Genomic DNA, 42658 nt, shown 5'->3' with positions numbered 1-42658 from the left:
TAAGTGAACAGCATTGCGCTTCGAGCGGGCCTTTTCATTGATTACGATTTACCCGGCAATCAGCCGGCGCAAGACCCGGACATTCAAGCCAGCGCCTCGCTGCGCTTGCCCATGACCCGATCGATCACCACCGCGCTTGCCAGGGTGATGACCGACGGCACCAGCCACGCCAGGCCCTGATCACTCAGCGGCATACTGGTCAACGCGCCCGGCAGATATTCACCGAATCCTGCCCCCTTGAGCGCGTCGATAAGGCCGAAAACGAACGACACCAACATGACGGGCGCGACCACCCTGCCCTGACTCTGCCAGAGGCCTTTGCAGAAGCTCAGCGCGACCAGCACGATGCACGGCGGATAGATCGCTGTCAGCACCGGAATCGAAAACTGGATCAGCCTGGTCAGCCCGAGATTGGACACCAGTAACGAGAACACCGCCAAAATGATCACCAACGTTCGGTAGGACAACGGCAGCACCTTGGCAAAGTATTCCGCACAGGCGCAGGTCAGGCCCACCGCCGTGACCAGACAGGCCAGAGAAATCAGCACGGCGAGAAAGCCGCTGCCCAGCGAACCGAAGGTGTGCTGCACGTAGGCATGCAGGACCGCAGCGCCGTTGCTCGCGCCTGCCGCGACCGCATGACTGCCGGAGCCCAGACGAAACAGGCTGACATACACCAGCGCCAGCCCGACACCGGCAATCAGCCCGGCGATGATCGCGTAGCGAGTAATCAGACGCGGCGACTCGACACCGCGAGAGCGGATGGCATTGACGATGACAATGCCGAAGACCAGCGCGCCCAGCGTGTCCATGGTCAGATAACCATTGATGAAACCCTGAGAAAACGGCGCGATCGCATAAGCCGGCTCGGCCTCGCCTATGCCGCCTGCGGGCAAAGCGAACGCCGCAATCCCCAACACCGCGAGGGCGATGATCTTGAGCGGTGCCAGAAAGCGCCCGACCGTATCCAGCAAGCGCCCCGGATACAGCGAGACCCAGAACACCACCAGGAAATACACCAGACTGTAGAGAAACAGCGCCATTGGGCTGTCGCCGGTCAGCGGGGCCAGACCGACTTCAAACGAGACGGTGGCCGTACGCGGGGTCGCGAACAGCGGACCGACCGCCAGATAGCAGACCGCCGCAAGTGCCCCACCGGCAATCTTGCCGATCGGGCTGCTCAAGGCATCCATCGCGCCGCCAACCTTGGCCAGGGCGATCACGGTGATCACCGGCAGGCCGACCGCCGTGACCAGAAAACCGAGCGCCGCCATCCACACATGCGGCCCGGCCTGCAGGCCCACGATAGGCGGAAAGATTATGTTGCCAGCCCCGACAAACAGGGCAAATGTCATAAAACCGAGTGCCAGGACGTCCTGGCCTTTCAAGACTTTCATTACGGGGACCACACGGATTCGAGATGAGGGATGGGACGTCACCCGTGAATGAGGCAGACGCAGCCCGTCGGCGTAAGACGTGGCAGTACCTTGCGAAACACCCCTCGTGAGGGCACCGCAAAAACGGCAGACAGGGTAGCCAACTTCGACCAAAAACGCACTGTCTCAGGGCATATCACCCGACGATGCACCGTTAGACAGCAACCGAACAAACTGCTGGATATTCGGAAATTTCCGACAGACCAACCGTTGATCGATCGGTAGATTGACGGGCATCCTTGCTGCCGATGACTGATGTCCATGCCCGAAACGAAAACCCGGCCTGTGGTTCTTACCCCGCCTCTGCAAACGCCACGTCTGCTTCTGCTGCCGCTGCAACTCGAAGACGCGCCCGCCATGCAGAGCCTGTTCAACCACTGGGAGGTTGTGCGCTACCTGACCCATCACGTGCCTTGGCCTTATCCAGAAGGCGAAGCGCTGCGCTACCTGCGCGAAGACGCTCTACCTGCGATGCAGGACGGGGAAGAATGGCATTGGTCGATTCGTCTGCGAGGCCAACAGGACCGCTTGATCGGCAGTGCCTGCATGATGGACGAGCAGGATAACAACCGTGGCTTCTGGCTCTCACCGACCTATCAGGGGCTGGGGCTGATGTCAGAGGTCTGCGTGGCAATTGATCGCTTCTGGTTTGAAACACTCAGACGCCCTGTTCTGCGCGTGGCCAAGTCTGCCTTGAATGAAGCGTCCTGCCGCCTGTCGCAGCGCGAAGGCATGCGCCTTGTGACCGTTCAGGAATCGCAGTTTGTCTGCGGCACGACGCAGGAACAGCTATGGGAATTGACGCGAGACGAATGGCGGGCAAATAACGGCGGTTAGCCAAGCTGGCCCGGGCATGACTTTTCAAGCGCCCAAACAAAAGCCACCCGAAGGTGGCTTTTGTCGATTGCTCGAATCAGTAAGCGAAGCTTACTTGGTCGGCCAACCGGTCAGCTCGGCCAGGGCCTTGCCGATGTCTGCCAGGGAGCGCACGGTTTTTACGCCAGCGTCCTGCAGTGCAGCGAATTTCTCGTCTGCAGTACCTTTACCACCCGAGATGATTGCACCTGCATGGCCCATGCGCTTGCCCGGAGGAGCAGTCACACCAGCGATGTAGGAAACAACCGGCTTGGTCACGTGTGCCTTGATGTAGGCAGCCGCTTCTTCTTCAGCCGAACCGCCGATCTCGCCGATCATGACGATCGCTTCGGTCTGCGGGTCTTCCTGGAACAGCTTCAGGATGTCGATGAAGTTCGAGCCAGGGATCGGGTCACCGCCGATGCCGACGCAGGTGGACTGACCGAAACCGGCGTCAGTGGTCTGCTTCACAGCTTCGTAAGTCAGGGTGCCGGAACGCGACACGATGCCGACTTTGCCTGGCAAGTGAATGTGACCTGGCATGATACCGATCTTGCACTCGCCCGGAGTGATGACGCCTGGGCAGTTAGGACCGATCAGGATCACGCCCAGCTCGTCACACTTGACCTTGGCTTCGAGCATGTCGATGGTCGGGATGCCTTCGGTGATGCAGACGATCAGCTTGATGCCGCCGAACGCTGCTTCAAGGATGGAATCCTTGCAGAAAGGAGCCGGAACGTAGATAACGCTGGCGGTAGCGCCAGTGGTGTCTACCGCTTCTTTCACAGTGTTGAACACTGGCAGGTTCAGGTGCGTGGTGCCGCCTTTGCCTGGAGTCACGCCGCCAACCATTTTGGTGCCGTAGGCAATGGCTTGCTCGGAGTGGAAGGTACCTTGCGAACCAGTGAAACCCTGGCAGATAACCTTGGTGTCTTTATTGATCAGGACGCTCATTACTTGCCCTCCGCGGCTTTGACAACTTGTTGAGCAGCGTCGGTCAGGCTGGTCGCAGCGATGATGTTCAAACCGCTTTCTGCCAGTACTTTAGCGCCCAGTTCAGCGTTGTTGCCTTCAAGGCGCACAACAACCGGGATTTTAACGCCGACTTCTTTCACTGCACCGATGATGCCTTCGGCAATCATGTCGCAACGAACGATGCCGCCGAAGATGTTGACCAGTACTGCAGCGACGTTGGTGTCGGACAGGATGATCTTGAATGCTTCGGTAACGCGTTCCTTGGTGGCACCGCCGCCAACGTCAAGGAAGTTTGCAGGCTTGCCGCCATGCAGGTTGACGATGTCCATGGTACCCATGGCCAGGCCAGCACCGTTGACCATGCAGCCGATGTTGCCTTCCAGCGCAACGTAGTTCAGTTCGAACTTGGCAGCGTGAGCTTCGCGAGGATCGTCCTGCGAAGGATCGTGGAAGCCCTTCAGCTTAGGCTGACGGTACATGGCGTTGGCGTCGATGTTGATCTTCGCGTCCAGGCAGTGCAGATCGCCGTCAGCCTTGATCACCAGCGGGTTCACTTCCAGCAGAGCCAGGTCGTGGTCCTGGAACAGTTTGGCCAGACCGGTGAAGATCTTGGCGAACTGAGTGACCTGCTTGCCTTCCAGACCCAGCTGGAAAGCCAGATCGCGACCCTGGAATGGCTGAGCGCCAACCAGTGGATCGATCGTGGCCTTGAGAATCTTTTCAGGAGTGTCGTGAGCAATCTTCTCGATGTCCACGCCACCTTCGGTGGAAGCCATGAACACGATACGACGGCTGGAACGATCGACCACAGCGCCCAGATACAGCTCTTTGGCGATGTCGGTGCAGGACTCGACCAGGATCTTGGTCACTGGCTGACCGTTGGCGTCAGTCTGGTAAGTCACCAGGCGCTTGCCCAACCACTGTTGAGCGAACGCTGCAGCGTCTTCCTTGCTACGAACCAGCTTTACGCCGCCCGCTTTACCGCGACCACCTGCGTGAACCTGGGCTTTGACGACCCACTCGGTTCCGCCAATCTTGTCGCAGGCTTCTGCTGCTGCTTCCGGGGTGTCTACCGCGTAACCTTTGGATACTGGCAGGCCGTACTCAGCGAACAGCTGCTTACCCTGATACTCGTGAAGATTCATGCTTATTACCGTCTTCGTTTAGGTACTGCGCATTCGGTGCTGCACGTCAGCGTGCCGCACCACCTGTGACCGCTACTCCGGGTGGACCCCGCAAATGCCGTCGGGCACTCGTGAAGCCGCCTGAGAGGTCGAGTCCGGCGCAGATTCCGCGGTAAGCCCTGCTGGCAAGGCTCACGACGGGCACTGCGTCGTGGTTTCTCTTGTTGTCTTAGCGTTTCTTGCGATTCTGAATGTGGATGGCGCCGCCATTCACAGCCAGTGCAGCTTCATGCAGTGCCTCGGACAGAGTCGGGTGCGAGAAGACCATCATGCCGATGTCCTCTGCGCTGCTGCCGAACTCCATCGCGATGGCGCCCTGCTGTACCAGTTCGGCAGCGCTCGGGCCAATAACGTGAACGCCCAGAACGCGATCGGTCTTGGCATCGGCAATGATCTTGACGAAACCACCGGTGTCGTTGGCTGCCATGGCACGGCCACTGGCTGCGAACGGGAACGTACCGACATTGACTTCAACGCCTTCGGCCTTGAGGGTCTGTTCGGTCTTGCCTACCCAGGCGATTTCCGGGTGGGTGTAGATAACCGACGGGATCAGGTTGTAGTTCATCTGGGCCTTGTGACCCTTGATGCGCTCGACAACCATGATGCCCTCTTCCGAGGCCTTGTGCGCCAGCATCAGGCCGCGAACCACGTCACCGATGGCGTAGACGCCCGGAACGCTGGTGGTGCAGTAGTCATCGACGTAGATGAAGCCGCGCTCGTCGAGGTCGACACCGCTGTCGGAGGCCAACAGGTCGGTGGTCACAGGACGACGGCCGACAGCAACGATCAGGCGGTCGAAGGTGATCGACTGCTCGCCTGCTGCGTCGGTGTAGCTGACAACCACTTCTTCGCCGTTGACCTTGGAGCCGGTCACGCGAGCGCCCAGCTTGATGTCCAGGCCCTGCTTGGTGAAGGTTTTCAGCGCTTCCTTGGAAACGGCTTCGTCAGCGGCCGGGATGAACTTGTCCAGTGCTTCCAGAACGGTGACCTGAGCGCCGAGGCGAGCCCAGACCGAACCCAGTTCCAGACCGATCACGCCTGCGCCGATAACGCCCAGACGCTGTGGAACCTGTTGAAATTCCAGCGCACCGGTGGAATCTACGATGACTTTCTGGTCAACCGGAGCTGGCGGAATGTCGATAGGACGCGAGCCCGAAGCAAGGATCACGTGGTCCGCTTCGATGATTTCAACAGTGCCGTCGGCCGCTGTCAGCTCGACTTTCTTGCCGGCCAGCAATTTGCCGTGGCCTTGCAGGGTGGTCACGCCGTTGGCTTTGAACAGGCTGGCGACGCCGCCGGTCAGGCCTTTGACGATGGTCGACTTGCGACCGATCATGGCGGGCACGTCGATGGCCACTTCGGATGTCGAAATGCCATGCACTGCGAAACCGTTCTTGGCTTCGTAGAATTTCCAGGAACTGTCGAGCAGCGCCTTGGATGGAATGCAACCCACGTTCAGGCAGGTACCGCCGAGGGCCAGTTTGCCCTCCTTGTCCTGATATTTCTCGATGCAGGCAGTCTTGAGACCAAGTTGCGCTGCCTTGATGGCGGCAACATAGCCGCCAGGGCCTGCGCCAATCACTACCACGTCGAATTTCTGGGACATAACAAAGAGTTCCTCTTTAGCTGCAAGCTTTTAGCTGCAAGCTGCAAGTCAGTCCGCGTTTCAACGCGAGGCCGACTTGCGACCTATTGATTAGGTAAAACACATCAGCCCCGACTGCACGCCCTTTCGCATCTGACTTGAAGCTCGAAGGTTGCGACTCGAGGCTGCCTCATCAGATATCCAGCAACAAACGAGCAGGATCTTCCAGCAGGTTCTTGATGGTAACGAGGAAAGTTACTGCTTCTTTACCATCGATCAAACGGTGGTCGTAAGACAGTGCCAGATACATCATCGGGCGAATCACGACCTGACCGTTGACTGCCATCGGGCGTTGCAGAATGTTGTGCATGCCCAGAATTGCAGCTTGTGGCGGGTTGACGATCGGCGTCGACATCATCGAACCAAAAGTACCACCATTGGTGATTGTGAAGGTGCCGCCGGTCATCTCGTCGATGGACAGCTTACCGTCACGGGCTTTTTTGCCGAAGGTAGCGATGCCGCCTTCGATTTCAGCCAGGCTCATGTGCTCGGCGTTACGCAGAACCGGCACAACCAGACCACGATCGCTGGAAACCGCGACACCGACGTCGGCATAACCGTGGTAAACGATGTCGGAACCGTCGATCGAAGCATTGACTGCCGGGAAGCGTTTCAGCGCTTCGGTGGCCGCCTTGACGAAGAAGGACATGAAGCCCAGACGCACGCCATTGTGCGACTTCTCGAACAGGTCCTTGTACTTCGAACGCAGCGCCATGACTTCGGTCATGTCGACTTCGTTGAACGTGGTCAGCATCGCCATGTTCGACTGGGCTTCGACCAGACGCTTGGCAACGGTTGCACGAACGCGGGTCATTGGCACGCGCTTCTCAGTGCGGTCGCCAGCGGCAACGACTGGAGCGGCAGCGGCAGCAGGCTTGGCAGCAGGTGCAGCGGCTGGAGCGGATTTCTTCGCTTCAACGGCGGCAACGATGTCTTCCTTGGTGATACGGCCGTCTTTACCGGTGCCCTTGACGCTGGCCAGATTGATGCCGTTTTCTTCAGCCAGTTGACGTGCAGCAGGCGCGGCAATCGGGTCTTCTTCGCCAGCGGCAGTCGGTGCAGCGGCAGGTGCCGAGGCAGGCGCAGCAGCGGGTGCCGGAGCAGCAGACGCCGTGGCGCCGTCATTCAACGTGCCAAGCACTTCGTTGGACAGGACGATAGCGCCCTCTTCCTTGGTGATCGCGCCCATCACGCCGTCAGCTTCGGCCAGTACTTCCAGGACAACCTTGTCAGTCTCGATGTCAACCAGCATCTCGTCGCGCTTTACCGCATCACCCTCTTTTTTGTACCACTTGGAAATGGTGCCATCGGCAACGGATTCCGGGAAAGAGGGGGCTTTGATATCGATAGCCATTATCTGTAATTCCTTAATTCGGTTTCTAATGCTCGAAGGCGTTAAACAGTGAAGGCATCGCGCAGGAGTTTTTCCTGCTGCTCAGCGTGCATCGAAGCGTAACCACAGGCTGGTGCGGCAGAAGCATCACGACCGGCATACTCGAGAACGAGTTCGCGTTTGTGGTTGCCCATGCTGCGACGCAAATGGTGTTGGCTGCTGTACCAGGCACCCTGGTTCATCGGCTCTTCCTGACACCAGACCACATACTGCAGGTTGGTGTACGGCGCGATGGTTTCCATCAGGTCGTCTTCAGGGAACGGATACAGCTGCTCGAGACGGACGATAGCGATGTCTTCACGACCTTCGGCACGGCGTTTTTCCAGCAGGTCGTAGTAGACCTTGCCGCTGCACAGCACCAGACGCGTAACCTTGCCCGAATCGAGGGTATCGATTTCCGGAATGACGGTCTGGAACGAGCCTTCGGCCAGGTCTTCCAGCGTCGAAACAGCCAGCTTGTGACGCAGCAGCGATTTCGGAGTCAGCACGATCAACGGCTTGCGCAGCGGGCGGATGACCTGACGACGCAACAGGTGGTAGATCTGCGCCGGAGTCGTCGGTACGCACACCTGAATGTTGTGCTCTGCGCACAATTGCAGGTAACGCTCAAGACGTGCCGAAGAGTGCTCCGGCCCCTGACCTTCGTAGCCGTGCGGCAACAGCATGGTCAGACCGCACAGACGGCCCCACTTGTGTTCGCCGCTGGTGATGAACTGGTCGACAACCACTTGGGCGCCGTTGGCAAAATCGCCGAACTGCGCTTCCCAGATAACCAGTGCATCCGGCTGGGTAGTCGAGTAACCGTATTCAAATGCCAGCACGGCCTCTTCCGACAGGAACGAGTCGTACAGGTCGAAGCGCGGCTGACCGGCGTACAGATTCTGCAGCGGAATGTAAGTCCCGGCGTCTTTCTGGTTGTGCAGCACAGCGTGACGGTGCGAGAACGTACCGCGACCGATGTCCTGGCCTGTCATGCGGATCGGGTGGCCTTCGAACGCCAGCGTGGCGTATGCCATGGTCTCGGCGTAGCCCCAGTTGATCGGCAAGCCACCGGCCTGCATCTTCTGGCGATCTTCGTAGATCTTCTGCACCTGACGCTGCACGACGAAGCCTTCTGGCAGCTCCATCAGCTTGGCGGACAGTTCCTGCAGGGTCTTGAGATCGAAGCGGGTGTCGTGACGCGCAGTCCAGGCATGGCCCAGATACGGACGCCAGTCGACGAACAATTCCTTGTTCGGCTCCTTGACCAGGCTTTTCACCACGTGCAGGCCGTTGTCCAGCGCGCTGCGGTAGTCATCGACCTTGGCCTGAACGCGGGCGTCATCGAGGACGCCAGTCTTGATCAGATGCTCGGCATACAGCTCACGAGTGGTGCGCTGCTTGGTGATCTGCTGGTACATCAGAGGCTGTGTGCCGCTAGGCTCATCCGCTTCGTTGTGACCGCGACGGCGGTAGCAGACCAGATCGATGACGATGTCCCGCTTGAACTGCATGCGGTAGTCGATCGCCAACTGGGTGACGAACATCACGGCTTCCGGATCATCACCATTCACATGGAGGATCGGCGCCTGAATCATCTTGGCAACGTCGGTGGCGTACTCGGTGGACCGCGAGTCCAGCGGGTTGCTGATGGTGAAACCGACCTGGTTGTTGATGACGATGTGGATCGTGCCGCCCGTCTTGAAGCCGCGAGTCTGCGACATCTGGAAGGTTTCCATGACCACGCCCTGACCGGCAAACGCCGCGTCGCCGTGGAGGGAAATCGGCAGAACCTTGTCACCGTTCGGATCGTTGCGACGATCCTGACGCGCGCGCACCGAACCCTCGACCACCGGGGAAACGATCTCCAGGTGAGACGGGTTGAATGCCATGGCCAGGTGAACTTCACCGCCTGCGGTCATGACGTTGGAAGAGAAGCCCTGGTGGTATTTGACGTCACCGGAACCCAGTTCCACTTTTTTCTTGCCTTCGAACTCGTCGAACAGGTCGCGCGGGTTCTTGCCGAAGGTGTTGACCAGTACGTTCAGACGGCCACGGTGGGCCATGCCGATCACGACTTCCTTGGTGCCGTAGGACCCGGAGCGCTGAATCAGCTCGTCAAGCATCGGAATCAGGCTTTCGCCGCCTTCCAGACCGAAACGCTTGGTGCCTGGGTATTTGGTGCCCAAATACTTCTCGAGACCTTCCGCCGCGGTGACACGCTCAAGCAAGTGGCTCTGGATGTCAGCCGAAAACGCCGGACGACCACGAACACTTTCGAGACGCTGCATGAACCAGTTGCGCTGCTCGGAATCCACGATGTGGGTGAACTCGGAGCCTATGGTGCGACAATATGTCTGCTGCAACGCTTCGTGAATTTCGCGTAGGCTCACTTCCTCTTTGCCGATGAACAAGTCGCCAGCGCGGAAAGTCGTGTCCAGATCGGCATTGGTCAAGCCGTAGTGATTGATCGACAGATCTGCGGGTGCAGGACGCTGCCACAGGCCCAGCGGATCGAGCTGAGCAGCCTGGTGGCCACGCATCCGGTACGCCTGGATCAGTCGCAGCACTTCAACCTGCTTCTTTTCGTGCTCGCTGCTCACACTGCCGGCGGACACCGGTTGAGCGCGGCGCTGGTTTTTAGCCAGCAACACGAAATGATCGCGAATAGTCGAATGCGATACATCAGTGGCAGAGCCGCCGTCTGCTGGCAACTTCTGAAAGTAGGTGCGCCATTCTTCTGGCACAGCGTTAGGGTCGTGCAGGTAGAGCTCGTAGAGCTCTTCCACATAGGCAGCGTTACCACCGGATAGGTGGGCACTGTTCCACATGCGCTGCATCACGCTTTCTTGCATGCTTGGTCACCCTCGGTAAGGGGACACCACCGGCGAAGACACCAGAGCAATCCTGAAATAGTCGTGTGCAGCGACTGTATCAAGTCACCAGGGATCACGCAGATAGTCCGGGTACCAGCCCGGATGCCCCTGCTGGTCTCATTTCTTCAAAATAAGAGCGGCAGCTTTGCGAGCTACTGCTCAGGTTAAAACTACGGCGCCGGTTGAAGCCTGCGCCGCAGCCACTTCTGTGCAACGGTGTAACAGATAAAGCGATGAATCAGATGCCGCTTTGCAACAACATGTTGCGCACGTGACCGATAGCCTTGGTTGGGTTCAGACCCTTCGGACATACGTTGACGCAGTTCATGATGCCGCGGCAGCGGAATACGCTGAACGGGTCATCAAGCGAAGCCAGACGTTCGTTGGTGCGGGTGTCACGGCTGTCAGCCAGGAAACGATAGGCTTGCAGCAGTGCAGCTGGACCGAGGAACTTGTCGGGGTTCCACCAGAAGGACGGGCAGGAGGTCGAGCAGCAAGCGCACAGAATGCACTCGTACAGACCATCGAGCTTTTCGCGCTCTTCAGGCGTTTGCAGACGTTCGATGGCCGGAGCCGGCGTGTCGTTCTGCAGGAATGGCTTCACCTTCTCGTATTGCTTGTAGAAGATGCTCATATCGACGACCAGGTCACGAATAACCGGCAAACCTGGCAGAGGACGGACAACCAGCTTGTTCTTGGCGACAACTGCAGACAGCGGCGTGATGCACGCCAGGCCGTTCTTGCCGTTGATGTTCATGCCATCGGAACCGCACACGCCTTCACGGCACGAACGACGGTACGAAAAGCCTTCATCCTGTTCTTTGACCAGCGCCAGCACGTCCAGCACCATCAAGTCCTTGCCACCGGTATCGACCTGAAACTCCTGCATGAACGGAGCAGCGTCCTGATCAGGGTTGTAACGATAAACACTGACTTGCAACATATCGGTCACCCCTTAATAAGTCCGAATCTTGGGTTCAAACGTCGGGACAGTCTTCGGTGAGAAGTTCACGGCACGCTTGGTCACGCGCTTGTCACCCGGGAAATACAGGGTGTGGCACAACCAGTTCTCGTCATCGCGATCTTCGAAGTCTTCACGGGCGTGAGCGCCGCGGGACTCTTTACGATGCTCTGCAGCGATCGCCGTGGCTTCGGCAACTTCCAGCAGGTTTTGCAGTTCAAGCGCTTCGATACGGGCAGTGTTGAAAGCCTGGCTCTTGTCGTTGATCTTGACGTTGGCGATACGAACGCGCAGATCAGCCAGCTGGGCAATACCCTTCTGCATGTATTCGCCGGTACGGAATACACCGAAGTAGTTCTGCATGCAGCTTTGCAGCTCTTTACGCAGCGTGGCGACGTCTTCGCCGGTGGTGCGCTCGTTCAGGCCGGCAAGGCGTGCGAGAGCAGCATCGATGTCGGACTCGGAAGCGCGGGCGTAGTCGATACCCTCGCTCAGCGCCTTTTCCAGGTGGATGCCCGCAGCACGACCGAACACGACCAGGTCGAGCAGCGAGTTGCCGCCCAGACGGTTGGCACCGTGCACCGATACGCAAGCCACTTCACCCACCGCAAACAGACCCGGGATGATGTGATCGACGCCGGCAGCGTCCTGAGTGATCGCCTGACCATGAATGTTGGTGGCTACGCCGCCCATCATGTAGTGGCAGGTTGGAACTACCGGAATCGGCGCTGTTGCCGGGTCTACGTGGGCAAACGTCTTGGACAGCTCCATGATGCCTGGCAGGCGGCTGTGCAACACTTCTTCACCCAGGTGATCAAGCTTGAGCATTACATGGTCGCCATCCGGACCACAGCCGTTACCGGCAATGATTTCCTTGACCATGGAACGCGCAACCACGTCACGACCGGCAAGGTCCTTGGCGTTCGGAGCATAACGCTCCATGAAACGCTCGCCGTGCTTGTTGATCAGGTAACCGCCTTCACCACGGCAGCCTTCGGTAACCAGTACACCTGCACCGGCGATGCCGGTCGGATGGAACTGCCACATCTCGATGTCCTGAACCGGGACACCGGCGCGCAGCGCCATGCCGATACCGTCACCGGTATTGATCAGGGCGTTGGTGGTGGACGAGTAGATACGCCCTGCTCCGCCGGTTGCGAGCACGGTGGCGTTGGCACGGATGTAGGAAGTTTCGCCGGTTTCAATGCAGATGGCGATGATGCCGACAAAGGCGCCATCCTGATTCTTGACCAGGTCTACACCATAGTATTCGTTGAGGAATACTGTGCCGGCCTTGAGGTTGGCCTGATACAGAGTGTGCAGCAGTGCGTGACCGGTACGGTCGGCAGCAGCACAGGTACGTGCAGCCTGACCACCCTTGCCGAAATCCTTGGACTGACCACCGAACGGACGCTGGTAGATGCGGCCCTGCTCGGTACGGGAGAACGGCAGACCCATGTGCTCGAGTTCGAAAACGGCTTCGGGGCCTACGGAACACATGTATTCGATAGCGTCCTGGTCACCGATGTAGTCGGAACCCTTGACGGTATCGTACATGTGCCAGCGCCAGTCATCGTTCGGATCGGCAGAGGCGATTGCGCAGGTGATGCCACCCTGGGCGGAAACGGTGTGCGAGCGGGTCGGGAACACCTTGGTGACCACGGCAGTCTTGTGACCGCCCTGGGCGAGCTGCAGGGCAGCGCGCATGCCGGCACCGCCACCACCAATGATGATGGCGTCGAAGGAAAGTGAATTTATGTTAGCCATGAATCAGATACCCCAAAGAATCTGCACGCCCCAGACGAAGTAGGCGAACATCAGAACGCCGCATACCGCCTGAAACAGAAAACGTACTGCAGTGGCGGACTTGCCCAGCGCCATCGGCGTCAGGTAGTCGGTCGCGATGGTCCACATACCGACCCAGGCGTGAGCGCCAAGGGCAACAAGGGCCAGCAGACTGAAGATACGCATCCCGTTGTGTGCGAACAGATCATGCCATTGGGCGTAGCTCAGACCCGGATGAAAGACCAGGTACCCGATCAGGAATATGAAATAAGCCGCGAGCACGACCGCAGATACACGCTGGGCCATCCAGTCGTAGAGGCCCGAACGCGAAAGGTTGGTGACGTTGGTTACCATATCCATACTCCCGCCAGAAGAATCAGTACCACGGAAACCGCGATAACGATTTTGGAGCCCAGCTTGCCGCCCTCGAGCGTCTCGCCTACCCCGGTGTCCATGATCAGGTGACGGATACCGGCCACCATGTGATACAGCAGGGCAGACAGAAGCCCCCAGATGATCAGCTTGGCCAGCGGGCTGGTCAGACACGCCTTGACTTCACCAAAGCCTTCTTCGGACGCCAGCGACTTGTCCATTGCATACAGCATGATTGCAATACCGACAAAGAGGATGACACCGGAGATGCGGTGGAGAATGGACGTGTAAGCGGTGACTGGGAGCTTGATGGTCCTTAGGTCTAGATTTACAGGTCGTTGGCTATTCACGGCTTTTTTTCACACTGAAGAGCCCCTAACAATCAGGGCAAGTTGTTGGGAAGTGCACTGGTCAGGTACCCACCACCCAGGAAGTGACGACCCCCTTGAAACAGGCCAAAAAGCCTCTGGCGGTCGGACGTCGAGTATAGACAGTTAGGTCGCTAATGACAACGCGCAGACTTACCGCCAATGGCGCATTGCTTTGCCGGCACAAAAGGCGTAAACGGCAGGAAATGCCCTGAAAAATTTCACTGCCCGGGCCTTGTGGAACACGACTTTAGGCAAATTGACTTTAGAATTTATCTCACTATAGTGATGCGGGCCCTGCGTGGGGGGCCTGTCTGATGATTTGAAGCATAAATAGGAGGCCACATGGCTGACAAAAAAGCGCAGTTGATCATCGAGGGCGCTGCCCCCGTCGAGCTGCCAATACTGACCGGTACAGTGGGTCCGGACGTGATCGACGTACGCGGTCTGACCGCCACCGGCCGCTTCACATTTGACCCTGGTTTCATGTCCACGGCCTCTTGCGAGTCGAAGATCACCTACATTGACGGTGACAACGGAATTCTGCTGCACCGCGGCTACCCTATCGAACAACTGGCCGAGCAGTCCGATTACCTCGAGACCTGCTACCTGTTGCTCAACGGCGAGCTGCCAACCGCCGAACAGAAAGCCCAGTTCGTGGCCGTGGTCAAGAACCACACGATGGTTCACGAACAACTCAAGACCTTCTTCAACGGCTTTCGCCGTGACGCCCACCCGATGGCCGTCATGTGCGGTGTAGTCGGCGCGCTGTCGGCGTTCTACCACGATTCGCTCGACATCAATAACCCGCAGCACCGCGAAATTTCGGCTGTACGCCTGGTCGCCAAGATGCCGACCCTGGCAGCGATGGTCTACAAGTACTCCATGGGCCAACCCATGATGTACCCGCGCAACGACCTCAGCTACGCCGAAAACTTCCTGCACATGATGTTCAACACGCCGTGCGAGATCAAACCGATCAGCCCGGTGCTGGCCAAGGCGATGGACAAGATCTTCATTCTTCACGCCGATCACGAGCAGAACGCGTCGACCTCCACCGTGCGCATGGCGGGCTCCTCGGGTGCCAACCCGTTCGCCTGTATCGCAGCCGGCATCGCGGCACTCTGGGGCCCGGCTCACGGCGGCGCCAACGAAGCCGTGCTGACCATGCTCGATGAAATCGGCGACGTGTCGAACATCGACGCATTCATCGCCAAGGCCAAGGACAAGAACGATCCGTTCAAGCTTATGGGCTTCGGTCACCGGGTCTACAAGAACCGTGACCCACGCGCGACCGTGATGAAGCAGACCTGCGACGAAGTACTCAAGGAACTGGGCATCAACAACGATCCTCAGCTCGAACTGGCCATGCGTCTCGAAGAGATCGCCCTGACCGACCCGTACTTCATCGAGCGCTCGCTGTACCCGAACGTCGACTTCTACTCGGGCATCATCCTCAAGGCTATCGGCATCCCGACCAGCATGTTCACCGTGATCTTCGCCCTGGCGCGGACCGTCGGCTGGATCTCGCACTGGAAAGAAATGCTCTCCAGCCCTTACAAGATCGGTCGCCCGCGCCAGCTCTACACGGGCAACGTGCAACGCGACATCGTTGCGCTGAAAGACCGCAAGTAAGCGACACGACGCAAAAAACAAGGGCTGCCACTGGCAGCCCTTTTTTGCACCCATCAAAAAGGCCGCAGATTACTGCGCAGCCCGCTCCCTGAGCGCTTTCAACGTATTGAATGGCGCATCGACAACAAACTTGTTGGCGATCATCGACGGCACGCTGCCGCCCGGCTCGGTATGCACCTGATACGTCACTTCGGTCTGATTGGGGCCTTTGGGCACCATCTTCCAGAAGCCCTTGACCTCGCTCACGCGCACAAAGCCCTTTTCCTCGGGAATGTACTTGGGCTGCTCTTCCAGATTGCGGGTAATACTCCCGTCAGCGCCCTCTTGGGTGGTGATCAGCAATACCGAGTCGCGAGGGGTTACCGGCCAGGGTGTATTGAACTGGCTGTAGGTCCAGGTCTTGTCGCCTTCATGCTTGAGCACTTTCTGCAATTTGCACTCATGAATCCAGGCACAGGCCCCCGCCACGTCTTCCTGAAGCGCGCGCAGCTTGCTCACGCTGGCGTTGATCACGGCAATGCCCTGATAGGCCTTGTAGTCGGAGCCAGGCACCTCACTCAGCGAAACCTTGATTCCGTCTTCGTTCCTGGCCACCTTCCAGTCTTCAGCCTGCGCTGCCCCGGCAACCATGACAGTCAACCCACAAGCAACAACCATGCGATACAGCGAACTCATTGTTTTATTCCTTGTTATTGAAGTTCCGACAAAGCGCTTGCGCTCACTGATTCCGCTTCAAGCCACTGCAGTAGCCTTTTCCCACCAGCCGATAAGACGAATGGCGTCTGCCTGATCGACACCGCAGACATCTTCCGCCGCCTTGAACTGACTGCAGACCGCAGGACGCTCGGCCTTGCCGAACAGTGCGCACAGAAACCCGACCGACAAGTGCAGACAGCGCACCCCGGCAGGCTTTCCGTCAGGCATACCGGGTATGGGAGACGTGATGGATGGCGCTATGCAACACGCACCACAATCGGAACGGCAGTCCATGACCAGGCACCTGACTGAAAAGTTGAAAAACAGGGGAAGATATTAACCGTCAAAACGTCTGTTTGAAAATGCCGTATCGGACGATAGGCAGGGCTTACTGCTTGAATTTGAAATCCAGCGCAGCGCCTTCGACGTCGCGACGGTTGTCATTGCGCATCTGCAACTGCATTTCATTGGTCAGCAGCCGACCTTCAAGCTCGAAGGGGCCGGGGTTGGCCGAGGTGCCTTTGTCACTGAACATCTGCGGCAATATAGGCTTGCGTTTGCTGGTGATCACATTGGCAGGCGGGGCCAGTTCCTTGACCAGTTCGGGAGGCAGGCTCAAGTCCAGCCTGGGCGATTTGATTCGCACATCCTTGGCCTTCGCCGCTTTTGCTTGCCTGGCCGTCTGACGCTTGTCGGCGGGCGCCTTGACTGCAACAACTTTTGACAAGGGCTTTTCAGAATCGGTCGTCGCGGCCTTGCCGGCATGGGCTGCCGAGGGTTCGGATTTCTCCTTGCCCACCACGACAGGAACAACCGGAACGCCCGGCATCAACTGATGCACTGTATCGGGTGCCTTGATCTGCCGGGCATCAGTGGCCACTGCCTCTACAGGCGCCTCGGTTTTCAAGTGAACCTCGGGGGAGACCGGCGCAGTGATAAACGCTTCGACCTTGGGCTTGGGCACAGACGATTCCTGAGCATCACAACCACTCAGAAGCACGACGACAATCAACCCCAGACAGCGAAAAACATTCATAGGCAAAGAATCAGGCAAGACAGTGGCAAAAAGCCGGGAAGGAATACATGTTGTCCTTTTGAGGCCAACCTGACAAGGCAAGAGTTCAAAACAACTGACAAAAAATCCTTACAACTCAGTACACCTGTATCGCTTCCTGACACAACTGCTTGGCCAACATGCCCAGCGTCATCAGCGCGCGCTCAGCCTCCTTGTTCCACGGCATCCCGCAATTGAGGCGAATGCAGTGGTTGAACTGCTCGGTGTTACTGAAGATCAGCCCCGGCGCGATGCTGATGCCCTGCTCCAGCGCACGCACGTGCAGTTCCTGGGTATTGACGCGCCCCGGCAGACTGACCCACAAGATGAACCCGCCCGCCGGACGACTCATCTGCGTGCCCTCAGGAAAGAACTGCTGCACCGCCAGTTGGTAGGCGCTCATGTTTTTGCGGTATTCCAGGCGAATGAAGCGCAGATGCCGATCATAGCCGCCGTTTTCAAGGTAGGCAGCTACGGCCATTTGCGTGACGCTGCAAGCCGAGTGAGTGCTGAACGTCTGCAGACGCTGAATTTCAGCCTGGTATTTGCCCGCGATTGTCCAGCCGATACGCACACCGGGCGATAACGTCTTGGAGAAGCTCGAGCAATAAATCACCCTACCCAACCGATCAAACGCCTTGAGTGCCTTGGTTCGTCCGACCTCGAACATCAGCTCGCCGTAGACATCGTCTTCAACCACCTGAATATCAAAATCCGAGGCCAGCCGTAGCAGGTTCTTCTGCCGCTCCTCGGGCATGGTGCCGCCCAGCGGATTGCTCAGCCGCGAGGTCAGCACCAGCGCCTTGATCGACCACTGATTGGCCGCCAGTTGCAGGGCCTCCAGGCTGATGCCGGTGGCCGGGTCGCTGGGGATCTCGATGACTTTCAGGCCCAGCAGATCGGCTAGTTGCAGCAAGCCGTAATAGGCCGGCGACTCGGCGGCGATCAGGTCGCCAGGCCGGGTCAGCACCCGCAGGGTCATTTGCAGCGCATCCACACAGCCGTGAGTAATGACCACTTCGGACGGATCAACCACCACGCCCGCGTCGCGCATACGGATGGCAACCTGCCTGCGCAATGGCTCGAAGCCCGGGCTGAACATGTAACTGAACGCACGCGGACTGTGGAAACGCGTCACTTTCGCAAGCTGCTGATGCAAGGCACGCACCGGCAGGTAATCCACATGAGGCACCGCCGCGCCCAGAGCGAACACGCCTTCGCGTCGCGACTCTTCAAGCACCTGCTGGATAATGCTGCTGCGCGTGACCAGGCCTGGGCGCTCGACCCGCGCGATGTCCGGCGTCGAAGCCGTCAGCGCAGGGGTCTGGTGAACGTAGTAACCCGACTGCGGACGCGCTCTGATCAAGCCCTGATCTTCAAGGTTCGCGTAGGCCTGCAACACCGTTGCATGGCTGACATTGAGCTGCGAGCTCATTTTGCGAACCGAAGGCACACGCTCACCGGGCTGGTACACACCACGGCGGATGTCTTCAGCCAGTTGCTGAGCGATACGTTGATAGAGCAAAAGGTTGGTCATGCCACAGCCTCGAAAAGACCGGCGATTTATTGTTGTTGAAAATACAGATGAGTAATAACCGGTTCAGTCCAGAAGTGTACGGGAACAGTTTGCGTTCAAGCCAGCGATCACAGCCGCTGCGCGAAAATAAACGCGGCCAAAAACGCCATATTCAACGTGTTTAAAGCCAAAAAAGCCCGAGGCCGTTTCCGGCGTCGGGCTTTTTTTGGCCATTTGCGTTAACGAGCAGCGCCTAAATGACCTTTCTCGTCAGAAAAAACAATTTCGACACGGCGATTCTGTGCACGCCCTCGTTCAGACGCGTTGGCATCGACCGGAAACTGCTGACCATAGCCTTCGACCTGAATGCGTTTTTCGTCGACCCCCAGGTCCATCAGGACATCGGCAACCGCTTGTGCACGGTCCTTCGACAGGGTCAGATTTTCCTCACGGTCGCCTGTGCTGTCGGTGTAGCCCTCGATCCTGACCACGCGGCGCGGATTGATCTGCAAAAACTGCACAACCTTGAGAATGGTGCGACTGGCCGAGCTTTTCAGTTCGGCATGCCCGGCGTCGAACAGCACGTCACCCAGCGTCATGACCAGCCCGCGATCGGTCTGGGTGGTGGCCAGACTGAGGATCTGGTCTTCCAGCCAGCGCCCCTGCTGCTGGGCGCTGGCCAGCTTGGCTTCGCGCAACGCCAACTGCATGCGCTGGCGCTCCATGTCCATTTTGGCCAGACGCTCCTGACTCAGCATGAGGTTGCTGTGCTCGCGGGCGATCTCGCTGTAGCGACTGCTGAGGTAGGCGTAGTGGCTTACATCGGCGCCACTGCCCAGGTAGCTGGACAAGCGCTCGGCGCGGGCCAGCGATTCACCCGCGCGAATCACATCCTTGGGCGCACTGCGCAGCACGTCGGTGTCTTCCTTGACCTTCTGGAAATCGGCACTTGCCTGTTGCAGGGCCTGCGCGCTGTCCTGGTGACCGGCACAGCCGTAAAGACCTGCCAAGCCCAGCAACAGGCACATGCTCAATACACGTGGAATACGGTTCATTGCGCCTCCCCCAGCTGCTTGCGCAGGCGATTGAGACGGGTATTCAACTGATTGACCTGCTCCTGACTCTTGAGCGTGAGCACTCGCGCCTCAGCCAACCGCGCATCCAGTTCGGCCTGCTCGGCCTTCATGCGCGCGTCGCGGTAAGCGTGTGTGGTCATGGACGCACGCGCTTCGGCAAAGCGGGCCAGTGCTATTTCCATCTCGGGCTGATCTTCCGTCGCGCCGACCGCCTTGGCCTGCTCCAATGCCTGCTCGGTCAGTTTGAATTGCTCGCTCGGAACGGGATCGCTGGCGCAGCCGGCCAGCGTGGCGATTGCCATGACGGCGATTGAAAAACGAATACTCACAAAAACATTCCTACATGTTTGGGACGCTGGCACTGGCAGGTTGCAACAACTGGGCTTTCCACAATTCCAGGTTGTGCCTGATCACGTCGCCCGCAAGGCCGGAGGCGGCCGATTCTGCCATCTTTTTCGCCAGCTGTCCGCGCAACCATGGATCGTTGCAGGCCGAATTGAACGATAACGCCAGATACAGACCCGGCGTATCAACCGGCAACGGTTGTGCAATCAGGTCTGCCGACAGGCTCAGCGTCTGCACCATGACCATCCCGGCATACCGCCCGGCCAGCACATAATCCACCTCGCCCAGCGCCAGCTTCTGAAAGGCCGGCGTCAGGCCCGACACACGCTCCAGAGCCAGATGTTGCCGGGTCAGTGCTTCAAACGACGGCGTCAGACGGGTCTTTTCCGAAATGGCGCCGGGATGCCCATGCAGTTCGCTGATGGCATTGAACGGTACGGCGTGATCGCGGCGCGTCCAGACCATAATGTCGTTCTGCACAATCGGCGGATGAATGTAATCGAGTGATTCAAGCTGTGCGGTATTCATCGGCGCATCAGCCAGCAGATCCATGCGCCCGGTGCGCACCTCTTCAAGCGCCTGGCTGCGCTTGCCGCCGTACAGAACCTCGAGCTTGATGCCCAGTTCGCCCGCCGCCTGTGTCAACAGATCGGCATTGGCACCCATCAGGCGCTTGGGGTCCTGAGGGTCACGCCACAGATAAGGCGGCGCGTCGGGGCTGCCGGTCACGATCAGGCGCTCGCACTTGCCGGCAGCGAATGCCAGCGTCGGCAGCATGACCAGCCCGAGAAACAGCGAAGACAGCAGCCGGGAATCACGCATGAAAAGTCCTTTTGAACGTCAATAAAAAACCCGTTCTATCCGGGCAAGCGCACTGCAGGCAAGCTGCCAGCACGCAAACCCCGAACGGAACGGGCTCTCTTTATAGTAGAAGCGCGTGGCTTAGACCAGCTTCTCCAACTCGGGAATGGCTTCGAACAAATCCGCCACCAGACCGTAATCAGCCACCTGGAAGATCGGCGCTTCTTCATCCTTGTTGATCGCGACGATTACCTTGGAGTCCTTCATGCCGGCCAGATGCTGAATCGCGCCGGAAATACCGACGGCAATGTACAGCTGTGGCGCAACGATCTTGCCGGTCTGACCGACCTGCATATCGTTGGGCACAAAACCGGCGTCGACCGCAGCGCGGGAAGCGCCGACCGCAGCGCCAAGTTTGTCGGCCAGGGTGTACAGGTGCTTGAAGTTGTCGCCATTCTGCATGCCGCGACCGCCGGAAACGACGATCTTGGCCGCGGTCAGTTCAGGACGATCGGACTTGGCCAGTTCTTCACCGACGAAGCTCGACGTGCCGGCATCGTGAGCAGCCGACACCGCTTCAACGGTGGCCGAACCACCCTCGGCAGCCACCGGATCGAAACCGGTGGCACGCACGGTGATGACCTTGACCGAGGCTGTGGACTGCACAGTGGCAATCGCGTTACCGGCATAGATCGGGCGGGTGAACGTGTCAGCCGAGACCACCGAAACGATCTCGGATATCTGATCCACATCCAGCTGCGCAGCGACGCGCGGCAGGATGTTCTTGCCGTTGGAGGTGGCAGCGGCCAGAACGTGGCTGTGGCCTGCGGCCAGTTCGACCACCAGCGGCGCTACGTTTTCAGGCAGTTGATGCGCGTAGGCCGCGTTGTCGGCGACCAGCACTTTACTCACGCCAGCAATTTTGGCTGCGGCTTCGGCAACAGCGCCGATACCGGAACCTGCAACCAGCAGATGAATATCACCGCCGATCTTCTGGGCGGCAGCAACGGTGTTGAGCGTAGCCGGGGCTACGGTCGCATTGTCGTGTTCAGCGATAACCAGGATCGTCATTTAGATTACCTTCGCTTCGTTTTTCAGTTTCTCGACCAGTTCAGCCACCGACTTGACCTTGATGCCGGCGCTGCGTGCAGCCGGCGCTTCGACCTTGAGGGTCTTGTTGGTCGAGGCCGTGGACACACCCAGCGCATCAGGCGTCAGCACTTCAAGCGGCTTTTTCTTGGCCTTCATGATGTTGGGCAGCGAGGCGTAGCGTGGCTCGTTCAGGCGCAGGTCTGTGGTGACGATGGCGGGCAAGCTCAGGGAAACGGTCTGCAGGCCGCCGTCGATTTCGCGGGTCACGGCAACCTTGTCGCCACTCACTTCAACCTTCGACGCAAACGTACCCTGCGGATAGCCGCTCAACGCAGCCAGCATCTGGCCGGTCTGGTTGTTGTCGCTGTCGATCGCCTGTTTGCCGAGAATCACCAGTTGCGGCTGCTCCTTGTCGACCACTGCCTTGAGCAGTTTGGCCACGGCAAGCGAGGTGAGCTCTTCGGCGGACTCGACCAGCACGGCACGGTCTGCACCCAACGCCAGAGCCGTACGCAACTGCTCCTGAGCGGTGGTCGGGCCAATGGTCACGACCACGATTTCCGTTGCCACACCCTTCTCTTTCAAGCGCACCGCTTCTTCAACAGCGATTTCGCAGAACGGGTTCATGGACATTTTGACGTTGGCAAGATCGACGCCGGAGTTGTCCGCCTTGACGCGAACCTTGACGTTGTAGTCGACCACTCGTTTGACAGCTACAAGAACCTTCATGGATTCCTCACTCTCCGGTGAAAAGATGTCGCCCGGCAATACCAGGCGATCGATAAGTGTCCTCAACAAGCAATCGCAATGTGTGCAGGCCAGCGGCAGGGCTTTAAAAAGCCCTAAAATGCCGGGCATCACCCGTCAAGCAGCGGCAGGGTGTGTAAAATGCGCCGTGCGACGTTGACCTGTTGCCTGCACCGCGTTTGCCTGATGCCTTTTGGGAGATTCTGTCGAACCTCGTTTCAGCCTACGGCAAACGCAAAACCGCCCGTATCTTGACCGTTACGCCTTATCCGGTCAATACGCCAAATCGGCCAGTTCCGGGTCTGGCGTCTATGATTTATCTGGCCTGCGGCCGATTCAAACAAACGTTTGTATTGGACCCGTGCAGTGGTGTAGATATAATGCGTGCCATTAAAAAGGCGGGCGGTGTCCAACACCTCCATACGCCCAGACTTCGGCCTGCAGCGACACATAAAGCAGTGCCACATAAAAAACACCGTGAGCCTTGATAGAGTAGGAGATAGCCTGTGGAACGCGAATACATGGAATTCGACGTCGTCATCGTCGGAGCCGGCCCTTCCGGGCTTTCTGCCGCTTGCCGCCTTAAACAGAAGGCCGCTGAAGCCGGGCAGGAAATCAGCGTCTGCGTGGTGGAAAAAGGCTCCGAAGTCGGCGCACACATCCTGTCCGGTGCCGTGTTCGAACCGCGCGCACTGAACGAGCTGTTTCCGAACTGGCAAGAATTGGGCGCGCCGCTCAATACGCCGGTCAAGCGCGATGACATCTACGTGCTGCGCGACGCCGAAAAAGCCCAGAAAATCCCGGACTTTTTCGTGCCAAAGACCATGCACAATCATGGCAACTACATTATCTCGCTGGGCAATCTGTGCCGCTGGCTCGCCCAGCAGGCTGAAAACCTGGGCGTTGAAATCTACCCGGGCTTTGCAGCTCAGGAAGCGCTGTTCGACGAAAACGGCGTGGTGCGCGGCATCGTCACCGGTGATCTCGGCGTCGACCGCGAAGGCAACCCGAAAGAAGGCCTGTACACCCCCGGCATGGAACTGCGCGGCAAATACACGCTGTTCGCCGAAGGCTGCCGTGGCCACATCGGCAAGCAACTGCTCAAGCGCTTCGACCTCGACAACGAAGCCGATGTGCAGCACTACGCCATCGGCCTAAAGGAAATCTGGGAAGTCGATCCGGCCAAACACGAACAAGGCCTGGTGGTGCATACCGCAGGCTGGCCACTGGATGATGCCAATCCGGGCGGCTCGTTCCTGTATCACCTGGAAAACAATCAGGTGGTGGTCGGCCTGATCGTCGACTTGTCCTACACCAACCCGTACCTGTCGCCGTTCGACGAATTCCAGCGCTACAAGCATCACCCGGTCATCAAGCAGTACCTGGAAGGCGGCAAACGCATCAGCTACGGCGCACGCGCCATTGCCAAGGGCGGCCTGAACTCGCTGCCGAAGATGGTCTTCCCTGGCGGCGCGCTGATCGGTTGCGACCTCGGCACCTTGAACTTCGCCAAGATCAAGGGCAGCCACACCGCCATGAAGTCCGGCATGCTGGCTGCAGAATCGGTAGCAGACGCCCTGTTCGCCGGCAAGGAAGGCGGCGACGTGCTGACCTCCTACGTCGATGCCTTCAAAGCCAGCTGGCTGCATGCAGAGCTGTTCGCCAGCCGCAACTTTGGCGTGGCGATCCACAAGTACGGCGCGATCAAGGGTGGTGCATTCAACTTCATCGATCAGAACATCTTCGGTGGCAAGCTGCCGTTCACCCTGCACGACACAAAGCCGGATTACGCCTGCCTCAAGCTGGCGGCGGACTCAAAGAAGATCGATTACCCCAAACCCGACGGCAAGCTCAGTTTCGACAAACTCAGCTCGGTATTCCTCTCCAGCACCAACCATGAAGAGGAACAACCCTGCCACCTTAAGCTGACCGATCCGAGCATCCCGATCGGCAAGAACCTGCCACTGTACGACGAACCGGCCCAGCGCTACTGCCCGGCAGGCGTGTACGAAGTCATTACCAGGGAAGATGGCGAGAAACGCTTCCAGATCAACGCGCAGAACTGCGTGCACTGCAAGACCTGCGACATCAAGGACCCTTCGCAGAACATCACCTGGGTGGCACCGGAAGGCGCTGGCGGACCGACCTACCCGAATATGTGAGGTGAAGCAGTTGCAAAAAGCAGCTGCAAGTTGTAAGCGGCAAGCCTAAAGCTTGTAGCTTGCAGCTTGCAGCTTGCAGCTTGCAGCTTGCAGCTTGCAGCTTGCAGCTTGCAGCTTGCAGCTTGCAGCTTAAAGCTTGCAGCTAGCCTCTCCCGGACTCCGCTCGAAGTAACGTTTGTATTCGCGGCTAAACTGCGATGCGCTTTGATAGCCAACCTTGAGCGCGACCTGGGCCACGTTCAGGCCTTCGGCGACCAGCAACTGCTGGGCCTTGAGCAGGCGCAGGCGTTTGAGGTACTGCACAGGCGACAACAGCGTGCTGCGCTTGAAGTGCTCGTGAAAGGTCGAGGTGCTCATGTTGGCGCAGCGCGCCAGGGTGTCGACGTTCAATGCGTGGTCATAATGGTCATGCAGATACGTCACCGCCGAGGCGATCCGCGCAAACTGCCCCTGTTGCTCGACCAGCGCGCGCAATACACCCGATTGCGGGCCGCGCAGCGCGCTGTACAGCACTTCACGAATGCGCGCCTGCCCCATCGCCTGGCACTCCAGCGGATCGTGCAGACAACGCAGCAGGCGTTCGACGCTGTCGCGCATCGCAGGGTCGATGCGTACCGATGTCATGGACTCCGGGGTCTGCATCTGACTTTCCTGGCCGCTGGCCGGGCCTATTGCTTGCACCAGTTCGCCAAGCCGCACACGGTCGATGGCCACCGACACGCCATACAGCGGCTTGTCCGGGGTGGCGAAGGTCTCGCATTTGAATGGCACCGACAGCGCCTGAATCAGGTAATGCCCGGTGCCGTATTCAAAGGTGCGCGGCCCCAGACAGGCGACTTTGCTGCCCTGCACCACAATCATCAGGCTCGGCTCGTAGATCTGCGGGCTACTGGCCACATAACCGAAAGCCGACAGCACACGAACCTCGGGCAAATGCGTGGCCACAAAGCCGGGACGTACCGCCAGCGGCTGAATCAGGGACACAAGCGTGGCATTGCCATCAGGGGAAAAATCGAGTGACATGGAAAGCAGGCCGGCAGAGAAATAGACAGCTGCATAATCGCAGATTTGAGCGCCGGAGCCGACCCCGAATTATCCGGCCGGAGGAATAGGCATGAAACACGGAGGATTCACCATAGCCGCGCACCCTCCATACAAGGACAATTGTTTGCCTCTGCTTCTGTAACACTCTGTGAGGTCAACGATGTACACAGCTATCGGCTACCGCCCCCCTCGCCCCAATGACCTTCGAACGTCGCGCTCCGCGTGCCGACGACGTGGCCATCGAAATCCTGTTCTGCGGCGTATGCCACTCCGACATTCACCAGGCGCGCAACGAATGGGGCATCGCTGTCTACCCGCTGATGCCCGGCCACGAGATCGTCGGTCGCGTCACCGCCACTGGCGCCAACGCCACCCGATACAAGGTCGGTGATCTGGTCGGTGTCGGCTGCATGGTCGACTCGTGCCGCGAATGCTCGGCCTGCAAATCGGACCTCGAGCAGTATTGCCTGGAAGGCCCGACCATGACCTACGCCACGCCAGACCGCGTGGACGGCAGCAACACCATGGGCGGTTACTCGAACAGCATCGTGGTCGCCGAGCACTTCGTCGTGCGCGTTCCGGAAAAGCTCGACCCGGCCGCAGCCGCTCCGATTCTTTGCGCAGGCATCACCACTTATTCGCCACTCAAGCACTACGGTGTGAAGGCCGGCGACAAGGTCGGTATTCTGGGCATGGGCGGTCTGGGTCACATGGGCATCAAGTTCGCCAAGGCAATGGGCGCTGAAGTCACCCTGTTTACCCGCTCCGCAGCCAAGGCTCAGGAAGCACGTCGTCAGGGCGCCGACCATGTGATCGTGTCCACCGACGCCGAACAGATGAAGGCCGCTGCCGGGCATTTCGACTTTCTGCTCGACACCATTCCGGTGCAGCACGACCTGAACCCCTACCTGGAAACGCTGCGCTTTGACGGCGTGCATATTCTGGTCGGTCTGATCGAACCTATCGAGCCGCCCGTCCATGCAGCCCACCTGGTGATGAGCCGTCGCGTGTTGGCCGGTTCGCTGATCGGCGGTATTGCCGAAACCCAGGAAGTGCTGGATTTCTGCGCCGAGAACGGCATCACCTGCGATATCGAAATGCTCGATATCCGCAACATCAACGAAGCCTACGAGCGCATGCTGGCCGGTGACGTGAAATACCGTTTCGTGATCGACATGGCCACGCTGCAGGCCTGATTCGCCAGGAATCAGCCGCCGAGATCGGCCGAGAGTTCCGCTGCTATCTTCTTGATCAGCGGAACCAGCTCGGCCATTTTCTCCAGCGGCATGTAAGGCACGGTACTGGCGACACTGATGCCGGCAACAATCTGTTTGCTGGCATCACGTACCGGCGCTGCAACACAACGAATCGACGGTTCGTTGTCCTCCAGATCAAACGCATAACCACCCTGTATGTACTCCTCCCTTCGCGCCTGCAACTGCTCCCAGGTTTGCTGTTCATGAGCAGGCCACAGCGGGTTTCTGCCTGACGCCGGCATGCTGACCTCGTACAGCCGCTGCCACTCTGCTTGCGTACTGTCCAGCAATAACGCCTTGCCGATACCGGTCCGCACCAGTGGCATGCGGTGCCCGACCCGCGAGCGCATTTCCGGTCCGTTGCGGCCGGGGTTTTTGTGCAGGTACAACACGTCGTCGCCCTCCCGAACCGCCAGATGCACCGTATCGCCGGTCAGTTCCGACAGCCGATCCAGATACGGGCGGGCGAGAATGGCCAGCGGCACTTCTTCGCGCGCCTGAAACCCCAGTTCGATCAGTTTCGGCCCGAGCAGGTAGCCAACTTGCGGCACCACCCGAAGGTAGCGCTCTTCGACCAGGCAACTGGCCAGACGGTGAGTGGTGCTGCGCGTGGTGCCGATCAGCCGGGCGATTTCTTTCAGGTCCCGTGCGCCACTGGCCACCGCCTGAACCACGCCAAGGCCGCGCAACAGGGTCTGGGTCCCGCTGGGCGCAGGTTCTTTGCCGGTGGTTTTTTCAGGGATGATCGAATCGTTGTGCATGAGAGGCCAGGTTCAAATAGGAGAAGGTTCGGATCAGGAAGCTGGCAGCATTATCGCCGCCAGCGTCCGCACGCGTCGACATCAGAGCTCGATACGCTCCACCTTCCCCACCAGCAGGATGTAAGACAGCGCGCCCAACAATGCCAACGCCGAAATGTAGGTGATGGCTGGCGCAAACGAGTCGCCGGTTGCCAGAAAGCCGATCACGATTGGCGTGGCGATGGCCGCCAGGTTGCCGATGAAATTGAACGTGCCACCGGTCAGGCCCAGCAAGCGCGCCGGGGCCAGGGTGGAGACCAGCGACCAGGTGATCGATGCCAGACCGTTACCGAAAAACGCCAACGCCAGAAAGGTGATGACCAGTGGTGTGGAATCGACGAAGTTGGCGCCGATGATTGACGTGGAAATCAGCAGCCCGGCAATGATCGGCAATTTGCGGGCAAAGCCCACGCTATGGCCACGGCGGATCAGCCAGTCGGAGAAAAAACCCGAACACAACACCCCGATAAACGCCGCCAGAAACGGCAATGACGCCAGCAACCCGGACTTGATGAAGTCCATGCCACGGTATTTGACCAGATAGGTCGGGAACCAGGTCAGGAAGAACCACAGCGTGGAGTTCAGGCAGAACTGCCCCAAGTAGATCCCCCACAGCTTGCGCTTGCTCAGCACGATGCCCAGGTCCAGCCAACTGAAACCCTGCTTCTGCTTGTCGGCCTCCGTCTGGATGTCCACTAGCCCGCCGCCCTCTTTGATCAGGTCGATCTCCTGCTGGTTGACGCCTTTGAAGTCACGCGGTTCGCGATACACCGCGTACCAGATCAACGCCCACAACACGCCAACGCCACCTGTTACGACAAACACCATGTGCCAGCCGTAGTGCGCCTGCAGCCAGGCCAGCACTGGCGTCAGAAACGCCAGACCGACGAATTGACCCGAGGTGTAGACGCCAATGGCGGTGGCGCGCTCGCGCTCGGGAAACCAGGTGGTCACCACACGACTGTTGATCGGATAGGCCGGTGCTTCGAGTGCACCGACGGCCATGCGCAGCACGAACAGCGCGATGAAGCTGGCGGCAAAGCCGAGCATGATGGTCGCGATGGACCACAGCAGCAGTGCAGCTGTGTAAAGGATGCGCGGCGGCACCCGGTCTACCAGCCAGCCACCGGGCAGTTGCATGGCGGCGTAGGTCCAGCCGAACGCTGAGAAGATCAGCCCGACGTGCACCGTATCAAGGCCCAGTTCGGCGGTCAGTGCCGGTGCGGCAATGGACAGATTACTGCGGTCCAGATAATTGATCACCACGGTGATGAACAGCAACACCATGATAAAGAAACGCTTGCGGGACGGCGTCACCAGCGACGCCGCGCCCTCCATCGTACGAGTGCGCATGGCCTGTAGCCTCTTGTTGGATTTATTGAGGTCTGTGCTTCGATTGGCGAGCTCTCGTTCCCACGCTCCGCGCTCAGTGTGCTATACAAATCCGCTTTTGATTCTGGCCGAAGGCCGTGGGGGCGACCGGGGCGGCGATCCGCATTGTTCGCGAAAGGGCCAGTGCATTCCCCAAAAACGCATCGGCTGAACTACCGTCTTCGCGAACAAGTTCGCTCCCACGCCCTTCGGGCAGAAGCCCGATCTACGGGCTTCTCAGGACTTTTGTACAACGCTGAGTGCAAAGCGTGGGAACGATGATCACGGAGATTTCCTGCGCCCTACCACTCGGCAAAACTGCCATCGGCATGACGCCAGATCGGGTTGCGCCAGCGGTGGCCGATGGCGGCGCGTTCGATGACGTATTCTTCGTTGATCTCGATGCCCAGGCCCGGTCCGTTGGGGATCTTGACCATGCCTTTGTCGTAGTCGAACACTTCCGGATGCTTGACGTAATCGAGCAGGTCGTTGCTTTCGTTGTAGTGGATGCCCAGGCTCTGCTCCTGAATGAAGGCGTTGTAACAAACCGCGTCCAGTTGCAGGCACGCCGCCAGCGCGATCGGCCCCAGCGGGCAATGCAGCGCCAGCGCGACGTCGTAGGCTTCGGCCATGTTGGCGATCTTGCGGGTTTCGGTGATACCGCCTGCATGCGACGCATCCGGCTGGATGATGTCGACATAACCTTCGCTCAACACGCGCTTGAAATCCCAACGCGAGAACAGCCGTTCGCCCAGGGCAATCGGCGTGCTGGTCAGCGGTGCCAGTTCTTTCAGGGCTTCGTAGTTTTCGCTGAGCACTGGTTCTTCGATGAACATCAGCTTGTACGCGTCCAGTTCTTTCATCAGCACCTTGGCCATCGGCTTGTGGACGCGGCCGTGGAAGTCCACGCCAATGCCGACATTCGGCCCGACCGCATCGCGCACGGCAGCCACGTTGGCCAGCGCCAGATCGACCTTATCGAAGGTGTCGAGAAACTGCAGCTCTTCGGTGCCGTTCATTTTCACCGCCGTAAAACCGCGCTCGACCGCCTCTTTGGCCGCCCGCGCCGTGTCGGCAGGACGGTCACCGCCGATCCACGAATACACACGAATCTTGTCGCGCACCTGACCACCCAGCAGATCACTCACCGAAACACCCAGCGCCTTGCCCTTGATGTCCCACAACGCCTGATCGATGCCGGCCAGCGCGCTCATATGAATCGCGCCGCCCCGGTAAAAACCGCCGCGATACAGCACGGTCCAGATGTCTTCGATGTTGCGCGGGTCCTTGCCGATCAGGTAATCGGACAGTTCTTCCACAGCAGCGGCCACGGTGTGCGCGCGGCCTTCGACCACCGGCTCGCCCCAGCCGACAACGCCTTCGTCAGTCTCGACCTTGAGGAAGCACCAGCGCGGCGGAACAATGAACGTGGTGAGTTTGGTGATTTTCATGGGTGCAGTTTCTCTTATTGATTCTCTTATTGGATAACGGCTATCGAACAGCGATGCTGATCAGTCTGCGAGCCCTGCGGTGTGTTGCTTCCAGGCAGCTACGTAAGCCTTGGCCCGCTCGGCAACGTCAGCAGCGCTCATGCCCGGTTTGAACAGCCCGGAGCCCAGGCCGAAGCCCTTCACGCCAGCATCAAGAAACACTTTCATGTTGTCTGGCGAGATACCGCCGACCGGCAGCAGAATCGTGCCCTTGGGCAGCACCGCCAGCCACGCCTTGACCACCGCGGGTGACATCTGCTCGGCAGGAAACAGTTTCAGTACGTCGGCACCTTCGGCCAGCGCGGCAAACGCCTCGGTCGGCGTCGCCACGCCCGGCGACAAAAACAACCCGGCGGCCTTGGCTGCACGCAAGACATGGGCATCGCTGTGCGGCATGACAATGACCTGCCCTCCGGCATCCTTGACCTGCGTCACCTGCTCCGGGGTCAGCACCGTGCCCGCACCGATCAGGCAATCGGCAGGCAATTGCTGGCGCAGCAAGCGAATGCTATCGAACGGCTGCGGAGAATTGAGCGGCACTTCAATGACCCGAAACCCGGCCTCATACAACACATCGCCAATCGCCGGTGCCTCTTCGGGGCGCAGGCCGCGCAGGATCGCGACCAGACCGTTTTCCTTCAATGCTTGCTTGAGCATGTCAAACCTCTTGAATGTGTTGGGATGGCTGGCGTGCAATCAGGCCCGCCTGCACCGCGACCTGCCACAGGCCGCGCTCGGTCGCCTGTTCGGCCAGGGTCACTTGCGGGAAGCCACAGACCGTCAGGCCACGTGAATAACGCGCGCACAGCGCTTCGCTGCCGATTAGGATCACCGCAGGCAATTGTTCATGGGTATGCAGATGCAGCCTGGCGATGGCGCCCAGTTCATGGCCGATCAACAGGCCGGACAGGTAGTCCGGCTGAGCGCTCGCCGCCAGTTGCCCGGTCAGGCCGAGCGTTCGGGTGCTGAAAATGGTGGAAAGCGGTCCGGCGGACCCGGCATCCGACAGGGCAATCGACAATCCGCGATCAAACGCCTGATCATCGAACGCCTCGGCGGGCTGCATGGTGCGCCCGAGAATGGTGTGCGCGCACAGGGCGGCGTAGACCTCGCCGGTCATGAAGGTATCAAAATGAACGATGCGCCCGCGCGTGACCTGCACCCATTTCGAATGGCTGCCCGGCAGACCAATCAGCAGGGGCTGGTTGTCGAGTTGCGTCTCAAGCCCGGCCAATACGCCCAGCACCTGGGTTTCTTCGCCACGCATGACGTTGGGCAGGGTCGAGCGTTGCAGTACGCCCGGAATGATATGCACGGTCACCCCACTCTGGCTGCGCACCGTTTGCAGCGCTGCGCTCAGTTCGTTGACGCTGGCAGGGGTTTCCCGATAAGCCGCCTCGCGCCAGCCCTGCGCGCTGCCGACCATGCCGCAGGCAATCACCGGCAGGCCGGGCTCGGCGTCAAGCCAGTCGCCGCAGGCCTGATCGAAAGCCAGTTCAAAGCCGTCGCTGCACAACTGCCCGGAAATCAGACGCGGCGTGGTCGGCAACTGCATGATGCCCGCGCTCAGGGCGCGCTGTTCCAGCACCTGGCCGTGTTCGCCAAGTCGATAAGCACGAAGGGAGGTCGTCCCCCAGTCGAGTGCAATCAATTGCGCCTGCATTGCTTCACCTGCTGTTTTATTGGAAGTGAGTGCCAGACGACTATAAACCTGTTGCCATACTTATCTCAATATGTAAATTTCAATCCCATATATCGGGATTTTAACGGAGAGACATTAAAAAACCCGCTGCCCTTTCGGACAGCGGGTTTGGTGTAAAACCGAAGTATCAACGCTCCAGCAGGATCCTCAGCATGCGCCGCAGCGGTTCAGCCGCGCCCCACAACAGCTGATCGCCGACGGTGAAAGCGCCCAGGTACTGCGAACCCATGTTCAGCTTGCGCAGACGGCCCACCGGCACACTCATGGTGCCGGTCACCGCCGTCGGGCTCAGCTCTTGCGCGCTGGCTTCGCGGGTGTTCGGCACCAGCTTGACCCACGGGTTGTGCTGGCTGATCAAGCCTTCGATGTCCGCAATCGGCACATCCTTGTTCAGCTTGATGGTCAGCGCCTGGCTGTGGCAACGCATGGCGCCGATGCGCACGCAGATGCCATCCACCGGGATCGGGCTCTTGAAACGACCGAGAATCTTGTTGGTCTCGGCCTGGCCTTTCCACTCTTCGCGGCTCTGGCCGTTGGGCAGCGCCTTGTCGATCCACGGGATCAGACTGCCGGCCAGCGGCACGCCGAAGTTCTCGGTCGGGAACGACTCGCTGCGCATGGCTTCTGCCACCTTGCGGTCGATATCCAGAATGGCGCTGGCCGGGTTGGCCAGTTCATCCGCCACAGACGCGTGAACCGCGCCCATCTGCCTGATCAGTTCACGCATGTTCTGCGCGCCGGCCCCGGAGGCCGCCTGATAGGTCATGACGTTCATCCACTCGACCAGCCCGGCATCGAACAGACCGCCCAGGCCCATCAGCATCAGGCTGACCGTGCAATTGCCGCCGATGTAGTTTTTGGTGCCCGCGTCCAGTTGCTGGTCAATGACCTTGCGGTTCACCGGATCGAGCACAATGACGGCGTCATCCTGCATGCGCAGGCTGGAGGCCGCATCGATCCAGTAACCCTGCCAGCCCGCTTCGCGCAGCTTGGGGAACACCTCGTCGGTGTAGTCGCCGCCCTGACAGGTCAGCACCACGTCCAGGGTTTTCAGCTCGTCGATGCTGTAGGCATCTTTCAGCGGGGCAACTTCCTTGCCCACCGAAGGCGCCTGGCCACCGACATTGGAGGTAGTGAAGAACACCGGCTCAATGAGATCGAAGTCCTGCTCTTCCCGCATCCGCTGCATGAGCACGGAACCGACCATGCCACGCCAACCGATCAGACCTACACGTTTCATCGCAACTACACCTTGAATAAAAGTGGGACCGCCGCCCTGCGTGTGTACAGCAGGCGGCGGGCCAGAGAGATTACAGATTCCGTAGCGCGGCGACTACTGCATCGCCCATTTCCTTGGTACCGACTTTAACTTTGCCCTCGGACCAGATGTCGCCGGTGCGGATACCCTGATCCAGCACCAGGCTGACGGCCTGTTCGATGGCGTCGGCAGCGTCAGTCAGGTTGAAGCTGTAACGCAGCATCATCGACACCGACAGAATGGTCGCCAGCGGGTTGGCAATGCCTTGGCCGGCGATGTCTGGTGCCGAGCCGTGGCAAGGCTCGTACATGCCCTTGTTGGCGGTGTCCAGCGAAGCCGACGGCAGCATGCCGATGGAACCAGTGAGCATCGACGCCTGATCGGACAGGATGTCGCCGAACAGGTTGTCGGTCACGATCACGTCGAACTGCTTGGGCGCACGCACCAGTTGCATGGCAGCGTTATCGACATACATATGGCTCAGTTCGACTTCCGGGTAATCCTTGGCGACCTGCTCGACGATTTCGCGCCACAGCTGGCTGGACGCCAGCACGTTGGCCTTGTCTACCGAGCAGAGCTTTTTGCCACGCACCATGGCCATGTCGAAACCAACCTTGGCAATGCGGCGGATCTCGCTCTCGCTGTACGGCAGCGTGTCGTACGCCTGACGCTCGCCATTATCCAGCACGCGAGTGCCGCGTGGCGCGCCAAAATAGATGCCACCGGTCAGTTCGCGAACGATCAGGATGTCCAGGCCGGCAACGATTTCCGGCTTGAGGCTCGAGGCATCCGCCAGTTGCGGGTAGAGAATCGCCGGGCGCAGATTGCCGAACAAGCCCAGTTGGGAACGGATTTTCAGCAGGCCGCGCTCAGGACGGATGTCACGCTCGATGGTGTCCCATTTCGGGCCGCCCACCGCGCCAAGCAGTACCGCATCGGCCGCACGGGCGCGGTCCAGCGTCTCGTCGGCCAGCGGCACGCCGTGCTTGTCGATGGCCGCGCCGCCGATCACGTCGTGGGTCAATTCAAAACCCAGTTGATACTTCTGGTTGGCCAGCTCCAGCACCTTGACCGCTTCGGTCATGATTTCCGGACCAATACCATCACCTGGGAGAATCAGAATCTGCTTGCTCATAACATCCTCGATGTGTGCAGCGGCGCCTTGGGTGGCGCCTTTTTATAACGCTGAATACGGCAAAAAATTTATCACCTGGCTAAAACACTGTTGCCAGCAAGGCGCAACGGCACCTTACTGGCAAACAAGCCTGCGGTGGCTACTGATCAGTCGCGAAACAACCATGGCTGGCTGGCGCGGTGCTTGCCTTCGAAGCTGGCAATGGCGTCGGCGTCCATCAGCGTCAGGCCGATGTCATCCAGACCGTTAAGCAGACAGTGCTTGCGGAATGCATCGATTTCAAAGCTCAGCACCTCGCCGTCAGGGCGGATCACCGTCTGCGCCTGCAGATCAATGCTCAACTGATAGCCGGGGCTGGCCTCGACCTGCTTGAACAGTTGATCGACATCGCCTTCAGCCAGAATGATCGGCAGCAGGCCGTTCTTGAAGCTGTTGTTGAAGAAGATGTCGGCATAGCTCGGCGCGATAATGGCGCAAAAACCATACTCTTCCAGCGCCCACGGCGCATGCTCGCGGCTGGAGCCACAACCGAAGTTTTCCCGCGCCAACAGCACGCTGGCACCCTGATAACGCGCGTTGTTGAGCACGAAATCATGGTTCAGCGGGCGCTTTGAGTTGTCCTGGTACGGCTGGCCCACGTCCAGATAACGCCACTCATCGAACAGGTTCGGGCCAAAGCCCGTGCGCTTGATCGACTTGAGAAACTGCTTGGGGATGATCTGGTCGGTGTCGACGTTGGCACGATCCAGAGGAGCGACCAGGCCATTGTGCTGGGTAAAGGCTTTCATGCTGGATTCCTCAGTTCGCGAACATCGATGAAACGGCCAGTAACCGCTGCGGCAGCAGCCATCGCCGGGCTCACCAGATGCGTGCGGCCGCCTGCGCCCTGACGGCCTTCAAAGTTACGGTTGGAGGTGGACGCGCAATGCTCGCCGGAACCGAGGCGATCCGGGTTCATGGCCAGGCACATCGAGCAGCCCGGCTCACGCCATTCAAAACCGGCTTCGATGAAGACCTTGTCCAGCCCTTCTTTCTCGGCCTGCGCCTTGATCAGCCCCGAGCCTGGCACCACGATGGCCTGCTTGATGGTTGCAGCCACCTTACGACCCTTGGCAACGTCTGCAGCAGCGCGCAGGTCTTCGATCCGCGAGTTGGTGCAGGAGCCGATGAATACGCGATCCAGCTGGATATCGGTGATCGGCTGATTGGCTTTCAGGCCCATGTATTTCAAGGCGCGCTCAATGGAGCCACGCTTGACCAGATCCGGTTCTTGCGCAGGGTCCGGCACGTTCTGATCGACGGCCAGGACCATTTCCGGCGAAGTGCCCCAACTGACCTGTGGCTTGATCTGCGCGGCATCCAGCTTGACCACGGTGTCGAACACCGCATCGGCGTCGGACACCAGATCCTTCCAGGCCTCGACGGCGAGGTCCCATTCAGCGCCCTTCGGTGCGAACGGACGGCCTTTGACGTATTCGACGGTCTTCTCGTCAGTGGCGACCATGCCGACCCGCGCACCCGCCTCGATGGACATGTTGCAAATGGTCATGCGGCCTTCGATCGACAGGTCACGAATCGCGCTGCCAGCGAACTCGATGGCGTAACCGTTACCGCCTGCGGTGCCGATCTTGCCGATCACCGCCAGCACGATGTCCTTGGCCGTCACGCCGAACGGCAATTGCCCTTCGACCGACACCAGCATGTTCTTCATCTTCTTGGCCACCAGGCACTGGGTCGCCAGCACATGCTCGACCTCGGAAGTGCCTATACCATGGGCCAGCGCGCCAAATGCGCCGTGGGTCGAGGTGTGTGAGTCGCCGCAGACCACGCTCATGCCCGGCAGGGTTGCGCCCTGCTCCGGGCCGATGACGTGGACGATGCCCTGACGCGGGTCATTCATCTTGAATTCGGTGATGCCGTATTCGTCGCAGTTGTCGTCCAGGGTCTGCACTTGCAGGCGCGACACCTGGTCTTCGATAGCCTCGATACCGCCCTTGCGTTCCGAGGTGGTCGGCACGTTGTGGTCGGGGGTGGCGATGATCGAATCGATCCGCCACGGCTTGCGTCTGGCCAGGCGCAGGCCTTCGAACGCTTGCGGCGAGGTCACTTCGTGGATGATATGACGGTCAATGTAGATCAGCGCCGAACCGTCGTCGCGCTGTTTGACCAAATGTGAATCCCAGAGCTTGTCGTAGAGCGTTTTCCCGGCCATCGGACGTACTTCCTCATCAGCTTGTTTCTATGCCTTGGGCAATCGTGACGATGAACCCTTGGCTTGTGCGGTCATCCTATAGAATGTGCTTAAATAACTCAAATTCATAATTTTCATGCCTTGGATAACCAAGTGGAATCCGTCTATGGACCTCGCCAATCTCAACGCCTTTATAGCCATCGCCGAGACCGGCAGTTTCTCGGGTGCCGGTGAGCGGCTGTACATCACCCAGCCCGCCATCAGCAAGCGTATCGCCGGTCTGGAGCAGCAGCTCAACGTGCGCCTGTTTGATCGCCTGGGCCGCGAAGTCAGCCTGACCGAAGCGGGTCGCGCCCTGCTGCCGCGCGCCTACCAGATCCTTAATGTGCTGGACGACACGCGCCGCGCACTGACCAACCTGACCGGCGAAGTCACCGGCCGGCTGACCCTGGCAACCAGTCACCACATCGGCCTGCACCGCCTGCCGCCGGTGCTGCGGGCGTTTACTCATGCCTACCCCAAGGTCGCGCTGGACATTCAGTTTCTCGATTCGGAGGTGGCCTATGAGGAAATTCTTCACGGGCGCGCCGAGCTGGCAGTCATTACACTGGCGCCCGAGCCACATGCGTTGATCCGCGCCATGCCGGTGTGGGATGACCCGCTGGACTTCGTTGCCGCGCCGGAGCACCCGCTGGCCAACAGCGGGCCGATGCAACTGGCGGATATCGTGCGTTACCCGGCGGTGTTTCCGGGCAGCAACACATTCACCCACCACATTGTCAGCGGGCTGTGCGAGGCCGAGGGCCTGAAGCCCAATATCGCCATGAGCACCAACTACATGGAGACCATCAAGATGATGGTCTCCATCGGCCTGGCCTGGAGCGTACTGCCGCGCACCATGCTCGACGAACAGGTGGCGCGCATTCCTTTGCCGGGCGTGCAGCTCAATCGCCAGCTAGGCTACATCCTGCACACCGAACGCACGCTGTCGAATGCCGCCAGAGCATTCATGAAATTGCTCGATGCGCAGACACAGTGAGTAGACCATGCTGCGCCGCAGCAGACTGATCGCTTCATCGGCTTTATTCAGCAAAGGCTCGTGATCACATGCTCAACCCTCCGGACAACTGCGTGTCGCAAAATCCTGCACAGCCAGCCCCCAAGGGGCGCTCGGCGACAGATACGGAGCGCATTATCGAGGAAACCCACGCGCGCCTCGAACTGGCGCTGGACCTGGCGCAGATGGGCACCTGGGACCTGGACATCACCCACAGCCGGCTGCAAGCCTCGGCGCGCGCATCGTTTCTGCACGGCATGGACGCACAGCCCTTCGACGATGACTCCAGGCTGTTTTTCGAGAGGTTGCCCGCCGAGGAGCGCGATCGGGTCCGCGCGGCCTACACGGCAGCACTTGAAAGCCGGCAGGATTGTCTGCAGATGACCTACCGCTTTCAAATGAAAGACGGCACTTCACGCCTGATTGAAAGCCGTGCACGGATCTACAGGGATGAAACCGGCAACCCCGTCAAACTGGCCGGCACCCTGCTGGACATCACCCAACAGTGCGTTCAGGCGGCGCTTGAGGCCAGCGAAGAGAAATTTGCCAAAGCATTTCACTCAAGCCCCGACTCGATCACCATCACTGAAATCGAGTCCGGTCGCTATGTCGAGGTCAACGACGGCTTCTGTCGCCTGACCGGCTTCAGCGCCCGGGAAGTCCTTGGCCGTACCGCCCACGAAATCGGCATATGGACCAACACCGTGCAGTGCGAGTACATGATCGACGAACTTCGCCAGAAAGGCCGGATGCACCACCGGGAAATGAACGGGCGAGACAAAAACGGTGCGCCGCTGGTGCTGGATGTATCGGTCGAATTCATCACCCTGAACAATACCGCATGCCTGCTGATGAATGCCCGTGACATCGGCCAGTTGAAAAGTGCCCAGGCGCAGATCCAGCACCTGGCGTATCACGACCCGCTGACCGGCCTGCCCAATCGCGCCCTGTTGATGGATCGCCTTAGCCAGCAAGTGTCGCTGCTCCAGCACCAGAACCTGCGCGGTGCCTTGCTGTTTCTCGACCTGGACCACTTCAAACACATCAATGACTCACTCGGCCACCCGGTGGGCGACAGCGTCCTGAGCGTCATTGCCGCACGCCTGGAAGCCAGCGTGCGCCAGGAAGACACTGTGGCCCGACTGGGCGGTGACGAATTTGTGGTGTTGATTTGTGGCCTGGACGGTTCTCTTGAGCAAGTTACTCATCAGGTGCGCGTGCTGGCGGACAACCTGCGCGTGCTGCTCGCCGAACCGATGTTCCTCGACGGTCATCGCCTGCAAGTGACGCCAAGCGTCGGCATCGTGCTGATCCCGGACGACGGCCTGACCCCTGCCGACCTGCTCAAGCGCGCCGATATCGCCCTGTACCGGGCCAAGGACTCCGGCCGAAACGCCTCGCAGTTTTTCCATGTGTCCATGCAACAGGCGGTCAGTCAGCGTCTGCGCCTTGAAAACGACCTGCGCCTGGCGCTGACCCGCAACGAATTTCATCTGCATTTTCAGGCGCAGGTCGATTGCCGCACCAATCAGATCACGGGTGCAGAAGCCCTGCTGCGCTGGCAGCACCCCGAATACGGGCTGCTACCACCCGACCAGTTCGTTCAAATACTGGAAGAGAGCGGCATGATTCTGGAGGTTGGCAGCCGGATTCTCGACGATGCCTGTAAAATCGGCGGGCTTCTATTGAGCCAGGGGCTGGTCTCGAAAGACCGATTTCTGATGGGCGTCAATGTCAGCCCGCGTCAGTTTCGTCAGAGCGACTTTGTCGAACGCGTCGAACACAGCCTGAAACAGCATCACTTGCCGGCGACCATGCTCAAGCTGGAAATAACCGAAGGCATCGTGATCCAGAATCTGGACGACACCATTCTCAAGATGCGCAGCCTCAGAGACTTGGGCGTAGGCTTTGCGATGGACGATTTCGGCACCGGCTATTCATCGCTCACCTACCTCAAGCGCTTGCCGGTGGATACGCTGAAGATTGACCAGTCATTCGTCCAGGACGCCACCAGCGACCCCAACGACGCAGAAATCATCCGTGCCATCGTCGCCATGGCGCAGAGCCTCAACCTGCACGTCATTGCCGAAGGCGTCGAAACCCCGGAGCAACTGGCGTTTCTTGAGCGGGTGGGTTGCTACAACTATCAGGGCTACCTGTTCAGCGAGCCACTGCCGGGGCCTGAATTCGAGACGCTGCTGCAACTCAGGCGGCAGTTGCAGACATCTGTTTCCATCGAGTGAAAACAGCAAAGGCGCCCGAAGACGCCTTTGCTCAGTGTTGCTTACCGCGTAGTGATCAGCTGTTCAGTACTTTCTGAGTATTGAGCGGAATACGCTTTGGTTTAGCTTCTTCCGGCACGTTGCGCACCAGGTCGATGTTCAGCAGGCCATGAGACAGATCGGTCCCTTTGACTTCGATATTGTCCGCCAGCCTGAACGACAGCTTGAATTCACGCCGGGCAATACCCTGATGCAGGTATGTCACGTTATCGGCTTCTTGCTCACGCTTGCTGCCGATGACGGTCAGCACACCTTTTTCGACTTGCAACTCGAGATCCTGCTCTTGCATGCCTGCTGCAGCGATCACGATGCGGTAATGATCATCGGTATGCCGCTCCACGTTGTAAGGAGGGTAACCGCTGGCTGTCTCATTTCGCGCCGCCGACTCGAAAAGGTCGTTAAAGCGGTCGAAACCCACGGAATGACGAAAGAGTGGAGCCAGTGAAAATGCAGTCGCCATGATAATTTCTCCTGTTTGTCAGCGAGTGGTTTACGCGACCCGTATTCGGCATCGCTTGATCACCAAAGTAGGGACAGCCATTTGCTTTTCAAGAGACTTTTTTCAGATTTTTTTTGACCGTCCGTCGGGGTCAGCTTTTGGGTGAGCAACCGGGTAAGCAACCGAGCAGTACGGTGATTCGGTCGCAGTCGGTTTCGCGACGCAGCGTATTGAACATCAAGGTCGCTTCGGGGTAGCTCTTGGTCAGCAGCACCAGCCATTGCTTGAGGCGACCCGGTGCCTGAACAAGCGTCATCTTGGCCAGGCAGGCTTGCCAAAAGGTGCGCAGCATCGGCTGCAACTCGGCCCAGGTCATCGACACCACCTCTTCGCCCTTCTGCGCCGCAGCAATCTGCCGGGCCAGATCAGGGCGCGCTACCAGCCCGCGACCAATCATGATGTCTCGCGCGCCGCAGATTTCGCGGCATCGGCGCCAATCCTCGACGGTCCAGATTTCACCGTTGGCCACCACCGGGACCTTGACCACTTCCTGAATACGCGCAATCCATTCCCAATGCGCGGGCGGCTTGTAGCCATCGACCTTGGTGCGTGCGTGGACGACGATTTGCTCAGCCCCGCCGTCAGCCAGCGCTCTGGCGCAATCCAGCGCCAGGTCGGTGTTTTCGTAGCCCAGGCGCATCTTGGCGGTGACCGGTATGTCTTTGGGCACAGCACGGCGCACCTCGCTGACGATGCTGTGCAGCAATTCCGGCTCTTTGAGCAGGACTGCGCCGCCACGGGAGCGGTTGACGGTCTTGGCCGGGCAGCCGAAGTTCAAGTCCAGCACCGGCGCGCCCAGCTCGCAGGCGAACGCGGCGTTCTCGGCCAGGCACACCGGGTCAGAGCCCAACAGCTGGAGCCGTAAAGGCGTGCCGGCGTCAGTCTTCGCGCCGTTGTGAAACTCCGAAGCGTACTTGTAGAAGTAGTGCGCCGGCATCAAACGCTCGGACACCCGAATGAACTCGGTCACGCACCAGTCGATGCCACCCACTTTCGTCAGGGCATCGCGCAGGATGTCGTCAACCAGCCCCTCCATGGGCGCCAAAGCAATTTGCATGGGTCACACTCGAAAAAAGTCCGGCAGTTTACTGCCCGGCGTGCGGATTGGGAACGTCGCTGTCGGGAATGGCTGCGCCGTAGCCTTCGATGAACTCTGCGGGCATGCGTTTGGGCCGGCCGCTGGACAGTTCGATGCACACGAAGGTGGTTTGTGCGCGCAACAGCGTCAGGTTGTCGGCAGGCCGTTTGAGCTGAAAGCAGCGGGTCATTTTCAGACGGCGATCCCAGTCGGTGATCCAGGTCGCCAATTGCAGTTCGTCGCTCTCGTAGGCGCTGGCCAGGTAGTCGATCTCGTGCCTGACCACTGCCATGGCCCGGTCCAGACGCCGATATTCGGTCAGGTCCAGGCCCAGAAACTGCGAATGCCGCCAGGCACAGCGCTCCAGCCAGGAGACGTATACGGCGTTATTGGCATGCCCCAGCCCGTCGATGTCTTCGGCGCCGACGTTCAGGTCAATGACGAAAGGCGTTGCCCGGTCCCAGACCATGCGTGCTCCTGTTTGAGTGAATGTGATTGGCGGGAGTGTAGCGAAGTCAGGATCCGATCGGGTCGAGGTAGAG

The 42658-nt window shown here is 59.3% G+C and carries 38 protein-coding genes; 6 read left to right on the top strand and 32 right to left on the bottom strand.

All coding sequences use genetic code 11. The annotated features are described in order from the left end of the window. Positions 1-83 precede the first annotated feature (83 nt). Entirely contained in the window at positions 84-1397 is a 1314-nt protein-coding gene (brnQ, locus tag DW49_RS0104785; RefSeq protein WP_024419851.1) for a branched-chain amino acid transport system II carrier protein, read from the bottom strand. Between the two features lie 300 nt (positions 1398-1697). Here brnQ and DW49_RS0104780 point away from each other — a divergent pair, with 300 nt between their 5' ends. Next, positions 1698-2273, top strand: coding sequence for a GNAT family N-acetyltransferase (locus tag DW49_RS0104780; protein ID WP_005617296.1), 576 nt, complete (start codon positions 1698-1700; stop codon positions 2271-2273). Positions 2274-2363: 90 nt separating this feature from the next. On the opposite strand, the gene sucD is transcribed toward DW49_RS0104780, so the two are convergent. The 9 genes from sucD to sdhC form a co-directional block, all read right to left on the bottom strand. Then, the gene (gene sucD, locus DW49_RS0104775) at positions 2364-3245 is read right to left on the bottom strand and encodes a succinate--CoA ligase subunit alpha (RefSeq protein ID WP_005617294.1); all 882 of its coding nucleotides are present in this window, start codon (positions 3243-3245) and stop codon (positions 2364-2366) included. Beyond that, positions 3245-4411 (bottom strand): ADP-forming succinate--CoA ligase subunit beta, encoded by a 1167-nt coding sequence (gene sucC / locus DW49_RS0104770; RefSeq protein WP_002552981.1) that lies wholly within the window; start codon positions 4409-4411, stop codon positions 3245-3247. Before sucC ends, sucD begins: the two co-directional genes overlap by 1 nt. 208 nt (positions 4412-4619) lie before the next feature. Then, complete coding sequence (gene lpdA / locus DW49_RS0104765) at positions 4620-6056, bottom strand: dihydrolipoyl dehydrogenase (protein WP_003382001.1); 1437 nt, start codon at positions 6054-6056, stop codon at positions 4620-4622. A gap of 172 nt (positions 6057-6228) precedes the next feature. Beyond that, the gene (gene odhB / locus DW49_RS0104760; protein ID WP_005617282.1) at positions 6229-7449 is read right to left on the bottom strand and encodes a 2-oxoglutarate dehydrogenase complex dihydrolipoyllysine-residue succinyltransferase; all 1221 of its coding nucleotides are present in this window, start codon (positions 7447-7449) and stop codon (positions 6229-6231) included. A 41-nt stretch (positions 7450-7490) separates the two neighbouring features. Next, positions 7491-10322 carry a 2-oxoglutarate dehydrogenase E1 component gene (locus DW49_RS0104755; protein ID WP_005617279.1) on the bottom strand — a complete coding sequence of 944 codons (2832 nt, stop codon included), beginning with the start codon at positions 10320-10322 and terminating at the stop codon, positions 7491-7493. A gap of 259 nt (positions 10323-10581) precedes the next feature. Beyond that, positions 10582-11286, bottom strand: a complete 705-nt coding sequence (locus tag DW49_RS0104750; RefSeq protein ID WP_003382004.1) for a succinate dehydrogenase iron-sulfur subunit — start codon at positions 11284-11286, stop codon at positions 10582-10584. A 12-nt stretch (positions 11287-11298) separates the two neighbouring features. Continuing rightward, a complete protein-coding gene (sdhA, locus tag DW49_RS0104745; RefSeq protein ID WP_003382005.1) occupies positions 11299-13071 on the bottom strand; it encodes a succinate dehydrogenase flavoprotein subunit in 1773 nt (590 codons plus the stop codon). Between the two features lie 3 nt (positions 13072-13074). Continuing rightward, positions 13075-13443 (bottom strand): succinate dehydrogenase, hydrophobic membrane anchor protein, encoded by a 369-nt coding sequence (sdhD, locus tag DW49_RS0104740; protein ID WP_005617275.1) that lies wholly within the window; start codon positions 13441-13443, stop codon positions 13075-13077. Continuing rightward, positions 13437-13811, bottom strand: a complete 375-nt coding sequence (sdhC, locus tag DW49_RS0104735) for a succinate dehydrogenase, cytochrome b556 subunit (protein ID WP_005738085.1) — start codon at positions 13809-13811, stop codon at positions 13437-13439. Before sdhC ends, sdhD begins: the two co-directional genes overlap by 7 nt. A 363-nt stretch (positions 13812-14174) precedes the next feature. Between sdhC and gltA the strand changes: the two genes are divergently transcribed. Then, the gene (gene gltA / locus DW49_RS0104730; protein ID WP_003382008.1) at positions 14175-15464 is read left to right on the top strand and encodes a citrate synthase; all 1290 of its coding nucleotides are present in this window, start codon (positions 14175-14177) and stop codon (positions 15462-15464) included. A 69-nt stretch (positions 15465-15533) separates the two neighbouring features. Here gltA and DW49_RS0104725 read toward each other — a convergent pair whose 3' ends face one another. From DW49_RS0104725 to DW49_RS0104685, 9 genes are all read right to left on the bottom strand, one after another. Continuing rightward, positions 15534-16139 (bottom strand): START domain-containing protein, encoded by a 606-nt coding sequence (locus tag DW49_RS0104725; RefSeq protein WP_005617271.1) that lies wholly within the window; start codon positions 16137-16139, stop codon positions 15534-15536. Between the two features lie 57 nt (positions 16140-16196). Continuing rightward, complete coding sequence (locus DW49_RS0104720; RefSeq protein ID WP_024419853.1) at positions 16197-16454, bottom strand: YkgJ family cysteine cluster protein; 258 nt, start codon at positions 16452-16454, stop codon at positions 16197-16199. A 94-nt stretch (positions 16455-16548) separates the two neighbouring features. Beyond that, entirely contained in the window at positions 16549-17196 is a 648-nt protein-coding gene (locus tag DW49_RS0104715; protein WP_272481113.1) for a translation initiation factor 2, read from the bottom strand. A 115-nt stretch (positions 17197-17311) separates the two neighbouring features. Next, positions 17312-18751 (bottom strand): aminotransferase-like domain-containing protein, encoded by a 1440-nt coding sequence (locus DW49_RS0104710; RefSeq protein ID WP_003382014.1) that lies wholly within the window; start codon positions 18749-18751, stop codon positions 17312-17314. 218 nt (positions 18752-18969) lie between these two features. Further along, positions 18970-19785, bottom strand: a complete 816-nt coding sequence (locus DW49_RS0104705) for an OmpA family protein (protein WP_005617261.1) — start codon at positions 19783-19785, stop codon at positions 18970-18972. Further along, complete coding sequence (locus tag DW49_RS0104700) at positions 19782-20135, bottom strand: DUF4398 domain-containing protein (RefSeq protein WP_005617258.1); 354 nt, start codon at positions 20133-20135, stop codon at positions 19782-19784. Before DW49_RS0104700 ends, DW49_RS0104705 begins: the two co-directional genes overlap by 4 nt. Positions 20136-20145: 10 nt before the next feature. Further along, positions 20146-20973 (bottom strand): substrate-binding periplasmic protein, encoded by an 828-nt coding sequence (locus tag DW49_RS0104695; RefSeq protein ID WP_005617255.1) that lies wholly within the window; start codon positions 20971-20973, stop codon positions 20146-20148. A 120-nt stretch (positions 20974-21093) separates the two neighbouring features. Next, complete coding sequence (locus tag DW49_RS0104690; RefSeq protein ID WP_005617252.1) at positions 21094-22023, bottom strand: electron transfer flavoprotein subunit alpha/FixB family protein; 930 nt, start codon at positions 22021-22023, stop codon at positions 21094-21096. Continuing rightward, the gene (locus tag DW49_RS0104685) at positions 22024-22773 is read right to left on the bottom strand and encodes an electron transfer flavoprotein subunit beta/FixA family protein (RefSeq protein WP_005617248.1); all 750 of its coding nucleotides are present in this window, start codon (positions 22771-22773) and stop codon (positions 22024-22026) included. Between the two features lie 524 nt (positions 22774-23297). Between DW49_RS0104685 and DW49_RS0104680 the strand changes: the two genes are divergently transcribed. Further along, positions 23298-24953 (top strand): electron transfer flavoprotein-ubiquinone oxidoreductase, encoded by a 1656-nt coding sequence (locus DW49_RS0104680; protein ID WP_005617245.1) that lies wholly within the window; start codon positions 23298-23300, stop codon positions 24951-24953. 129 nt (positions 24954-25082) lie between these two features. On the opposite strand, the gene DW49_RS0104675 is transcribed toward DW49_RS0104680, so the two are convergent. Further along, complete coding sequence (locus DW49_RS0104675) at positions 25083-25976, bottom strand: AraC family transcriptional regulator (RefSeq protein WP_005617243.1); 894 nt, start codon at positions 25974-25976, stop codon at positions 25083-25085. A 218-nt stretch (positions 25977-26194) separates the two neighbouring features. On the opposite strand from DW49_RS0104675, the gene DW49_RS0104670 reads away from it, so the two are divergent. Then, positions 26195-27193, top strand: coding sequence for an NAD(P)-dependent alcohol dehydrogenase (locus tag DW49_RS0104670; protein WP_005617241.1), 999 nt, complete (start codon positions 26195-26197; stop codon positions 27191-27193). Between the two features lie 11 nt (positions 27194-27204). Here DW49_RS0104670 and DW49_RS0104665 read toward each other — a convergent pair whose 3' ends face one another. The 9 genes from DW49_RS0104665 to leuC all read right to left on the bottom strand — a co-directional run bounded on the left by DW49_RS0104665 (position 27205) and on the right by leuC (position 37221). Next, a complete protein-coding gene (locus DW49_RS0104665) occupies positions 27205-28014 on the bottom strand; it encodes an IclR family transcriptional regulator (RefSeq protein ID WP_024419854.1) in 810 nt (269 codons plus the stop codon). An 81-nt stretch (positions 28015-28095) separates the two neighbouring features. Continuing rightward, a complete protein-coding gene (locus DW49_RS0104660; protein ID WP_024419855.1) occupies positions 28096-29406 on the bottom strand; it encodes an MFS transporter in 1311 nt (436 codons plus the stop codon). A gap of 320 nt (positions 29407-29726) precedes the next feature. Continuing rightward, positions 29727-30875: a galactonate dehydratase gene (gene dgoD, locus DW49_RS0104655; protein WP_005617237.1), complete on the bottom strand. Its 1149-nt coding sequence runs from the start codon at positions 30873-30875 to the stop codon at positions 29727-29729. Between the two features lie 60 nt (positions 30876-30935). Beyond that, positions 30936-31571 (bottom strand): 2-dehydro-3-deoxy-6-phosphogalactonate aldolase, encoded by a 636-nt coding sequence (locus DW49_RS0104650; RefSeq protein WP_005617235.1) that lies wholly within the window; start codon positions 31569-31571, stop codon positions 30936-30938. A gap of 1 nt (position 31572) precedes the next feature. Next, positions 31573-32577: a 2-dehydro-3-deoxygalactonokinase gene (locus DW49_RS0104645; RefSeq protein ID WP_005617232.1), complete on the bottom strand. Its 1005-nt coding sequence runs from the start codon at positions 32575-32577 to the stop codon at positions 31573-31575. Between the two features lie 166 nt (positions 32578-32743). Further along, entirely contained in the window at positions 32744-33856 is a 1113-nt protein-coding gene (asd, locus tag DW49_RS0104640; RefSeq protein ID WP_005617230.1) for an aspartate-semialdehyde dehydrogenase, read from the bottom strand. A gap of 70 nt (positions 33857-33926) precedes the next feature. Continuing rightward, positions 33927-35009 (bottom strand): 3-isopropylmalate dehydrogenase, encoded by a 1083-nt coding sequence (gene leuB, locus DW49_RS0104635; protein ID WP_003382036.1) that lies wholly within the window; start codon positions 35007-35009, stop codon positions 33927-33929. A gap of 146 nt (positions 35010-35155) precedes the next feature. Continuing rightward, positions 35156-35797, bottom strand: coding sequence for a 3-isopropylmalate dehydratase small subunit (gene leuD, locus DW49_RS0104630; RefSeq protein ID WP_005617225.1), 642 nt, complete (start codon positions 35795-35797; stop codon positions 35156-35158). Next, positions 35794-37221, bottom strand: coding sequence for a 3-isopropylmalate dehydratase large subunit (gene leuC / locus DW49_RS0104625; RefSeq protein WP_005617223.1), 1428 nt, complete (start codon positions 37219-37221; stop codon positions 35794-35796). The genes leuD and leuC overlap by 4 nt, the downstream gene beginning before the upstream one ends. Before the next feature lie 145 nt (positions 37222-37366). Here leuC and DW49_RS0104620 point away from each other — a divergent pair, with 145 nt between their 5' ends. Continuing rightward, positions 37367-38239: a LysR family transcriptional regulator gene (locus tag DW49_RS0104620; protein ID WP_005617221.1), complete on the top strand. Its 873-nt coding sequence runs from the start codon at positions 37367-37369 to the stop codon at positions 38237-38239. Between the two features lie 68 nt (positions 38240-38307). Continuing rightward, entirely contained in the window at positions 38308-40500 is a 2193-nt protein-coding gene (locus tag DW49_RS0104615) for a putative bifunctional diguanylate cyclase/phosphodiesterase (protein WP_005617219.1), read from the top strand. Between the two features lie 55 nt (positions 40501-40555). Here DW49_RS0104615 and DW49_RS0104610 read toward each other — a convergent pair whose 3' ends face one another. The 3 genes from DW49_RS0104610 to DW49_RS0104600 form a co-directional block, all read right to left on the bottom strand. Further along, positions 40556-40999 (bottom strand): Hsp20 family protein, encoded by a 444-nt coding sequence (locus DW49_RS0104610; protein WP_005617217.1) that lies wholly within the window; start codon positions 40997-40999, stop codon positions 40556-40558. Positions 41000-41129: 130 nt separating this feature from the next. Next, positions 41130-42095: a tRNA dihydrouridine synthase gene (locus DW49_RS0104605; protein ID WP_024421102.1), complete on the bottom strand. Its 966-nt coding sequence runs from the start codon at positions 42093-42095 to the stop codon at positions 41130-41132. A gap of 28 nt (positions 42096-42123) precedes the next feature. Next, complete coding sequence (locus DW49_RS0104600) at positions 42124-42585, bottom strand: acyl-CoA thioesterase (protein ID WP_005617213.1); 462 nt, start codon at positions 42583-42585, stop codon at positions 42124-42126. Between the last annotated feature and the right edge of the window lie 73 nt (positions 42586-42658).

This window comes from Pseudomonas avellanae BPIC 631, assembly GCF_000444135.1.
Lineage (GTDB): Bacteria > Pseudomonadota > Gammaproteobacteria > Pseudomonadales > Pseudomonadaceae > Aquipseudomonas > Aquipseudomonas avellanae.
This window is presented reverse-complemented; position numbering and strand designations above follow the sequence as displayed.

Coding starts and splice junctions, on each gene's coding strand:
- dgoD (WP_005617237.1), bottom strand. CDS start 30,875: ATGAAAATCACCAAACTCACCACGTTCATTGTTCCGCCGCGCTGGTGC.
- DW49_RS0104610 (WP_005617217.1), bottom strand. CDS start 40,999: ATGGCGACTGCATTTTCACTGGCTCCACTCTTTCGTCATTCCGTGGGT.
- DW49_RS0104685 (WP_005617248.1), bottom strand. CDS start 22,773: ATGAAGGTTCTTGTAGCTGTCAAACGAGTGGTCGACTACAACGTCAAG.
- DW49_RS0104600 (WP_005617213.1), bottom strand. CDS start 42,585: ATGGTCTGGGACCGGGCAACGCCTTTCGTCATTGACCTGAACGTCGGC.
- sdhA (WP_003382005.1), bottom strand. CDS start 13,071: ATGGCTAACATAAATTCACTTTCCTTCGACGCCATCATCATTGGTGGT.
- DW49_RS0104660 (WP_024419855.1), bottom strand. CDS start 29,406: ATGCGCACTCGTACGATGGAGGGCGCGGCGTCGCTGGTGACGCCGTCC.
- leuD (WP_005617225.1), bottom strand. CDS start 35,797: ATGAAAGCCTTTACCCAGCACAATGGCCTGGTCGCTCCTCTGGATCGT.
- leuC (WP_005617223.1), bottom strand. CDS start 37,221: ATGGCCGGGAAAACGCTCTACGACAAGCTCTGGGATTCACATTTGGTC.
- DW49_RS0104695 (WP_005617255.1), bottom strand. CDS start 20,973: ATGCGTGATTCCCGGCTGCTGTCTTCGCTGTTTCTCGGGCTGGTCATG.
- gltA (WP_003382008.1), top strand. CDS start 14,175: ATGGCTGACAAAAAAGCGCAGTTGATCATCGAGGGCGCTGCCCCCGTC.
- DW49_RS0104675 (WP_005617243.1), bottom strand. CDS start 25,976: ATGTCACTCGATTTTTCCCCTGATGGCAATGCCACGCTTGTGTCCCTG.
- sdhD (WP_005617275.1), bottom strand. CDS start 13,443: ATGGTAACCAACGTCACCAACCTTTCGCGTTCGGGCCTCTACGACTGG.
- asd (WP_005617230.1), bottom strand. CDS start 33,856: ATGAAACGTGTAGGTCTGATCGGTTGGCGTGGCATGGTCGGTTCCGTG.
- DW49_RS0104725 (WP_005617271.1), bottom strand. CDS start 16,139: ATGAGTTCGCTGTATCGCATGGTTGTTGCTTGTGGGTTGACTGTCATG.
- DW49_RS0104715 (WP_272481113.1), bottom strand. CDS start 17,196: ATGAATGTTTTTCGCTGTCTGGGGTTGATTGTCGTCGTGCTTCTGAGT.
- sucC (WP_002552981.1), bottom strand. CDS start 4,411: ATGAATCTTCACGAGTATCAGGGTAAGCAGCTGTTCGCTGAGTACGGC.
- leuB (WP_003382036.1), bottom strand. CDS start 35,009: ATGAGCAAGCAGATTCTGATTCTCCCAGGTGATGGTATTGGTCCGGAA.
- DW49_RS0104690 (WP_005617252.1), bottom strand. CDS start 22,023: ATGACGATCCTGGTTATCGCTGAACACGACAATGCGACCGTAGCCCCG.
- DW49_RS0104720 (WP_024419853.1), bottom strand. CDS start 16,454: ATGGACTGCCGTTCCGATTGTGGTGCGTGTTGCATAGCGCCATCCATC.
- DW49_RS0104605 (WP_024421102.1), bottom strand. CDS start 42,095: ATGCAAATTGCTTTGGCGCCCATGGAGGGGCTGGTTGACGACATCCTG.
- odhB (WP_005617282.1), bottom strand. CDS start 7,449: ATGGCTATCGATATCAAAGCCCCCTCTTTCCCGGAATCCGTTGCCGAT.
- DW49_RS0104750 (WP_003382004.1), bottom strand. CDS start 11,286: ATGTTGCAAGTCAGTGTTTATCGTTACAACCCTGATCAGGACGCTGCT.
- brnQ (WP_024419851.1), bottom strand. CDS start 1,397: ATGAAAGTCTTGAAAGGCCAGGACGTCCTGGCACTCGGTTTTATGACA.
- DW49_RS0104755 (WP_005617279.1), bottom strand. CDS start 10,322: ATGCAAGAAAGCGTGATGCAGCGCATGTGGAACAGTGCCCACCTATCC.
- DW49_RS0104710 (WP_003382014.1), bottom strand. CDS start 18,751: ATGACCAACCTTTTGCTCTATCAACGTATCGCTCAGCAACTGGCTGAA.
- DW49_RS0104665 (WP_024419854.1), bottom strand. CDS start 28,014: ATGCACAACGATTCGATCATCCCTGAAAAAACCACCGGCAAAGAACCT.
- sucD (WP_005617294.1), bottom strand. CDS start 3,245: ATGAGCGTCCTGATCAATAAAGACACCAAGGTTATCTGCCAGGGTTTC.
- DW49_RS0104645 (WP_005617232.1), bottom strand. CDS start 32,577: ATGCAGGCGCAATTGATTGCACTCGACTGGGGGACGACCTCCCTTCGT.
- DW49_RS0104705 (WP_005617261.1), bottom strand. CDS start 19,785: ATGAACCGTATTCCACGTGTATTGAGCATGTGCCTGTTGCTGGGCTTG.
- DW49_RS0104620 (WP_005617221.1), top strand. CDS start 37,367: ATGGACCTCGCCAATCTCAACGCCTTTATAGCCATCGCCGAGACCGGC.
- DW49_RS0104780 (WP_005617296.1), top strand. CDS start 1,698: ATGCCCGAAACGAAAACCCGGCCTGTGGTTCTTACCCCGCCTCTGCAA.
- DW49_RS0104615 (WP_005617219.1), top strand. CDS start 38,308: ATGCTCAACCCTCCGGACAACTGCGTGTCGCAAAATCCTGCACAGCCA.
- DW49_RS0104670 (WP_005617241.1), top strand. CDS start 26,195: ATGACCTTCGAACGTCGCGCTCCGCGTGCCGACGACGTGGCCATCGAA.
- lpdA (WP_003382001.1), bottom strand. CDS start 6,056: ATGTCCCAGAAATTCGACGTGGTAGTGATTGGCGCAGGCCCTGGCGGC.
- DW49_RS0104650 (WP_005617235.1), bottom strand. CDS start 31,571: ATGCTCAAGCAAGCATTGAAGGAAAACGGTCTGGTCGCGATCCTGCGC.